53 protein-coding genes and 1 pseudogene (1 of these 54 cut by a window edge) are annotated in these 49,289 nt (G+C 63.4%); 25 read left to right on the top strand and 29 right to left on the bottom strand.

Translation table 11 applies throughout. The features are described 5' to 3' along the window. Positions 1-240: 240 nt before the first annotated feature. On the top strand, positions 241-552 hold the full coding sequence (locus NKJ04_RS24300) for a hypothetical protein (RefSeq protein WP_352677642.1): 312 nt from the start codon (positions 241-243) through the stop codon (positions 550-552). A 92-nt stretch (positions 553-644) separates the two neighbouring features. Here NKJ04_RS24300 and NKJ04_RS24295 read toward each other — a convergent pair whose 3' ends face one another. Continuing rightward, positions 645-1,778: a transporter substrate-binding domain-containing protein gene (locus NKJ04_RS24295; protein ID WP_352677640.1), complete on the bottom strand. Its 1,134-nt coding sequence runs from the start codon at positions 1,776-1,778 to the stop codon at positions 645-647. 87 nt (positions 1,779-1,865) lie between these two features. Between NKJ04_RS24295 and NKJ04_RS24290 the strand changes: the two genes are divergently transcribed. Then, positions 1,866-2,057 carry a hypothetical protein gene (locus tag NKJ04_RS24290; RefSeq protein WP_352677638.1) on the top strand — a complete coding sequence of 64 codons (192 nt, stop codon included), beginning with the start codon at positions 1,866-1,868 and terminating at the stop codon, positions 2,055-2,057. Here the strand turns inward: NKJ04_RS24290 and NKJ04_RS24285 are convergent. Beyond that, a complete protein-coding gene (locus NKJ04_RS24285; protein ID WP_128305569.1) occupies positions 2,036-2,635 on the bottom strand; it encodes a YdeI/OmpD-associated family protein in 600 nt (199 codons plus the stop codon). The genes NKJ04_RS24290 and NKJ04_RS24285 overlap by 22 nt on opposite strands. A 248-nt stretch (positions 2,636-2,883) precedes the next feature. Here NKJ04_RS24285 and NKJ04_RS24280 point away from each other — a divergent pair, with 248 nt between their 5' ends. Together NKJ04_RS24280 and NKJ04_RS24275 are read left to right on the top strand one after the other, a co-directional pair. Next, a complete protein-coding gene (locus NKJ04_RS24280) occupies positions 2,884-3,495 on the top strand; it encodes a hypothetical protein (protein ID WP_164893069.1) in 612 nt (203 codons plus the stop codon). Positions 3,496-3,606: 111 nt separating this feature from the next. Beyond that, a pseudogene (locus NKJ04_RS24275) lies at positions 3,607-3,711 on the top strand (SDR family oxidoreductase); the annotation flags it as partial. A gap of 137 nt (positions 3,712-3,848) precedes the next feature. On the opposite strand, the gene NKJ04_RS24270 reads toward NKJ04_RS24275, so the two are convergent. Further along, entirely contained in the window at positions 3,849-4,754 is a 906-nt protein-coding gene (locus NKJ04_RS24270; RefSeq protein WP_352677635.1) for a S1C family serine protease, read from the bottom strand. Positions 4,755-4,949: 195 nt separating this feature from the next. Between NKJ04_RS24270 and yghU the strand changes: the two genes are divergently transcribed. Next, on the top strand, positions 4,950-5,816 hold the full coding sequence (gene yghU / locus NKJ04_RS24265) for a glutathione-dependent disulfide-bond oxidoreductase (protein ID WP_352677633.1): 867 nt from the start codon (positions 4,950-4,952) through the stop codon (positions 5,814-5,816). A gap of 87 nt (positions 5,817-5,903) precedes the next feature. Here yghU and NKJ04_RS24260 read toward each other — a convergent pair whose 3' ends face one another. The 3 genes from NKJ04_RS24260 to NKJ04_RS24250 form a co-directional block, all read right to left on the bottom strand. Next, positions 5,904-6,206: a DUF1236 domain-containing protein gene (locus tag NKJ04_RS24260; RefSeq protein ID WP_352677631.1), complete on the bottom strand. Its 303-nt coding sequence runs from the start codon at positions 6,204-6,206 to the stop codon at positions 5,904-5,906. Between the two features lie 596 nt (positions 6,207-6,802). After that, entirely contained in the window at positions 6,803-7,021 is a 219-nt protein-coding gene (locus NKJ04_RS24255; RefSeq protein WP_352677629.1) for an exopolysaccharide production repressor protein, read from the bottom strand. A gap of 103 nt (positions 7,022-7,124) precedes the next feature. Continuing rightward, a complete protein-coding gene (locus NKJ04_RS24250; protein ID WP_023813333.1) occupies positions 7,125-7,340 on the bottom strand; it encodes a hypothetical protein in 216 nt (71 codons plus the stop codon). Positions 7,341-7,355: 15 nt separating this feature from the next. Between NKJ04_RS24250 and NKJ04_RS24245 the strand changes: the two genes are divergently transcribed. From NKJ04_RS24245 to NKJ04_RS24235, 3 genes are all read left to right on the top strand, one after another. Continuing rightward, entirely contained in the window at positions 7,356-7,643 is a 288-nt protein-coding gene (locus tag NKJ04_RS24245) for a hypothetical protein (RefSeq protein ID WP_023813332.1), read from the top strand. A gap of 1,786 nt (positions 7,644-9,429) precedes the next feature. Next, on the top strand, positions 9,430-9,729 hold the full coding sequence (locus NKJ04_RS24240) for a DUF1236 domain-containing protein (RefSeq protein WP_031213630.1): 300 nt from the start codon (positions 9,430-9,432) through the stop codon (positions 9,727-9,729). 70 nt (positions 9,730-9,799) lie between these two features. Beyond that, positions 9,800-10,045, top strand: coding sequence for a hypothetical protein (locus NKJ04_RS24235; protein ID WP_031213628.1), 246 nt, complete (start codon positions 9,800-9,802; stop codon positions 10,043-10,045). Between the two features lie 266 nt (positions 10,046-10,311). Here the strand turns inward: NKJ04_RS24235 and NKJ04_RS24230 are convergent, their stop codons facing one another. Together NKJ04_RS24230 and NKJ04_RS24225 are read right to left on the bottom strand one after the other, a co-directional pair. Continuing rightward, a complete protein-coding gene (locus NKJ04_RS24230; RefSeq protein ID WP_352677627.1) occupies positions 10,312-10,863 on the bottom strand; it encodes an isochorismatase family protein in 552 nt (183 codons plus the stop codon). Positions 10,864-10,868: 5 nt separating this feature from the next. Beyond that, positions 10,869-11,168: a WD40 repeat domain-containing protein gene (locus NKJ04_RS24225; RefSeq protein ID WP_352677625.1), complete on the bottom strand. Its 300-nt coding sequence runs from the start codon at positions 11,166-11,168 to the stop codon at positions 10,869-10,871. A gap of 399 nt (positions 11,169-11,567) precedes the next feature. Between NKJ04_RS24225 and NKJ04_RS24220 the strand changes: the two genes are divergently transcribed. Continuing rightward, entirely contained in the window at positions 11,568-11,660 is a 93-nt protein-coding gene (locus tag NKJ04_RS24220) for a putative RiPP precursor (RefSeq protein ID WP_352677623.1), read from the top strand. A gap of 61 nt (positions 11,661-11,721) precedes the next feature. Here NKJ04_RS24220 and NKJ04_RS24215 read toward each other — a convergent pair whose 3' ends face one another. The 12 genes from NKJ04_RS24215 to NKJ04_RS24160 all read right to left on the bottom strand — a co-directional run bounded on the left by NKJ04_RS24215 (position 11,722) and on the right by NKJ04_RS24160 (position 26,185). Further along, positions 11,722-12,918, bottom strand: a complete 1,197-nt coding sequence (locus NKJ04_RS24215; RefSeq protein ID WP_352677621.1) for a hypothetical protein — start codon at positions 12,916-12,918, stop codon at positions 11,722-11,724. Between the two features lie 193 nt (positions 12,919-13,111). Beyond that, the gene (locus NKJ04_RS24210) at positions 13,112-13,882 is read right to left on the bottom strand and encodes an exodeoxyribonuclease III (RefSeq protein ID WP_352677619.1); all 771 of its coding nucleotides are present in this window, start codon (positions 13,880-13,882) and stop codon (positions 13,112-13,114) included. Positions 13,883-13,886: 4 nt separating this feature from the next. After that, the gene (locus NKJ04_RS24205; RefSeq protein WP_352677617.1) at positions 13,887-14,531 is read right to left on the bottom strand and encodes an alpha/beta hydrolase family protein; all 645 of its coding nucleotides are present in this window, start codon (positions 14,529-14,531) and stop codon (positions 13,887-13,889) included. Positions 14,532-14,740: 209 nt separating this feature from the next. Continuing rightward, positions 14,741-15,856 carry a tetratricopeptide repeat protein gene (locus NKJ04_RS24200; RefSeq protein ID WP_352677615.1) on the bottom strand — a complete coding sequence of 372 codons (1,116 nt, stop codon included), beginning with the start codon at positions 15,854-15,856 and terminating at the stop codon, positions 14,741-14,743. Continuing rightward, a complete protein-coding gene (gene ku, locus NKJ04_RS24195; RefSeq protein WP_024501732.1) occupies positions 15,853-16,758 on the bottom strand; it encodes a non-homologous end joining protein Ku in 906 nt (301 codons plus the stop codon). The genes NKJ04_RS24200 and ku overlap by 4 nt, the downstream gene beginning before the upstream one ends. 236 nt (positions 16,759-16,994) lie before the next feature. Continuing rightward, on the bottom strand, positions 16,995-19,478 hold the full coding sequence (gene ligD / locus NKJ04_RS24190; RefSeq protein ID WP_352677613.1) for a DNA ligase D: 2,484 nt from the start codon (positions 19,476-19,478) through the stop codon (positions 16,995-16,997). A gap of 45 nt (positions 19,479-19,523) precedes the next feature. Beyond that, positions 19,524-19,748 (bottom strand): hypothetical protein, encoded by a 225-nt coding sequence (locus NKJ04_RS24185; RefSeq protein WP_352677611.1) that lies wholly within the window; start codon positions 19,746-19,748, stop codon positions 19,524-19,526. A 216-nt stretch (positions 19,749-19,964) separates the two neighbouring features. Continuing rightward, positions 19,965-21,080, bottom strand: a complete 1,116-nt coding sequence (locus NKJ04_RS24180; protein ID WP_352677609.1) for a glycosyltransferase family 9 protein — start codon at positions 21,078-21,080, stop codon at positions 19,965-19,967. 157 nt (positions 21,081-21,237) lie between these two features. After that, on the bottom strand, positions 21,238-22,461 hold the full coding sequence (locus tag NKJ04_RS24175) for a GNAT family N-acetyltransferase (RefSeq protein WP_352677607.1): 1,224 nt from the start codon (positions 22,459-22,461) through the stop codon (positions 21,238-21,240). A 12-nt stretch (positions 22,462-22,473) separates the two neighbouring features. Continuing rightward, the gene (locus NKJ04_RS24170; RefSeq protein ID WP_352677646.1) at positions 22,474-23,703 is read right to left on the bottom strand and encodes a GNAT family N-acetyltransferase; all 1,230 of its coding nucleotides are present in this window, start codon (positions 23,701-23,703) and stop codon (positions 22,474-22,476) included. 8 nt (positions 23,704-23,711) lie between these two features. Beyond that, a complete protein-coding gene (locus NKJ04_RS24165; RefSeq protein ID WP_352677605.1) occupies positions 23,712-25,019 on the bottom strand; it encodes an MATE family efflux transporter in 1,308 nt (435 codons plus the stop codon). Continuing rightward, entirely contained in the window at positions 25,016-26,185 is a 1,170-nt protein-coding gene (locus NKJ04_RS24160; protein WP_352677604.1) for a glycosyltransferase, read from the bottom strand. The genes NKJ04_RS24165 and NKJ04_RS24160 overlap by 4 nt, the downstream gene beginning before the upstream one ends. A 355-nt stretch (positions 26,186-26,540) precedes the next feature. Here NKJ04_RS24160 and NKJ04_RS24155 point away from each other — a divergent pair, with 355 nt between their 5' ends. Then, positions 26,541-27,710, top strand: a complete 1,170-nt coding sequence (locus NKJ04_RS24155; RefSeq protein ID WP_352677602.1) for a DUF1972 domain-containing protein — start codon at positions 26,541-26,543, stop codon at positions 27,708-27,710. Next, entirely contained in the window at positions 27,707-28,966 is a 1,260-nt protein-coding gene (locus NKJ04_RS24150) for a glycoside hydrolase family 5 protein (RefSeq protein WP_352677600.1), read from the top strand. The genes NKJ04_RS24155 and NKJ04_RS24150 overlap by 4 nt, the downstream gene beginning before the upstream one ends. A 357-nt stretch (positions 28,967-29,323) precedes the next feature. Here NKJ04_RS24150 and NKJ04_RS24145 read toward each other — a convergent pair whose 3' ends face one another. Together NKJ04_RS24145 and NKJ04_RS24140 are read right to left on the bottom strand one after the other, a co-directional pair. Beyond that, complete coding sequence (locus tag NKJ04_RS24145; protein ID WP_352677598.1) at positions 29,324-30,646, bottom strand: VpsF family polysaccharide biosynthesis protein; 1,323 nt, start codon at positions 30,644-30,646, stop codon at positions 29,324-29,326. Between the two features lies 1 nt (position 30,647). Next, on the bottom strand, positions 30,648-32,750 hold the full coding sequence (locus NKJ04_RS24140; protein ID WP_352632176.1) for a GumC family protein: 2,103 nt from the start codon (positions 32,748-32,750) through the stop codon (positions 30,648-30,650). Positions 32,751-32,999: 249 nt separating this feature from the next. On the opposite strand from NKJ04_RS24140, the gene NKJ04_RS24135 reads away from it, so the two are divergent. From NKJ04_RS24135 to NKJ04_RS24120, 4 genes are all read left to right on the top strand, one after another. Further along, a complete protein-coding gene (locus tag NKJ04_RS24135) occupies positions 33,000-34,511 on the top strand; it encodes a glucosamine inositolphosphorylceramide transferase family protein (protein WP_352677596.1) in 1,512 nt (503 codons plus the stop codon). A 118-nt stretch (positions 34,512-34,629) separates the two neighbouring features. Continuing rightward, positions 34,630-35,814 (top strand): FAD-dependent oxidoreductase, encoded by a 1,185-nt coding sequence (locus NKJ04_RS24130; RefSeq protein ID WP_352677594.1) that lies wholly within the window; start codon positions 34,630-34,632, stop codon positions 35,812-35,814. A 247-nt stretch (positions 35,815-36,061) separates the two neighbouring features. Next, a complete protein-coding gene (locus tag NKJ04_RS24125) occupies positions 36,062-37,093 on the top strand; it encodes a hydroxyacid dehydrogenase (RefSeq protein WP_352677592.1) in 1,032 nt (343 codons plus the stop codon). 103 nt (positions 37,094-37,196) lie between these two features. Next, positions 37,197-37,313 (top strand): putative RiPP precursor, encoded by a 117-nt coding sequence (locus NKJ04_RS24120; RefSeq protein WP_348629858.1) that lies wholly within the window; start codon positions 37,197-37,199, stop codon positions 37,311-37,313. A 75-nt stretch (positions 37,314-37,388) separates the two neighbouring features. Here NKJ04_RS24120 and NKJ04_RS24115 read toward each other — a convergent pair whose 3' ends face one another. Beyond that, positions 37,389-37,598, bottom strand: a complete 210-nt coding sequence (locus NKJ04_RS24115; protein WP_023813302.1) for a hypothetical protein — start codon at positions 37,596-37,598, stop codon at positions 37,389-37,391. A gap of 655 nt (positions 37,599-38,253) precedes the next feature. Here NKJ04_RS24115 and NKJ04_RS24110 point away from each other — a divergent pair. Then, positions 38,254-38,979 carry a Crp/Fnr family transcriptional regulator gene (locus NKJ04_RS24110; RefSeq protein WP_352677590.1) on the top strand — a complete coding sequence of 242 codons (726 nt, stop codon included), beginning with the start codon at positions 38,254-38,256 and terminating at the stop codon, positions 38,977-38,979. Here NKJ04_RS24110 and NKJ04_RS24105 read toward each other — a convergent pair whose 3' ends face one another. Continuing rightward, on the bottom strand, positions 38,980-39,264 hold the full coding sequence (locus tag NKJ04_RS24105; RefSeq protein ID WP_081734951.1) for a hypothetical protein: 285 nt from the start codon (positions 39,262-39,264) through the stop codon (positions 38,980-38,982). A 229-nt stretch (positions 39,265-39,493) separates the two neighbouring features. Between NKJ04_RS24105 and NKJ04_RS24100 the strand changes: the two genes are divergently transcribed. The 3 genes from NKJ04_RS24100 (at position 39,494) to NKJ04_RS24090 (ending at position 42,978) form a co-directional block, all read left to right on the top strand. Then, the gene (locus NKJ04_RS24100; protein ID WP_352677587.1) at positions 39,494-40,240 is read left to right on the top strand and encodes a helix-turn-helix domain-containing protein; all 747 of its coding nucleotides are present in this window, start codon (positions 39,494-39,496) and stop codon (positions 40,238-40,240) included. Between the two features lie 163 nt (positions 40,241-40,403). Continuing rightward, the gene (locus NKJ04_RS24095) at positions 40,404-40,709 is read left to right on the top strand and encodes a hypothetical protein (protein WP_023813297.1); all 306 of its coding nucleotides are present in this window, start codon (positions 40,404-40,406) and stop codon (positions 40,707-40,709) included. 244 nt (positions 40,710-40,953) lie between these two features. Beyond that, positions 40,954-42,978 carry an acyltransferase family protein gene (locus NKJ04_RS24090; protein WP_352677585.1) on the top strand — a complete coding sequence of 675 codons (2,025 nt, stop codon included), beginning with the start codon at positions 40,954-40,956 and terminating at the stop codon, positions 42,976-42,978. 110 nt (positions 42,979-43,088) lie between these two features. Here the strand turns inward: NKJ04_RS24090 and NKJ04_RS24085 are convergent, their stop codons facing one another. Continuing rightward, entirely contained in the window at positions 43,089-43,685 is a 597-nt protein-coding gene (locus NKJ04_RS24085) for a DUF6456 domain-containing protein (protein WP_352677583.1), read from the bottom strand. Between the two features lie 243 nt (positions 43,686-43,928). Between NKJ04_RS24085 and NKJ04_RS24080 the strand changes: the two genes are divergently transcribed. Both NKJ04_RS24080 and NKJ04_RS24075 read left to right on the top strand, forming a co-directional pair. Further along, positions 43,929-44,210: a DUF982 domain-containing protein gene (locus NKJ04_RS24080; protein WP_352551403.1), complete on the top strand. Its 282-nt coding sequence runs from the start codon at positions 43,929-43,931 to the stop codon at positions 44,208-44,210. A gap of 108 nt (positions 44,211-44,318) precedes the next feature. Continuing rightward, positions 44,319-44,627, top strand: a complete 309-nt coding sequence (locus NKJ04_RS24075; RefSeq protein WP_023813292.1) for a DUF982 domain-containing protein — start codon at positions 44,319-44,321, stop codon at positions 44,625-44,627. A 238-nt stretch (positions 44,628-44,865) separates the two neighbouring features. Here the strand turns inward: NKJ04_RS24075 and NKJ04_RS24070 are convergent, their stop codons facing one another. Together NKJ04_RS24070 and NKJ04_RS24065 are read right to left on the bottom strand one after the other, a co-directional pair. Further along, positions 44,866-45,516 (bottom strand): GcrA cell cycle regulator, encoded by a 651-nt coding sequence (locus NKJ04_RS24070; protein WP_352551405.1) that lies wholly within the window; start codon positions 45,514-45,516, stop codon positions 44,866-44,868. Between the two features lie 114 nt (positions 45,517-45,630). Continuing rightward, a complete protein-coding gene (locus tag NKJ04_RS24065) occupies positions 45,631-45,897 on the bottom strand; it encodes a hypothetical protein (protein ID WP_245273285.1) in 267 nt (88 codons plus the stop codon). Between the two features lie 212 nt (positions 45,898-46,109). Between NKJ04_RS24065 and NKJ04_RS24060 the strand changes: the two genes are divergently transcribed. Continuing rightward, complete coding sequence (locus NKJ04_RS24060) at positions 46,110-46,814, top strand: XRE family transcriptional regulator (protein WP_023813289.1); 705 nt, start codon at positions 46,110-46,112, stop codon at positions 46,812-46,814. Positions 46,815-47,054: 240 nt separating this feature from the next. Here NKJ04_RS24060 and NKJ04_RS24055 read toward each other — a convergent pair whose 3' ends face one another. After that, positions 47,055-47,357, bottom strand: a complete 303-nt coding sequence (locus tag NKJ04_RS24055) for a hypothetical protein (RefSeq protein ID WP_031213614.1) — start codon at positions 47,355-47,357, stop codon at positions 47,055-47,057. A 189-nt stretch (positions 47,358-47,546) separates the two neighbouring features. On the opposite strand from NKJ04_RS24055, the gene NKJ04_RS24050 reads away from it, so the two are divergent. From NKJ04_RS24050 to NKJ04_RS24040, 3 genes are all read left to right on the top strand, one after another. Next, the gene (locus NKJ04_RS24050) at positions 47,547-47,915 is read left to right on the top strand and encodes a hypothetical protein (RefSeq protein WP_023813287.1); all 369 of its coding nucleotides are present in this window, start codon (positions 47,547-47,549) and stop codon (positions 47,913-47,915) included. 89 nt (positions 47,916-48,004) lie between these two features. After that, positions 48,005-48,601, top strand: coding sequence for a hypothetical protein (locus tag NKJ04_RS24045; protein ID WP_128305544.1), 597 nt, complete (start codon positions 48,005-48,007; stop codon positions 48,599-48,601). After that, positions 48,598-49,179: a hypothetical protein gene (locus NKJ04_RS24040; RefSeq protein WP_128305543.1), complete on the top strand. Its 582-nt coding sequence runs from the start codon at positions 48,598-48,600 to the stop codon at positions 49,177-49,179. Before NKJ04_RS24045 ends, NKJ04_RS24040 begins: the two co-directional genes overlap by 4 nt. A 16-nt stretch (positions 49,180-49,195) precedes the next feature. Here the strand turns inward: NKJ04_RS24040 and NKJ04_RS24035 are convergent, their stop codons facing one another. Further along, positions 49,196-49,289, bottom strand: partial view of an HIT family protein gene (locus tag NKJ04_RS24035; protein ID WP_128305542.1) — the 3' portion only. It continues 389 nt past the right edge of the window; only the last 94 of its 483 coding nucleotides appear in the window; the start codon falls outside the window, past its right edge; it ends in the stop codon at positions 49,196-49,198.

The following is a 49,289-nucleotide window of genomic DNA, read 5'->3' as shown; positions in this document are numbered from 1 at the left end:
CTCCCTCCCCCTTGTGGGGAGGGGTTAGGGGTGGGGGTCCGTGCCGGGCAGACATCTCAGGAATTCCATATGCGATAGCCCTGCCACGAGGGGGGAGATTGGCAGCTTCAACGCCCACCAGACACACCCCAGAAACAAGATTCAACATCCGGGAAAAACTCGCGAAAACATCGCCTGTCATAACCACCCTCGCGGCGGCCAAGCGGGCTGCTGCACAACGCGAAGAAATGGTCCCGAAACATGCAACGAGGTTCGACCGGATGGATCGGTGCCCTGACAGGCATTTCGCTCGCCATGCTGGCGGTCGCACAATCGGGTGCGGAAGCAGCGGTCACCCGGAGCGAATATTGCAGCCAACTCGGCCTTCAACTCGACGGGGCTATCCAAACGAAGGCCACCCCAGGCACCAGCGCAAGCCAGATCGCCGAAGCAACCGCGCTCCAGGACAAGGCGAACCGGTTTTGTGCCGAGCGCAAACAGGCCCAAGGCATCAGGACCTACGCCAACGCCCTGAAGCTTCTTGGCGTGACACCGGTCGACCTGAACCAGTGACAGCAACCATCAATTCTCGAAGGAAGGGCCGCCTCTCTCGCAGAGCGAGGGCGGTTTTTCCAGCGCATCGCACCGCGGAAGTTCCTGCCGGACTACTTCTCGCCCAGATATTGGAAAACGGCCTGTTTCCACCAATCGCTTTCGATGGTCTGCAGGAGGGCGACATCGAGAGACTTGCGCAACGGGCTGCCGAGCGGCAGCGCAATGGCATATTGCTGCTGGTCGAAGGTCGCATCGAGAACCTGCAGGCTTGTCGCGTAATTCTGCCCGACCAGCCAGCCAAGCAGCGGCTTGTCGTGCACCAGCGCATCGATCTTGCCGGCGCGAAGCGCGTTGAGGCCCTGCTGGATCGAGGCAAAGTCCTGATGACGGATCTGGGTCGAATCCAGATAGGACGCCGTCGACGATCTCTGCACCGCGCCGACCCTGACCTGGGCGAGATCGCTTTCGCCCTGCACCATTCCTTCCATCTGCGTCACCGTCAGCACCGATGTGACGCCCGCGGTGAACACCGCGATGGCAATGATCGATCCCATCATCCAGAGCGCGGCCAGCACGCGCCCCGGCACGGTTCGCGGACCGAAGTCGCCGGTGCTGGCTTGCGTCGCGGCGATGGTCGACCACCACATGCTGGAAAACAGTCCCTTGGCGACGCCGCCGCCGAAATCGTCATTGTGCCGACGTTCAAACATCCAGATCAGGACGCCGACCACCACCGATATGATGACCAGCCCCAGCACCGCCTGGAGGAAGCCGAACGACGTCAGGGCATGCAGCACCGGCCGCCATGACGGCTGGTTGTTGAGCGGTGTCGCAATGCCGAGACCGGTCGTGAAGAAGGGCTGCGTGAAGTCGACGGCCTTTTCGCGGTCGGCCGTGACCGTGATCGCGGCCATCGCCGCATCGAACCTGCCGTTGACGACGCCATCGATCTGGTCCTGCACGGCAGGCACTTCGACATAGCGGAAGCGAAGGTTGAGCCGCCCGGCTATTTTCTGCCAGAGGTCGATGCTCAATCCCGACCAGCTGCCGTCCTGCAGCTTGAACGCAAAAGGCGGCGCCTCCTTGATCCCGACCGAGATCTCTTTTGCCGGCGAGGCCGAGGGGGAAGCCAGGTCGGGAGACGTCTGGTCGGGCGAGGTCTGGGCAAGCGTGGCGCCGGCTCCCACACACGCGACGATGACAATGAGACCCAGCGCCATCGTCCACGAAGCAACTCTTCTCAACGGCAACGACTCCCAGCGTCCGCCGCTCGATCGTCGCGGCTTTCGAAGGGTAGCCGCCGTGCCGTCCTTCGTCCACCGGCGATGTCGTTGCTGAAGCAGCCGCGCGACGCGCCGACCATCGAATTGCGCAAAAAAACAAGCAGTTGGAACAATTTCACGATTCAGATCCTGAAGCGCTTCGCGCAACGCCGGATCCCGTGCGGACAGGCTTGCCGTGCCGAAGACGAACTCGCGCCCAAACCAGCCCACCCCAAACCTTACTTCCTGCCTTGCGGGTAGATCGTCTCGCCGCGCTTCAGCATTGCCACAAACGTCTCGATCTTCTTCTTGCGCCCGGCCTCGGTCTTCATGTTGTGGGTGCGGAAGGCGAGCGCGAAACGGTTCTGGGCACTGAGCTTTGCCAGCATCACCTTCGCAGCGGGTTCGGCGTCTATGGCAGCCTGCAGGTCGTCGGGGATTTTCATCTCCTTGCCGCTGCCATAGGCGCGCGCCCAGCGCCCGTCCGCCTTGGCCGCCTCGACCTGTTTGAGCCCATGCTCGGTCATGCGGCCCTCCTCGACCAGCCGCGCGACATTGTCGATGTTGATCAGGCTCCAGATGCTCTTCCGGCTGCGCGGCGTGTAGCGCTGCAGGAAACTCTTGTCGTCCAACCCCTTGCGCACCGCATCGATCCAGCCGAAGCACAGCACCACGTCGATGGCTTGCTTGGGGGTGATCGACTTCAGTCCCGACCCCACCTTGTGAACCTTGATCCACACTTCGGTTTCCGTGGCGTGGTGCTTGCCGAGCCATGCGTAGAAGCTGCCCGGATCCGGGAATTCATGGACCTTGTCGGGATCAACCTTGACCGGCGCCATTAGCCGGCCTGTCCTTTCGGTGTCGCTCGCGCCATCAGTTCCCTCTCTGTCGTCCCTGGCATTGCCCGTCATCGACCAGAATGGCACGAGTCGCTGTCAGTTTCCGGCAGCAAACTTGGCGGGCGCCTACGGCGTTCCTTCGCGCCCCTCGACCTGAACATTTTTCTCCCGGCCCCGCTGTATGAAATTTCGGAATACCTGCCATGCTCGTGCTCGGGCACGCCATCTCGCTCCCGGGGGAATATGCCATGAAATCTCTGTTGCTCGCCTTTGTGTTGTCTCTCCCCACGGCCGCCCTCGCCGAGCCAATCGAAACCCGGAAGATCATCACAGCGGTGACCGGGGACTTCAACGGCGACGGCGCCGTCGATCTCGCCATGGTGGTGGAGACCGAGCCCGGCCACCCGATGGACGTCCACTTCTTCCTCAGGGACAAGGAGCACAATTACCTCAAGCCCGTCGAAACCGTGCACGAGCAGATCCACGGGGAATGGAACGGCTACGACCGGCCGGGTTACGAGAACTCCGACACCGAGCCGGAACTGACGATGCTGCCCAACGGTTCGATCAAATTCTACCTGCCGGCGATGCCGGTCGGCAGCGAACGGACCGACATGACGCTGACCATCGCCTGGCGCGACGCTGCCTTCATCGTCGCCGGCTTCGCCTATGACCATGATGACTATTTGAAGGAGAATGCCGAAAGCGCCTGCGAGTACAATGTCCTGACCGGCAAAGGCACCGGCAGCGAAAAGCAGCCGGACGGCAGCACCAAGCACAAGACCGTCTCGGTCGAAGGCCAGACCATCGCCTTCAAGGACTGGAACCCGGGCACCGCCTTCACCGCTTGCGGCAACTGATCGCCCTGCATCATCGGCGCTTCCGATAGCGCTATCGGTTTCTTCCGTTTTCACTTGCCGTACCGAACTGCCAATTCCCTGCCCTTCTCCATCCAAGCAAAGGCAGAGCGAATGAGCATTTCAAATGAGAAAATCCTGATCGTCGGTGGCGGCTCTGGCATGGGTCTGGCGCTGGCCCGGCGCTGCGTCGAGGCCGGCGCCGAGGTGATCATCGCCGGGCGCGGCGAGAACCGGCTGCGGCAGGCGCGCCAGGCGCTTGGCAATCCCGCCGAGGCCCTGGCCGCGATGGCCGAGCGGCTGCCGGGTCGGGCGGATCGGCCAACCCGACGACATCGCCGACGCCATCGACGCGTCTACTGCAGTTGCGGCTTTTTCAGAAAGCTGCCGCGGTCGGCCGATTTGACGCGCAGCCAGGTTTCGCGGCCGTCGCGCAACACCCGCATTGGAATCTCGGCCCCCGCCGAGCCGCTCTCCCACAGCTTGCGATAGAAATCGGCCAGCCCGTCGACCGCGCCGTCCCGGATGTCGGAGATGATGTCGCCTTGGCGCAGGCCGGCCTTGGCCGCCGGGCCGCCCTCGGTCACGCTCATCACCACCACTCTGCCGTCGCTTTCGGCCGACAGGGCGCCGAGCCACGGGCGCGGCGGCTTGGCCACCTGGCCGCGCGTCAGGAGGTCATCGAGAATGGGCGGCAACAGATCGATCGGCACGATCATGTTTATATCGGCGACCTCGCCGTTGCGGCTCATCTGCAGGCGCAGGGAACCGATGCCGAGCAGCGAGCCGTCAGCGCCGAACAGCCCGGCACCGCCCCAGGACGGGTGCGCGGGCGCAATGAAGATCGCCTCGTCGAGCAGATACTCCCAGTAGCCGGCGAATTCCTGCTTGGTGACGATCTTGGCCTGCACCGACTGGCCGGTGCCGTCGGCCAGCACGACGGCGTCGCCGATCCTGGTCTTGCCGGCATCGCCCAGCGCCACCGCCGGCAGGCCGAGCGGCGCCAGCGCCTGCACCAGCCCAAAACCCGATTCCTGGTCATAGGCCAGCGCATGCGCGGGGATGACGCGGCCGTCATGGCTGGTCAGCCAGACCTCTTCCGCCTCCGTGATGAGATAGCCGATGGTCAGCACCAGCCCATCGTTGCGAATGACGACGCCGCTGCCTTCCCTGAGCGTGCCGAGCGCGCCGGCCGTAAAGGCATCTTCGGGGACAGTGGCCCGCACTGCAACGACCGAGCGCGGATTGGGATTGATGGTCATGCTTTTGTCCTGGATGGGCTTTGGTGACATCTTCTATAGGTATGCCACGCAGGAGAAGGCGCAAGGGTGAGGAAGTGCCCAATTGCCGATCTTGGCTCCGCGGGCATCGATAATAGTTCAACGCAAGTTGAACTTACACATCCGCAGCCCTAGTTTATGGCGACCTGCCATCCTTCCCCGACACGAGGCCACGAAATGACCGACTACACACCGCCGAAAGTATGGACCTGGAACAAGCCGAGCGGCGGAGCCTTTGCCAGCATCAACCGGCCGATCGCCGGGCCGACGCATGACAAGGAACTGCCTGTCGGCAAGCATCCGTTGCAGCTCTATTCGCTGGCGACGCCGAACGGCGTCAAGGTCACGGTCATGCTGGAAGAGCTTCTGGCGCGCGGCCACAAGGGTGCCGAATACGACGCCTGGCTGATCCGGATCAACGATGGCGACCAGTTCGGCAGCGGCTTCGTCGAGGTTAATCCAAACTCCAAGATCCCGGCCCTGATGGACCGCAGCGGCAAGACGCCGGTGCGCATCTTCGAATCCGGTTCGATCCTGGTCTATCTCGCCGAAAAGTTCGGCGAATTCCTGCCTACCGAACAGCCGGCGCGCGCCGAAGTGCTGTCCTGGCTGTTCTGGCAGATGGGCTCGGCGCCGTATCTGGGCGGCGGCTTCGGTCACTTTTATGCCTATGCGCCGGAAAAGTTCGAATATGCCATGGACCGCTTCTCGATGGAGGTGAAACGCCAGATGGATGTGCTCGACCGCCGGCTGGCGGAGACTGAATATCTCGGCGGCAAGGACTATTCCATCGCCGATATGGCGGTGTGGCCCTGGTATGGCGGGCTGGCGCTCGGCCGCATGTACAATGATTCCGCCGAGTTCCTGTCCGTGCAGGAATACGCACATGTGCAACGCTGGGCCAAGGCGATCGACGCACGACCGGCGGTCAAGCGCGGCCGCATGGTCAACCGCGCTTTCGGCGAGCCTGCCATGCAACTGCATGAGCGCCACGACGCCAGCGATTTCGAGACCAAGACGCAGGATAGACTGGCCGCCGAATAGGCCATCGCGGATCGCAACAAAAGGAAACCCGCCACCGACGCGACGTCGGGGCGGGTTTTTCCCAAGGTCCAGTGCTGCGGGAACCCCTTAGTGCAGCACTTCAACGATCTGGCGGGTCTCCGGGTCGACGAGGACCGTCTGGTCATTGATCACCGCGACGCGGTATTTGACGTCGGGCACCTCACGCAGTTCGACAGTGTCCGGTACCGACGAGCCGAGCTTGAGTTCGACCCCCAGAAGGTTCACCGAGGCAAGCGGTTCCCTCTTGATGTATTCGCGAACGACCGTCTCCTGCTGCGGCTGGACGACGACGACGCTCTCCGCCAGCGCCGCACCAATGCCGCCCGTCACGACGATGGCAGCCGCCGCGCTTGTAAGATAAAGTTTCATGACCGTCTCCTAGTGACAATTGAATTCCGCCCTCCATAAAAACTCCACCGCTGCCATGTGGTTCCATCGAACTTCAGAATTGAAGATGTTATGTTTGCAGCCCGGATATTAATTTGTTGCTGATCAAGCATGCGGCAGACAGCGCAGAAATGCTTGAAAACTTGCACAAATGTGTATGGACATTAGAAGACGAAAAATTCCTTCTGCAGCCGAATTGGCGAAGCACCTGTTGTCGCCGCGTCAAATCAGCCTCGCGTCCCTCTATCTCGACGATGGGAGCACGAAAAAGACTCGCCCCGCCGGGAGCAGAGCGAGCCATGGCAGTGCCGATAGAGGTGGCAACCTCACCGGTACCGCTAGAGAAGCATGATCACTTGTTCCACCTGACGGCCTGAGCCATGCGAAGCCGGTCGCGCATGCATCATGTTCCCACGACGACGCCGAAATGTTCCCACGATACGCTGTGCCGAAACCTCCAGCAGGGCTATGCCCAGACAACGCTGTCTCTCAGTGACCAAACACCGTGATCGCGCTGTGGGCGAGGTTCCCCGAATTTGCCCGGGCGCACACGCGCGAGTGATCCTGGCCAGCCGGTCTCAAAGCTGGACACCGTCGCGATGCAATGGCGGGAAGGCGTCTACCGGATCCTGGCTCGGCACGATATCGTGCGAGCGCCTGAAGATCAGCCTCACGATGAGCACGAAGTAGCCGACCTGCAGGACAAGCAGCGTCGCTATCGTCCAGGCAAATGCCTCCCAGAAGGAGCCGGTGGCCATATAGGTCCAGGCCGCGACGATGATGGCCGTGGCTGACATTCCTACGAGAAACTGCCCAAAATACATGGTTTCCCCAAACCGCCGAAACCGCGCCGGTTCCAACCAGTCCCTGCTCATCCCATTTCCCGCGAACAACATTTCATTATTTTAGCAACTTCGCAAGTAAGCGGCCGATCGCCACTGCGCGCTTTCCATTGCGCGGCGACTTGGCAACGGTGGCGATCCGGCGCGCGGCGGCGGTGCCGGCGGGGCTGGGCTGACGCGCCAGCCGTCGAAAATCCAGAAGCACGCCCGCTCTTTGCACTTCGAGCAGGGGAACAAATGCCGGCACGCCGAGTTTCGCCTCCAGTTTTTTCAAGGAAAGGAGGCCGGCATGGCACCGCGCAACAAACCAAGCGCCGACATCGAAGATGACGCACCGCAGGCGGATGGGCCTACCATCGAGCAGCAGGATTGGGATGCGATCAAGGGCGGCGAGATCCTGCCAGAGTCCGTGCCGGAAAACGGCGACATGCGTTACGGCGTCGAAAAAGACGGCGATCTGCCCGACGAGGACGACGATAACGCGTACCAGGACAGCGACGATGCCCTTCCCGATGATGAGGAAGAAGCCGCGATCACGCGCGATCAGACCCGCGAGGGCCGATTCGACGAGACGTGAGCCATTCGTCGCCCGAGACATGACTGCCTGTTGTTGAACTTGCCAAAGCCACATTTTCCATGCCCGGTTCGCGGGAAAATGTGCTTGGCCGGCTAAGTTTTCCGCCTAGGCATTATATCAGATTTACCTAAAATAGCGGAACATCCAAGGGACATTATCGGAACTGAACAAGGCCCCTTGGACTTTTGCGCACGACGGATAAGACCTTGGTCCTACAGGAAAAAGCAAAAGCCCGACGTGACCGATTGAAGCTTCCAACGAGGGAACATCGGGGCCGTGTTCGTCGTTTGTCGAAAGCGGCCCCGCCGGGTGCCATGCCTGGAGAACAGCGCGATGCCCCACCGATCCACCATCATCAAGACGGGCCATGGCCCAGGAACGGCGATCGCCGTGCTCATGGTTGGATTAACGGCGGTGGGCATCGTGTTCCTCCTACTCGGCAGTTCACTTTACTTCGGTGAGCAGCCTGCGGATCAGCGTGCCCTGTCTTCGCCGCCCGCTCGATCGATACACGCGGCCGATAGCAAAGCGGCAAACTGAACGAGCTATTGCTGAGCCATAGCGAGATTGCCGCCGCGCAGGTCCTCCAGACTTAGGCCAGGAAGATCCGCCATTGCCGCTGCCTGCAGTGCGGCGGCCGTGCTGGTGATCATGCAGCGGAGCGGACAGCTTCGGACGGTGTTTTGTCCATCGGAGAAGTTTTGGGTTGCTTGCATTAACATTAGGTATATCTAATGTAACGATGGCCGACGACCGCCAGAAGTCGGCTGGCCCGGCGTCCTCCCTTTGCACCTGGCTGCCGGGCCATTTCTTGTCCTCGCCTTGCCGTCTTCGCCTTTGTGTGGCGCGGATTCATCTTCGCACCGTTTCGCCACGTGTAGCTTCAGCCTCGACAAACAGCCTCCGGCTCGGCAGCCGCAGGAAAGATGCGGACGCCGAGCCCATCGCACTGATCAAATCGCTAAGACGTGCAGGCTAGCTGCTAAAATCGAAGGACGACCGAAGGGCCACGTCTGCGATAGCACCGGACGCGACGGCGACCATGCCGCCAGTAACTGCGGCAGACCCGTCTCCAACGCCGCCCGTGCCGGCGCCGGCGCCAGCCCCGATCCCGATCCCAGTCCCGATCCCAGCCCCGATCCCAGCGTCGATGGTCGACCGGCTGCACCTCCGCATGTGCACCTTCGTCGTCGAGGGCCTCTGCCTCAATTTCATCGAGAATGCCGTTTCCGGCGCCTGGAACACCGGCCGCTGCCTCGATCGGGCGAATTGCCCCTGCAAGGGCCGCTGCCCCGGCAATGCCAAACATCGCCGTCAAGAAGGATCGCCGATCCATAGTAACCTCCCAACGTTGCATAAGCTGAACGAAGCGCTCGGCTGCCGAATGAGCAGGCCGGCGCATGGTGAAAATAGAGGATTCGCCAGCCGCCGAAGCGGCTTGCGAATCCTATCAGCGCAGGAAGGGACGTTGCTGCGCCGATCGACGACATGTCAGCCAAGGACTATCCCCATCACCAGAAAGGTGACAGCTGTCGCGAAAATCGGTGCGAGCAACCAGCGCGCTTGGCCAACACTTTTGTCCATCTGTCTCTCCGAATTCCGGGAGACAAACAGCCATGAACAGAGAGCCGTTCCCGTCGGTAAGACCAATGCGCTCGCAGACCAGACTTAAGTCGCACGTCTCACCCGACCGAAGCCCCAGCGGAGGAACATTTTCATTTGGCTCAAGTTCAGTTGCCGTCAGCGTTGAACGATCCTGTCATGCTGACTCGCAAGGAGAAACGGTATGAAAATGCACCTAACGGGCGCCGCAGCGGCGCTATTGCTGTTGGCTGGTGTCGGCGCCGTTGCCGCTCAGGACGTTGTCATTCAGCCTGAACAGGACACGGTCATCCGCGAGTATGTGAAGAAGCAGCCTCTCGCTTCGGTCAAGGTTCCCGGTGTGGAACTGAATATTGGTAGCGCGTTGCCGGACACGGTCGAACTTCATGAGATCCCCGATGTCAAATACCGCTACGTGGTGGTCGACAACCGCACCGTCCTGGTGGATCCGGGCACCCGCAAGATCATCAAGGTCTACGATTGAATTTCGAACTGTCCAACCCGCCGCCAGCCATGGCGGCGGGTTGCCCAGCTTCCAATCAGGACGAGTGAAGATGACAAGCAAAGCTGTGACATCCCCTGCTTTGGGCGTTCGCCTGGCCGATCTCCAAGCCAGGATGCGTGATGCGCGGGTGACGGATGCCGAAATGAAAACCTTTCAAAAGGTCGCGGCCATCATGGAAGATCGTCATGGTCGGATCGATGCCGACGACCTGATTGCGGCATCGTTCCTCGCCGATCCGGTGCAGGACCCGGCAAACGCCCTGAGCGACATCCCGACAAGCCAGCAGACTTTTTGACTCCCTGACCGGGAAAGCGCGCCGAAAGTCTCAGCCGAATCCGCACTTTTGCCCCAGCCTATTCCGCTTTCGCGGAAGTTTCGAGCGGCGCGCAATGTGCAATGTTGCTAATGCGGCGGTACGAGCCGCCCTGGTTGACGCGGGCGCCCGAGCCATCCCAACAATGCGCCCCCCCGTCCGCGTCGACCACGGCAGCCGCCTGTCTTCTCTCGCGAAGTCCTCAAGCCGGCCCGCCTGATAATGCGCGCTGCGGCGACGGTCGGGCTTCAGCCGCCGACAAGCGCCTTTGTGGTCACCAGATTGACGCCGGCCTCGGCGAATTCGCCATTGTGCCTGAGGATGACCTGCTCGGCACTCTCGCTGGCATTGTCCAGCGTGCTGTGCGCATCGGAGACCACGGTCACGCCGAGCCCTCTGGCGATGGCGCCCTTGACCGTCGCGGCCACGCAAAAATCGGTCTGTGCGCCCAAGAGCACGACAGCACTCGCACCCTGACCGGCAAGCCAGTCGCCGAAGGCAGGATTGCTGAAAGCATTGCGCACGGATTTGGCGAAGGTCGGCTCGTCCGCCGCTTGGCCGAGCGCGGGCCAAACCGGCCAGCCCGGCTCATCCGGTGCCAACGGGTCGCCATCGGGTCCGTCATGCCTGATAAAAGCGACCTTGCGCCCGCCGCGCCGCGCCCAATCGATCACCGCCTTGGTGCGCTCGACAATATCAGGCGCATCATGGATCGGCTGCTCGTGCACACCGTCGAACATGCCGGTCTGGAGATCGATGACGATGAGCGGCGCATTGTCTGGGAGGCTGGGTGCTGGCATTGGTTTTACATAGCACGGCGGACAGGGTGATCAAGATTTCGCTCATTCCGGCGCGCCGGCAAACAGCACCACGCCGTCGCCGCCGGTGGCCGGCAGTCGCGGATGGTGCGGTCGTTGCCGCCGGTCAGCACCGCGCCGTCGGCGGCGAAGGCCACCGCATAAATCGGGCCGGTCTGGCTGTCCAACATTGCGATCCGGTTGCCGCTATCCATGCCCCACAGCCGCGCCGTGCCGTCGAGCGAGTCGGAGACCAGGCGCCGGCCGTCGGCCGGCAGCGCCAATGCGTTGCCGTGGACAGTGAACACGGCGCCAGTATCGCCAGGAGGCCCGCCGCCGGACCCGGCTTGGTCGATACATGTCGCGCATCTGCCATCATCGCCGAGGGATCAGAAGAGATCGCTATGAAGAGACTTACGCGAAGCCGGCTTTCGTCAAGAAGGGCAAGCTTTCAGCCGTTACGGCAAACGGCTCGACCAGCGCCACGATATAATCAGGCACACTCTTGGCCGGATCACGCCTGGCGCGGAGCAATTCCAGGAAAACCACCGAAGACTTCGATTCGGAATGGCGTAAAACAAAGAATTGGAGGGCGGGCGCCTTGCCGCGCCTCCTCGGATTTATTGCAGTTTGCCGATTTCAGCCCGCACGGTTGACAGATGGCCGCAGTCTGGCATCATCGGATCGGGATTTTAGGAGAGTCTGATATGAAAAAAATCTATGTGAAGCCATCGTTCTTGAAAAAAGGCCGGTTGTCGGCGGTCACTGCGGCCAACGGCGCCTCGATTGTGCCGGGCTGACCGTAAACGAAACTTGATTGAAGCGGGGCGAAATTTCGCTCCGCTTTGGTATGCCTAAATCTCAGCGCGTCAGGACCAGATCGTCCACGACCATTTGCCAATAGTGCTTCGTCGACAGGCGAACACGCGTTACAGCTTTGAGCATTGGAGCGTAGTGCAGCGGCGTTAGCGCCGACAGCGTGACCTCGTCGCTTGCTATCAGCTGCTCGCCAAGCCAGCTTTCGATCAGCGCCACCTCCCCTTCCGACGCCAGCCAGGCGGCGCTCAGCATGACCGAGTGAAAGCCGAACGGCCGTTCGCAGCTGAATTCGGCCGGCAGCCCGCTGCTGGTGTAGAGCACATGGTCGCCGGAAACATTGCCATTGACATAGCCCTGGCTGTCCTTGGTGAAGTCGCGGGCCATCGCATTCAGGTTGCGCCACGCCAATCCGGCATGGCCAGCCGGAATTTTCCTGAGGCTGCGCGACGTCACATCGTCGAAATCGATCGTTTCGAGGGCGGCATCAGTGTCGATGCCGGCGCGTTGCGGCGACAGCAGGCCGAGATCCGCCGAGTAGGGCGATACCGTCAGCCGCCGCTCCAAGGCGCCGCCGCTGACGCTGACCGTGTCGGCTTCTTCAGCCAGGTCGAAGCTGAAGACGGCACCCGGCGCCAGTGCCCGCGTCTCCAGGACGTGCCCATTCCCCGACACGGAGAGGGTCGCTGGTCCATCGCCGGCGACGCGCCCGCTGACGCGGCGCGGCGGTGCCAGACCGACCGGCAGCAGCATCTCCTGCGATACCATCCCGGCCGGCGAACCCGGCAGCGGCAGGAAGTGTCGGGACTGAATGTCATTTTCGCTTTTCGCCTGCCAGCCGGGCGGCACCGAAACCACAAAGCGCCAGTTGCCCGGCTTGCGGATCACGGCCTTTCTGCTTTTCACCGACATTGGAAAATTGGCAAAGCCGGCATTGTTGGTGCGCGCGGACGCGGCGAGCTTGCCGGCTTCGTCATACAGCCGCACCATGATCCCGGCCATCGGCCGGTCTCCGGCGCCGTATTTGCCGTCGCGATCGACATCGAAATAGACGAAGGACGAGTAATTGAGCATACCCCCGCGGGCGTTCCAATCGGTACGGACGGCATAGTCGGCAGCCGGATTGATTAGCCGCCGTCCCTTGCGACGGCTGCGCTTCCGCCACAGCAGCCAGGACGCGACAGCAGCCGCAAGCACCACAATGGCGGCGGCCAGTATCTGGACAGCGCCCAAGTCAGGCATGGAGCCTCGATACATAAATCTCGTGGGGGGTTGCGTTCACGGGCGATCCGGCTGCGTTGGAGTACTTTGCCGACAGGTTATTGCATGTCGGCCAAAAGCGAACCCGGATTTGGGACAGCGACATGCATCAAGACAAAAGACTTAAAGCGCGTTGCAGGAATCCGTTCAAGCGCGACGCATGAAAGCAGTCGCCTTACTTCAATTCCACCCACACCGGCGCATGGTCGCTGGCGCCGTCCTCGCCGCGCACGTCGCGGTCGATGCCGGCAGCGGTCAGGCGGCGTGCCAGTTTCTTCGACAGCAGGATGTGATCGAGCCGGAGGCCGGCATCGCGCGGCCAGCGGTTGCGGCGATAGTCCCAGAATGTGTAAAGCGTTTCCTTCGGATGCTTCTTGCGCAGGGCATCAAGCCAACCCTGGTCGAGCAGGCGCTGGAACGACGCCCGGCTTTCCGGCTGCACCAGCGCGTTGTCGTCATAGGAGCGGGTGGCGTAGATATCGCGCGGCTCGGGCACGATGTTGTAGTCACCGGCCAGCACCACCGGCAGGCCGGTGTCGAGCAACTGTTCGGCATGCACCTCCAGCCGCGCGTGCCAGGCGAGCTTGTAGGCGAATTTCGGGCCGGGCTGAGGATTGCCGTTCGGCGCATAGAGACAAGCGACGATGATGCCGTTCACCGCCGCCTCGATATAGCGGCTCTGCCTGTCGGCATCGTCGCTGGGCAACGCATCGCGGGTCAGCACTGGCTCGGCACCCCGCGCCAGGATGGCAACACCGTTCCACGTCGGCTCGCCCTTCCACACCGCGCCATAGCCCGCCGCCGCCAATGCCGAGCGCGGAAACTGCATGTCGCGCGCCTTCAGCTCCTGCAGGCAGACGACATCGGGTTTTGCCGCAGCCAGCCATCCCAGCAGGTTTTCAAGCCGGCTGTTGATGTTGTTGATGTTGAAGGAGGCGATCTTCATCGCTTCAGGAAGCGACCCGACCCGACCACGCCTTCACCGTCTCGGCCAGCGTCTTCAGATGGTCGGCGGTCGAAAACCCCGAAACACTCTTGCGAGGCTTGAGATCGTGGTCGCCGTCCTCCAGCCAGATCACCTCGATGCGGTCGGAAAGGCCATAAGTCGCGACTTCGTCCCTGGTGCCGAACTCGTCGCGGGTGCCCTGGAAGATCAGCGTTGGCGTCTTTAGATCGGCGAGGTGTTTTGTCCGCAATTGCTCGGGCTTGGCCGGCGGATGGAAGGGATAGCCGAGGCACAGCAGGCCTGAAATCTCGCCCTTGGCAAACATCTCGTCGGCGACCATGGAGGCGACGCGCCCGCCCATCGACTTGCCGCCGATGATCAGCGGTCCCGTCACGCCCTTTGCCCTGAGGTTGGCTATCGCCTTGATATATTCCGGGTTGACCGTCTCGGCCCGCGGCGGTGGCTTGCGGTGGCCGTAGCGGCGCGCGGCCATGTAGTGGAATTCAAAGCGCGCAACCCGAAAGCCGGCCGCGGCCAGCGCCTTGGCGGTGGCGGTCATCGAGGGCGAATCCATCGATGCACCGGCGCCGTGGGCGAGCAGAATGGTGACGGGAGCATTATCGTCGCCGTCGAAGAGGAAGGTGGTCATGGGGCGGTCTCGCTGGAGAGGTCGAGTTCCGTCACACCCCCCTCTGTCCTGCCGGACATCTCCCCCGCAAGGGGGGAGATTGCGCGCTCAACCGCTTTCGCCAATCTCCCACTTTGCAAGAAGGAGCGGGACGCCCAAGCTTCCGATCTCCCCCCTTGCGGGGGAGATGGCCGGTAGGCCAGAGGGGGGTGTTCAAGCGCCAGCATCCCTCACCCCGCCGTCCGCGCCAACTGCAAATCCACGAACTGCACGCCCTTGGCTGCAACCCGTGCCCATTCGGACTCCGCGTCGAGTTCGAGATAACGCACCCACAGGCCCCGCGCCTCCGGCAGATTGCCGGCGTCGAATTCCAGCCGGGCGAGGTTGAACACCGGATCGGCATAGGTCTTGTCGAGCGCGATCGCTTTCTGCAGGTGCCTTCGCGCCGAGGCTTCGCGACCTTGCTCGCTCATCAGTCCGGCCAGGTTGAACCACGCCTCGACGAAGGCCGGGTCGAGTTTTATCGCATTGATATAGTCGTGCGCGGCGTCCGCCGCGTGGCCGCCGGCGCGCAGGCAGTTAGCGCGGTTGAAGGCGGCAATCGCATCGCTCGGATCGATGGCCAGGCAGCGCTGGTAGAGCGCGGCGGCCCTATCATGGTCGCCCTGCTCCTCCGCCGCTTCCGCCTCGGCGAACAACTCCTCCAGCGTGTCGTCACCCGCTGCCCCGGCTGTTCCGAGATCGAACAGCAACTGCCCGTCGAGTTCGCTCTGGCCGCCTTCGAGATAGATGGCATCGGCGCGTCCATGCTGCGAGCCGACATTGAGCGACTTGGCGGTCAGCGACGCCACCGGGCCGGAGCGGTGGACGGAGCGCGCGATCGCCCCCCATGTCGCGCCGCCGGCGATGAGCCCGGCATATTTGCGCGCCAGGATCAGGTCGCGGAAGGAATAGGGTTCAACGTCATGCTCGAACGCATCGAACAGGCTGAGCAGGTCGAGGTCGGAGCCTGATAGCCGCGACTGATCGATCAGCGATTGCCGCGACAGCGAAGACGCTTCCGGTGTCTTCATCAGTCCGAGAAGGCGCAGAAATCCGTTCTCGCTGATCAGCGTTCGCCCGGCCGCGCGCTCGGCGGCGACACGGCGTTCGATCTCGGCATCGCCGTTCCTGGAGAGCCCGGCTTTGGCCAACAGTGTCCGGCCGAAGACGACATGCGTGGTGCGCCTGGTGATACCGCGCCGCAGCTGGCCGTGTCGGCGTTCCACTTCCCGCGCAGCCAGCCTGAGCGGAAAAGCCGCCAGCGCGCCTATCGTGCCGAAAACAGCGCCGGTCGGTGCCGTCATTTCTTGCTCTTGCCGACCGCCTTCAGCAGATTGGCCTTCAACGGATTTTCAGCAGCACCACCCGCTGCCGCCTTCTTCGCGGCGGGCTTGGCAACCTCGTCGGCCTTGCTTTTCGACTTGGCCGGCGGCTTCGATTGCGACAGGCTCGCCTTGAGCGCATCCATCAGATTGATGACATTACCGCGCTCGGGTGCCGCCGCGATGATCGGCTTGTGGCCTTTCAGCTTCTCGCGGATCATCGTCATGAGTGCCGCCTCGTAGCGGTCCTCATAGTTCTTCGGATCGAAGGTGGTTTCCTTCTGCTTGATCAGTGCTTCGGCGAGCTGCAGCATTTCGGGATCGGGCTTGCCGGCTGGGATGTTGCCGAAATATTCAGCCGTGCCACGCACTTCGTTCGGATTCCTCAAGGTGCACACGAACATGCCGTTCTCGCGCGCGCCGATCGTCACCACCCGCTCGCGGCTCGACAGCACCAGGCGTGCGATCGCCAGCTTGCCGGATTTGCGCATGGCTTCGCGCAGCACGGCGAAGGTCTCCTCCGCCATCGCGCCGTCAGGCGCCATGTAGTAGGGCGCGTCCTGATAGATGACGTCGACCTCGTCCTCGTCGACGAAGGCCTCGATGTTCATCGTGTGATTGGATTCGATGCGCACCGCATCGAGGTCGGCATCATCTATGATGATGTACTGCTTGTCCTCGTATTCATAGCCCTTGACCAGATCAGCACGCTCGACGAGCCCCAATTCGGGGTCGACCGGTTTCATGTTGATGCGGTTGTGGGTCTTCTTATGCAACTGGTTGAAGCTGATGCGCTCGCTGGCGCTGGTGGCGGGATATAACCGCACCGGACAGCTGACGAGGCTGAGTTTAAGGTAACCTTTCCAACTTGCCCTGGGCGCCATGAAACACTCCTACGCGGCCATGCACTGACATTGACTGCAGCGCTTTCGTCCGAAGGACGAACGAGGCTGCGCAAATCCTACACCGACCCCGCACAATACAGGCAAATCCCTGACGAAATCTTCCGCCACGTCTTTGAGGTCGTGGCGGAGAGAATAATTCAAATTGTCGGAAGCGTCGATGGCGTTGGGTTCCTCGCCCCGCAACGCTCTCCTCCATTTCATGGGGGCCGAGGAACCTAGTTCTTCAAGGTCGGCAAATCCCGCGCGAACTCGTCGATCTCGGCCCACGGATCGCCCGACGTCGCCAGCAGCCCCGGCAGGGAGGAATAGTTCAGATCCTGCGGCGCATCGATGGATTCGAGGTCGCTCCAACTGACCGGCGTCGAGGCCGGCAGATTGGTGCGGGCGCGCAGCGAGTAAGGTGCTGCCGAGGTGTGGCCGCGCGCATTGCGGTGATAATCGATGAAGATGCGCTTCTTGCGGTTGTCCTTGCCCATGGTGGTGGTGAAAGTATCAGGCGCCGTTGTCGCCAGATGCGTGGCGATCGCGCTGGTCACCTGGTGCAGTTTCTTCCAGTTCTGCTTGCCCGTCACCGGCACGGTGATGTGGATGCCGCTGCCGCCGGAGGTCTTGGCGAACGGCACCAGCCCCAGGCGCTCCAGCTCGCTTCTGATATGCACCGCAGCCTCGACCACCTCGCGCCAGGTGATCCCTTCTCCCGGATCGAGGTCGAGGACGATCTGGTCGGGCCTGTCGAGGCTGGTGCGGTGGGTGCCCCAGGTGTGGAACTCGACGACGCCGAACTGCGCCAGCGCCAGATACCCTTTCGCGCCTTCGACCGAGAGATAGGATTTGGTCTCGCCCTCGGAATTCGTCGCGTCGAATGTCACCACTGAGGGCGGCATGCCGGTGAAGGCGTGGCGCTGGAAGAAGCAATCCTTCGGCAGGCCGGTCGGGCAGCGCACCAGCGACACCGGCCGGCCGAGGATGTGCGGCAGCATGAAGTCGCCGACCAGCGCGTAATAGACCGCGATGTCGAGCTTGGTCGGGCCGGTCTTGCCGAACAGCCGGCGCGTCGGGTTGGTCACCCAGATTGTGGCAAGGTCGGCCTCGGCGATCAGCCGCTTGCGTTTGGACGAGACCGGCGTCGACAAGCCGACATCCCTCAAACCACGGAAGACGCCGTGGCGTAGCGCATTGTCTGAGGTGCGGTTGGCGTAATGAATGCGCGCCGACAGCAGCGGCCGCACCCAGTTCATCTCGCGCATGATTTCGCGCGGGACACCCTCGGGCGGGGTGGCGCCTTCCCGCAGCGGCTCCAGCCTGGCGAGCAACTCACCGGCGGTGGCGGCATCGAAACCGGTGCCGACCTTGCCGCGATAATGCAATTCACCACCCTCGAACTCTGCCATGCCGAGCGCCGCCAGCCCTTCGGCCGCATCGGAGATGGTGAAGCCGGCGATGACGAAGTCGTCCGACAGCAGTGCCTTGGTCTTGGTCCAGCTTTTGCTTCGGCCGCTCTGATAGATGGCCGTGGCGCGCTTTGAGACGACACCCTCCAGCCCGAGTTCCGACACCTGGTCGTAGAGCCCCTGCCCCGAACCTTCGACATGGTCGGAGAACTGGATGGCGGAATTGGCGCCGACGCCCGACAGCATCTGCGCCAGCAGCGCCTTGCGCCGGACCAGCGGCGCCTTGGTCAGGTCCCAGCCGTCGAGGTGGAGAAGATCGAAGGCGTAGAAATGGAGCTTGTTGCCGGCGCCCTCGGCCAGCGCATCCTGCAGCAGCGCGAAGCGGCTGATGCCCCGGGCGTCGAGCACCACGATCTCGCCGTCGATGATGGCGTCGCGGCACGGCAGTTTGGCGAACGCATGCGGCAGGTCGCCATAGCGCTTCGTCCAGTCGATGCCGCCACGGGTGATCAGCTTGACGACGCCGCCAGCGAGATGCGCCATGGTGCGGTAGCCGTCGAATTTGATCTCGTGCAGCCAGACTTGTTGGGTGTCGTCGCCATCGGGTGGCTTTGGCACCTGCGTCGCCAGTTGCGGCTCGATACGGGCAAGCATGGGGGCCTTGAACACGCCCGGCAGCGTGCCGGGCTTCAGCGATCCCTGTCTGGGCGCGGGTTTGGCAGCGGGCTTCGCCGGCGCCGCCAGCTCCTCGATGCGCAATCCGGATTTGACGCTTTCCGGCCGGGCCGTGAGGATGTCAAGCGCGGTGTCGGCGGCGAGGTCGCGTTCCTTGAAAAGCAGCCAGTTCTTCTTGTTTTCGTCTTCGCCGGGTTTCGGCTTCAGCCGGGTCAGCATCCAGCCGCCATTGAGCTTGTCGCCGGCCAGCCGGAACTTGAAGGCGCCGGTTCGCAAGCTCTTTTCGACGTCGTCCATCGGCGCCCATGTGCCGGTATCCCAGACGATCATCGGCCCGCCGCCATACTCGCCCTCGGGAATGACACCCTCGAAGTCGATATATTCGAGCGGATGATCCTCGGTCTCGACCGCCAGCCTCTTGTCGGCCGGATTGAGCGAAGGCCCGCGCGGCACCGCCCAGCTCTTCAAGACATCGCCGACCTGCAGGCGCAGATCATAATGGTCAGCGGTGGCGTGGTGCTTGTGCACGACGAAGCGGTTGCCGTCGCTGCTGACGAGCCCGCCAACCGGTTCCGGCGTCTTGGCGAATTCGCGTTTGGCGCGATAGGCTTTGAGCTTTGGTGGAGTCGTCATCGCAAGGATCGAAGCACGGCGGCCAGGAACAAGCCAGTCACGCTCTCAATCGTCAGCGGCCGGCGTCAACTCGAGCTCCGCCGGCGACAGTCCTTGCTGCAGCTGGCTCAGCCGGAATTCGTCGACCCAATAGGCCTCGCCGTCGACCAGAACCCGGGCCTGGTAGGTGCCTGCCGAAAAACACTGCGCGGTGATGTAGACCTTGTGACGATCGAGCGCCTTGCGCACCGCGGCGCGCTTGGAATTCTGACCTGTGACGGGACTGAACATGACACTGCCCTCGGTCGCCCTGACACGCAACGCGGCCGCTGCCGGCAGCCTGACGACTGGGGCCAAGGATGGCGGAGACGCGCCGTCCTGTCAATTTCGCGGACAGCGCAGGATGCGGCCCGGTCAAATTTACCAATCTTTTGAAGATGCTTGGGCCTTGGCCTGAATCAAGACGTGAAGCGCGCCGCCAAACAATCGCCCATCGCTGCCGCCCTGCTACGCGGCCGGCATGCCCGAATGAGCAGATTTTTGAACTTCCGTGCCGATGAGATCGAGTGTCGCCGCCGCAACATCGGCAACCTGGAGCCGCTGGACGCAATAGACCCCACCGGCGTTGTTTTCTTTACATAAACCTGGAGCGATGCATGGGCAAGGCATGGGCGGCTGGAGCGTCCGGTTGGGGACACCGAATGGGCCCCATTGCTCAGGCGACGTCAGACCGTACAGCCCCACCGCTGGAGTTCCGACAGAGGCCGCGATGTGCATCGGGCCGCTCTCATTGCCAAGAAAGATCGACGCTTCGGCCAACAATGCTGTCAAGACCTCAAGCGAGGCTTTTCCGACGACACTTGCGACCGGCGATGCTGCCACTTCAAGGATGCTTTGCGCGGCAAGCCCTTCATCCGGCCCACCAACGAGGAGGGATCGCAGCCCGGTTTTGGCGTATACCTCATCGATGACCGCAGCAAAATGTTGGGGCGGCCAGCAACGGCCTTCAAATCTCGCGCCGGCATGCACGGCCACATAGGACTTCTTCGCCAAAGCGTTTTCCGCAAGAAGCCTGGCACACTCTTCCTGGGCAGTCCTGGTCGGCTGCAGCCGAGGCGTTGGATCCTGATAATCCAACCCAAGGGCGCTGAGTGGAGACAGGTTCCTGTAGAGATAATGCGGTCCGCCATGTCCGAAGGTCGCGGCGAGCACGTTTGCAAGCTGGATTTCCCAGAACTTCATCGGATGCTCGGAAGGATCGAAGCCGACGCGAAGTGGAGCCCCGATCAAGCGATGCATGATCCGCGAGGTTTTTGAATCGGTAAGGTCGATGCTAAGATCGAATTTCCGACGCCGCAGATCAGAGATGACGCCACGATAGTCGCTCAAACGTTTGAGCAGAGTCCTTCCTCTGCCACGGGATTCAAAGCCAACGGCAACATCGGCGATCCCTTGCGCGACAATGAACTGCTTGAGACCCGGCGCACAAAGCATGGTTACCGATGCTTGCGGATAAGCAAGACGCAGATTGCGAACCAAAGCAGATGTCAGAACGACATCTCCAATGTACTTCGTTTGAATAATGAGGATGGAACGAATCCCATCTCCTAAACTTGCATCCATCGATATGATCTGCCGAAAACGCCAACTTAAAAAATCTGCCGAGGACACTCATTTCTGAACGGCAAGCGGGGCTTTCAGATATAGAGCTAACCAACCCAGTCAACAAGCTTGCCGGCCTTGGTGCCTCTTTGCATCGGTCGTCGGCAAACGCTCGTCCTCAGTCCTTCAATCGCCGCAAGCGGCGCGTCAAGCCCTGGACGGCCTTGAGCAGCCGGGGACGCGACCGCGTCATGCCTTCGACCCGGCTGCGCAGCAAAATGGCTGCGTTCGCAGCCCTGCCCCGCACTGTCACCGGTTCGCAGACCTCGGCCAGTACCGAGCTCGAGGCACCGATATGTTGCTTGTAGCCCTGGCCGCCGACCGACAGGTCGAAATAGTCGAAGCCCCGCTCGCATCCCCACACCATCAGCTTGCCCATCGTCGTCAGGCCGGGTGAGACATTGGCGACCGCATTCTGGTCGATGCCGAGCAGGAGGGCGTGAAGTGTGCCTTTTCTCACCAGCACATAGATGGAGGCAAGCCAGGCTTCACCGACGCGTAGTCCGAAGAGCCGCACCGATCCGTTGGACAGGCCTTGCAGCGCCGCGGCGCGGTAGAAATCGACGACCGGGGCCTGCGTCAGGAGGTCGAAACGCCCGAGCTCACGAAAACGCTTGAGCCGCATTTCCAGCAGTGCATCCAGGAGCTCCTCGGTCAGGTCAGGCGTATCGGCCTCGACCAAAGCGAGGCCACCAAGCTGTTCGAAGCCGCGGCAATGCTTGCGGAAGGCCTTGGCGAAGGACGGCTTGCAGATTCGCTTGATGAGCGTCTCCGGGTCGCCATGCAGGACGAGGCCGGAGGTGACCTGGATGGAGTCGCGCGCCACCGAAAGCAATGCCAGCGGATTGGCCACGCCGTGGACCTGCTGCGGAATTCCCGCGATATGGATGCGATCCGCCGATGGCAGCACGGCACGGACCGCTGCCCACATGGCGTCGGCACTCTGCCTGGTCCACGCTCTCCCATCCGCCAGCAGCGGCACCGCGTAGTCGCACACGCGGCAGCTCAGCCATTCGATCACGTGGTGGCCGAGAGCCCGGCGCCGCATCAGCGGCAGCAGCATGGCCGGCGCGCCGGTCACGGCGTCACTCACCTCGACGAGGACCAGATCCGCGTCTTTGGGCATCAGCCGTGCGGCGATTCCTTCGATCCAGGCATAATGCTGGTGGGCAGTGCAGACGCCGTGAGCTTCAAGGAGCAGCCATAGCAGCCTTACGGTGTCGAAGCTGGTGTGCAGCCGAGCCGTGAAGTGCGCGGTTGCATCAACGTTGGCGACAGTCGGGGAAAACGGCCCACCGGGCAGATCCCTTATCGGAGTCGTTCCCGCCGCGTAGCTTGCCACATGCTTCTCCCGTCATTCTGATCCCCCACGCAGGCGCCGCAAACCCCGCATCAGTCCCTGGAGCCTCTTCAGCAGCCGAGGTTTGGAGCGCACGAACACCTCGGCCCGGTTGCGGATCTCGATGGCTGCGCTCACGGCGCTGCCTCGCACCGTAATCCCGTGGCAAAGCTCGCGCAGGCCCGAACCCGCGGCACCCATATGTTCCTTATAACTCTGGTTGCCTACCGACAGGTCGAAATAATTGAAATCGCGCCCGCGCGCCCAACTCATCAACTTGCCCATGATCAGAAGTCCCGGCGAGACATTGGGCACCGCGCCCTGATCGATTGAGATCAGCAGAGCATGAACGGTGACTTGATGGATCAGCAGGTATTGGACCGCGATAAGAGCTTCACCCACACGCAACCCGAAGAGCCGCACCGACCCATCCGACAGGCCCTCGAGAGCGGCGTTTCGATAGAAGTCGACAACCGCCGCCTGCGTCAGCAGGTCGAAGCGGCCCAGTTCGCGAAAGCGGCTGAGCCGCATCCGGACCAGGCCGGCGAAGATGACCTCCACCAGGGCCGGCGTGTTGGCTTCGACCAGTTCCACGTCGCCAAGCCGTTCGAGGCGGCGCCAGTCCTTGTTGAAGGCCTTGACGAAGGATGGCCGGCATAGGCGCTTGAGGACGGTTTCCGGGTCGCCGTCGATGGCGAGACCGAAGCTGGTATGCAGGGAATCGCGCGTGGCCGCGAGCAAGGCCAGCGGATTGGCGACGCCGCTGATCGATTGCGGAATTCCCGTGATCTGGATGCGGTCCGCCGGCGGCAGCACGGAACGCACCGCGGCCCACGCGGCCTGCGCCGATTGCGTCGTCCACGGGCTGGCATCGGCCAGCAGCGGTGCCGAATAGTCGCAAACGCCACAGCTCAGCCATTCGATCACCCGATGGCGGAAGGCCGGTCGCCGTATCAGCGGCACCAGCATTCGCGGCGCACCCGTGACGGCATCGTTTACCTCCACGATGAGCAGTTCCGCACCTTGCGGCATCAGCCGCGCAACGATCCCCTCGGCCCAGGCATAATTCTGGTGGGCGGTGCACACACCGTCCGTCTGGAGGCGCAGCCAGAGCGGCCTCACCGCTTCCAGGCTGGTGTGGAGCCGCGCCGTGTAGGCATCGATGGCGACGACGGTGGCCGGATGGGAGGACTGGCCATCGGGCGAGCCGGCCACCGCAGCAATTTGCACCGCCTGGACTGCCATGTTTTTTCCTATCGCTTTGCCGTAGCGAACGGCAGCGTGCGCCGCCACGCGCCCAACCGGCTGTCGCGCGCCTCGTCGGGATGCTCGATATTCCACATGCGGTGATGCGCGAAATACCACGATGCCACGAGCACGAACATCTCCGAGACGGCGGAACCCAACAACGCCCACGGCGGAGACGCGATTGCCAGCAGGGCCGCGATCAGCGCCAGGCCGACGACCGCGCCGCCCGTGGTGATGAACGCGACGATCCGAAAATCGCCGAGTATTTCAAGCACGATGCGGGGCATGATATAGAGCATGATAGGGACAAAATTTGCGATCACGAAAAGTCCGATGAACCAGGTCGAAGCGTCTTGGAGAGCCTGGGATTTTATCATCGGCAGGACGAACATGATCGCACATCCATAAGCAAGGCCGCCGAGCCCCATGACGAGCGCCCAGATCTTGGCCTGCGTCCAGACACGGCCTGTTTCATTGTTCCGTATCAGCCTGGCGAGATCCGGCTGCGTCATGTTGACGAACGCAAGGCTGATGATGCGCAGCGGAGCAAACAGCACCAGAACCGCCGCCAGAGGTGCGTAGGCGGCAGGACCGGCAATGCCGGCGACCAGCAGCGCCAGACATTGACCCTGGATGTTGGTGGTGGTCGCGCTGAATGCCGACCAGCGCAGTTGGGGCCAGAGTCTGACATAGCGTCGCCGCGTCGGCATGCGGAAGCTGATGCGAAGCGAGCGCCGAGCCAGCCGGACCAGGACGAAAATGCCGAACACATTTGCCGCGGCTAGTGCATAGAACACGGTCTGCAGCGGGTCTTGGACCAACCATATCGACAGCCCGGTCAGGACACAGCCGGCGACTGTAAAAGCGCCATCGCTGATGGAGACGACAACCTGCTGGCGCCGTGCGAAGAAAGCCGTGCGCATATGGCTGCGCAACGACCAGGCACCGACGAAGCAGCCGGCGGCAATTCCGCTTGGGTCGCCAAGAACATGCATCAGGACTGCCGTGCCGACGGCCATCAGCAAAGCCACGATCAGCGCCGCCGTTCCGAACGCCACGTCATAGGTATCGACGCCGGCGCTGTTGGTGCTCTTGCTCATCCAGATGCTGGCGGGAACGGCGGTGAGCGACCTGATATAGGACAGGCCGACACCGCCCATCACCATGCCGATGGCGAAGAGGCCGTAGCCCTGCGCCGACAGCATGTGCAACAGCATGATGTTGAGGGCAAAATGAAAGCCGCTCTGCATCGCCTCGCCGCCGATCATCAGCACGAGGCGTCGAACCAGATGGCTCGGAAACGCTAGCTTCACGGCCGCGTCTCCGCTTCGCGGGCGGCAGGCACCCTGCCCGGCCGCGCGATGGTCGTCTTCAGCTTGTCGGCGGCGATCGCGGTGATCGCCGCGGCCGCGACCGGCTCGCTGAAGATTGCCTCGTAGCGCGCGCGCCCGGCAGCGACAAACCCGCGCCAGGCCTCAGGGGCGAGGATGATCTCCTGCAATTTCGCGCCAAGAGCTGCTGCGTCGCCGGGCGGAACATGCCAGCCGGTCTCCCCGTCGCTGACCACTTCCACCAGCCCGCCGATCGCCGACACAAGTGGCGGCCGGCCGTAAGCCATCGCCTCTATGGCGACGCGGCCCAGCGATTCCGGACGCCGCGACGGCACGGTGACGATATCGGCCCATCGATAATGCTCAGAGGGGTCGGGAATGAAAGGCAGGACTCTGACGCGCCCGGTAAGCCCCATGGTTTCGACCAGTTCGGCAAGCGCATGCTCGCGCTCAGTGCTTTCGAAGGCGCCGCCGACCAGCCGCACCTCGATCCTCGCCTGGAGTTCCGCCGGCATCGAGGCGATCGCCTCCAGCAGGATTTCCTGCCCCTTGATCCTGTTGATGCGGCCGAGCAGCAGCACCCGCAATGGACGCTTGCCGTCATATGTCATCGGTTCGACCGCCGCCGGCCCGGCAACACCGTTGTAGACGACATACGCACGCGCCGCCTTGGGATCACCAAACGCGGCGCGTGTCGCGTGTGAATTGAAGATCAGATCCGCGTGGCTCCAGCGCATCAGGCCGACAAGTACCCTGCGCATGGCGCCTTCGGGGATTTCGTGGATGTGCAGGACGGCCTTGTGGGGAAGAAGGCGTGCGGCCAGCGCGTAGTCGGCCACGATCGAGGTGTTGACATAGACGAGGTCGCAATCCTTGAGGCGCCGCCACGCCCTGAACACGGCAACCGGCAATCGCGCCATCTCGACGGTCGCAAGGCGCGCAATGGCCTGGCGCCTCAGCACCCAGAGCGGTTCGAAGACGATCCGGCTGGCATGCGCTTCCAGAATCCGCACGATCGGCCCGCTGCGCGGCAAAATCACTTCGATATCGGCCGACGGAAACGCGGCGCGCAGCGCGGCAACGCTCTCCGCGAAGCTGCGGTCAGAACCATAGAGTTCATAACCCTGATGAACGCAGGCAATCCGCATCTTTATATCCCGCCGGGTGCTACAACCATCGCGCTGAGCGATTGTGGCAGAAGCCCGTCCGCAAGAATCATGCCTGGTTCGATACGTCCGACTATCGGTTGATATGTCCGACTATCGGTTCGATACGCCCGACTGCCGGCCGTACGCCCCAGGCATTGCTTCGTTTCGATACAGCTACGCACAGAAGGGTTGACCGAGAATGAAGCAACCATCGGCTTCAACACCGTTTTTTTACAACCCCGCGCGATGATCCCTCGCAGGGTACCGAAATCGGGAGGTGGCACGGAAGTTGCCACCTGCTCATTATAAATTAAGCAATATCTAATATATGAGACATGTGAAAGTGCCGCCGGCCATGAAACCAGAAACGCCCGCCATTCTGATCCTGGGGACCCGCGGCATACCCGCGGCCCATGGCGGCTTTGAAACCTTTGCCGAAAAACTGGCGCTGTTTCTTGTCGGGCGAGGTTGGAAAGTTGGCGTCTATTGCCAAGATGAGGTCGAGCGGATCGACCAGAGGGTGCGCAGCGAAACCTGGCGCGGCATCGAGCTCATTCACATCCAGGTCGCCTCCAAGGGACCGCGCGCGACGCTGGAATTCGACTGGCAATGCGCCCGCGACGCCGCCCGGCGACCGGGTGTTTGCCTGGTGCTCGGCTACAATGGCGCGGTCTTCCTGACCTGGCTCAGGCTGAAGCGACGCAAGATCTTCACCAACATGGACGGCATCGAGTGGCGCCGCCCAAAATGGGGAATGGCGGCGCGAACCTGGTTCTGGGTCAACGAATGGATCGGCGCATGGGCCTCGCATCGGCTGGTCGCCGATCATCCCGCCATCGCAGATCACCTGGCGACACGCCGGCCGCGCAGCGCCATCGCCACCATCGCCTATGGCGCCGATCCAGTGGCATCGGCGCCCGAGGCGCCGGTGCGGGCGCTCGGCCTCGAGCCCGGGCGCTATCTCATCTCGATCGCGCGCATCGAACCCGACAACAACATCCTGCCGATCGTCGAAGCTTTTTGCTCCGCCAAGCGCGACATGAAGCTGGTGGTGCTGGGAACGCTGTCCGACGACATCCCCTATCATGCCGCCATCCGCAAGGCGGCGAATGGCTCGGTGGTCCTGCCGGGCGCCATCTACGACCAGGCGACGGTCAAGGCGCTCAGATACCACGCCCGCGCCTATCTGCATGGCCACACGGTCGGCGGCACCAACCCCTCGCTGGTCGAGGCGCTGGCGGCCGGCAACATGGTGATCGCCCACGACAATCCCTACAACAGATGGACCGCCGGGGCTGCGGCGATCTACTTCACCGACAAGGACAGTTGCGCCAAGCGGATGCAGCAGGCGCTGGACGATGATGCCCTGGTCAAGGCCTGCGGCGTTGCCGCCAGGGCGCGCGCCCGCGAAGCCTTTCGCTGGGACGATGTCCTGCTTGCCTATGAAAATGAGGCCTATCATTTGCTCGGCATGACCGCCGCCAAGACCACCGCGATGGATCACGCATCGCCAGGAACCGTATGACAGGCTGGTCGCGCCGGCGGGTGCTGCGGACGGCGCTGTCCACCGCGGCGGCTCTCGGCTCGCTCCCGATCGCACCAATCGCTCGCGCAGCCGCCGGGCCGCGATTTCGGCGCGGCGTCAACGCCTGGCCCTGGTTCTCGCTGACGCGCGAATTTCCCGCTCCGCGCACCGACTATGACTGGCCGCCCTTCCAGTCGCAACGGCCGGTGCCGACCCCGGACGACCTGCGTCGGCTGCGCAGGACCGGGCTCGATTTCATCCGTCTGCCTGTTGATCCCGGCCCTTTCCTGGCCGCCGACGCCACCACGCGCGGCCGGTTGCTGGACATGCTGGACGCGGCTGTCACGGCCACCCTCCACGCCGGCCTCGGCATCATCGTCAACATCCAGGCCAATGCCGCCACCCATTATTGGAACCCCGACCGCATGGTCTCCAGCACCGCGGCGCCCGCCTTCGATCTCTACCGCGGGCTGGTCGGCGAGCTTGCCGGCAGGCTGGCGCGGTTCCAGCCCGGCAGGGTGGCGCTCGAGCCGGTCAACGAGCCGGCGCAGGCCTGCGCGTCGAACGTCTGGTCGCAGATCCAGCTTTCACTTCTGACGGCGGCAAGAGCCTCGGCCGCGACCCTGCCGCTGGTCGTCACCGGCGGCTGCGGCTCGATGGTGAGCGGACTGAACGCGCTCGATCCGGCACCGCTGTCCCCGTTCGAGCCGATCCTGTTCACCTTCCACTTCTATGAGCCCTATCTGTTCAGCCATCAGGGGGCACCCTGGATGCGCGAGCCCGTCTACCGGTCGCTCAACAATGTGCCGTGGCCGGCATCCGCCGGCTCGCTGGAACAGACGCTGGCATCGGTCAGGGCGCGCATGGCGCAGGACACCGAAACCCCTGAAGACGCCAAGCAGGCCGCCTATGCCGAAACCGAGCGTGTGCTGAAGGTCTATTTCGACGCCCGGCCCGACCGCTGGTTTGTCGACAAGTATCTTCGCCAGGTTCGCGACTGGGGAGATGCGCATGGCCTTGCGCCGGAACGCATCATCATGGGCGAGTTCGGCGCGCTGCGCACCGACGCCCGCTATGTCGCCGCGCCCAACCCGGATCGCGTGCGCTACATCGCCGATGTCAGGCGGAGCGCCGAGGAACTCGGCTTCGCCTGGGCACTGTGGGATCTCTTCGATGGCATGGGCATGATGGACGACACCACCCGGGCGCTGGACCCGGCGGTGATCGAGGCGCTTGGCTTGGTTATACCGGAGTAGGTCGGTTGAAGGCTACCACCAGTGGCAATCACTGACCTCAGGGATTAGCCGAAAGCCACCCTCTCTTCGTCATCCTAGGGCGGAGCAAGGAGCGAAGCGACGCGGCGCAGACCCTAGGATCCATGCCGGGACATTGAAGCGTCGCAGCGGTGAATAGCTCGACCGGCCGGAGCGCTTCTACCGATGACCAATCTCGGCCAAGACGGGAAGCGCGAGACGCTGGGTCTGCACCGCCGCGTCCTTCGATCTCCGTCGCGGCATGGATCCTAGGGTCTCCGCGACGGAGCTTCGCTCCTGCTTCGCCCTAGGATGACGAAGCGCGGCGAGCCCAAAGCTAATCGCGGAGGTTTTCGTTCGTCATGTCCAGGTTTGCGCCGGCTGCGCCCTTTGTCTCACCACCACCCGCGCCGGCCGGTAAAGCACCAATGCCAGCACCACGAACTTGGTCAGCAGCGTCGTCTTCGACGCGACGCTTTCCGAAGTGTTGATCAGGATGACCCAGCCCAGCATCGGCAGCCAGATGCCGGCATGGCAGCGGCGCGCCACCTCGAACAGGAACAGCACGAAGCCGAACGTCAGCAAAAGGGTGAAGAAGGCGCCCTGATAGAGGACCGTGCGGATGATCGGGTTCTCGATGCCCTGTTCGAGACCGTTGATGCGGCGCAGGCTGTCGATCAGCTCGACATCCGGCCCCACGATCAGATCGCGCAATTCCAGGTGCTTGAAAAGCTCGAACATCTCGACGCGGGCATTGGCGCTTCCGCTGTCCGACACGAAGCGCTCCAGCAGCGCGTCGAAAAAGCCCAGATATGCCGCCACTATGATGACGACCGGCAGCAGTGCGGCAAGCATGAAGCCGAGTGCCGCACCCAAGAGATTGACGCGGCCCTGGCGCAATTTGGTGGTGCCCTGAAAAAGCAGGTAGCAGCCGCCTAGCACCACCGTCGTCACCATCGCCGTGCGGCCGCCGAAGGCGACGAGTGCCGCGCATTGCAGGCCGATCAACCCTATCCGCACAGGCATCGACAGGGATCTGGCACCGGAGAGCAGCGCAAGCACATAGATCGACGTCACCATGGCATTGGCAAGCGGATGCCCCTGCAGCGCGCTCGAGCGCAGATCGGTGGTAAACGCCACGCCGTCCAGGCGATAGGGGAAGATAAGCGTCTTGGTGGCGAACTCGAAAAGGGCAAGCAGCGCATTCGCCGTCATGACCACGTGAACGACGGTCTGCAGCCCGGCGAAGGTCCGTTCGTCGTCCTCGCTGAGCATCAGGACCAGAAGTGCCGCGGCCACGAACGTATCGATCATGCCGGCCATGCCGGGCCGCTGCCTTGCGATGACGACGAACAGAAGCACGATCGATATGGCGGCCATCAGCGCGCTGGCCGGACGCCTATCGGCGACATGCACTAGATAGCCGACCGGATTGCCGAAGGTGCAGGAGCGCCAGGCAAGCAGCAGCACGATGAGATAGGTGGACGGGTGGATCTTGGTCGCCGGGTTGCCGAACAGGCCATCATAATTGTAGCCGACCAGCCACAGCATGCCGCCCGAGATGCTGAACAGCACCGCTACCGCCGCGATCAGTCCGAAGCGCGTCAGCGCATCGAGCGACGTGCCGGCGCGGGGTGCGGCAACACCATGGTTCGAAGCGCTTGCGCTCCAACTGGCCGCCATATCAGGCGGCCTCGTCGACCAGCAAGGCGGCCGTTGGCAACCGCCCCATCACGGAAACCGCCTGCGCGGTCGTCGTGACGTCGCGCATCGGGGTGGCGTTCAGCGTGGCGACGAGTACGATCTCGTCGGCCATGGCGACCAGCGGCGAGGCATTGAGATTGTCGGCCAGCGCGCCGCCGTCGATGACGACAAGCTCGAAGCTCCGGCTGGCCCGCGCCAGCATCTGCTGCGCAAAATAGATGCCATGCGCTTCCTGGAAGACCGCCTTTGAGCGGCCCCTGCCCAGCACGGCAACATTGCTGCCGGCGGCGTAATGGCTGACGGCCTCGAAGGCATACTCGCCGCGCAGCACATCGAGGATTCCCGGCTGCCGATCCTTCTGGTCGCCGCCGCCGGCATTGGCATCGATGAACAGCACACGGCTGCCCCTGGACGCCGCGGCATCGGCCAGCAGCCGCGCCACCCGGCTGCGCTGCGCGCCCTCGCCCGGCGACGATGTCACCAGGATGGAAGGCACCAGCGGCCAGTCCGCCGGACGCTGGCCCGAACTGAACATGCGCCTCAGTGCAAGGCCGACGACGGCGTCGGTCTTCTGGCTGGAGGCGACGGCGCGCGCCCCGCCGAAAGGCCACCAGCGCCGGCCAGTGCCCGACTTTGCCGGCACCACGCCCAGCACCGGCGCGTCGATGGCCGACTGCATCTGCGCGCTGGAAAGCACCGTCGGCGAGGAATATTCGGCGATCAACGCCAGACCGGTGCCGAGCCCAAGGCCGCCGAATATCGCGCCCAGCAACAGCAGCGGCAAAGGCGGCCAGCTCTTCTTCAAGGCGGGCATGGCGTTGGAGATGATGCGCGCATTGGTGCTGTCGACATTGATCTGCTCGCGCGTCTCCTGGGCGCGCTGGAGATAGTTCGAGTAGACGGAACGCAGCGCCTCGAGATCGCGCTGCAATTCGCGCAGCCGCACCGAGGCCTGGTCGGTGTCGAGCGACTTGCTCTTCATGCCGGCGACCTTGGCTTCCAGCGCCTGCTGGTTGGCCAGCGCCCGTTCGTAGTCCGTCTCGGTGGCGGTGGCGATGCGGCCGAGTTCGCGCGCGATCAGCTGGCGCGTGTCGCGCAGCTGCTGCTGGGCGGCGATCAGCGAAGGATGACGAGGCCCCAGCTCCGTGCCGAGCTGCGAGACCTGGTCGACCAGCGTCGCCTCTTGCGCCCGCAGGCTCGAGATCACCGCCGAGCGCATTGCTTCCGAGGTCGCGTCCGCCGTGCCGCTCTGGCGGCGCATCTGGTCGACCTGCGCCTTCAGCGCCGCGGTGCGGCTCTGCGCCGCCGCAAGCTGCGTATTGATCTCGGTCAGTTCCTGGTCGCTGACCAGGTTGCCTGCCGCCATCACCATGTTGTTGGCGGACTTGTAGGCCTCGACGGCATTCTCGGCCTGCTGGACGCGTTTGCGCTGCTCGTCCAGCCGGGCGGTGATCGACTCGGAGGCGTCCCTGGCCATTTTCGCACGCGCGCTCGCCTGATCGACCAGGTAGGCCTGCGCGATGGCGTTGGCCAGGAGGGCGGCCTTGTCGGCGCTCTTGGCGGTGACGATGACGTCCAGGACCAGGACCTTGTCGGCCCGCTTGACCGCCAGGCGCCGGCGCAGCGCGTCGAGTGTCTGCACCGACCTGTCGCCTTCGGCCGATGCCGAACCGAGTAGGCGCGACAGCAAGCCCTGCCCGTTGAATTCCGGATCCTGCGTCAGGTTTGTCGCCGCGATCGCCCGCATCAGCACGCCTGTCGACTGGACCACGCTGACCTGGCTCTCGACCTGCGTGATGCCGCCATCGGGTGAGATACGGCTGGGATTGACGTCGTTGGTGACCACCTGCAGATCCTGCGGATCGATCAGGATTTCCGCCGCCGAGCTGTAGAGCGCAGGTGTGAAAAGGCCGTAGAGCAGGGCGACCAGCGTCAGCAGTGCAACGGTACCGAAGATCCAGAACCGGCGGCGCACCAGGATGCGCTTCAGGTCGCCCAGTTCGACAGTCGAAGCTGCGTATGATCCCGCGCGTGCCGCATCCGGAGAGTGTTGCTGAGGAACCATGGGCAGGGATGATTGCATGGCTGCCTCCGACAATACTCCATATGCCGGCAAGATCAGTTTGCGGCGATAACCTAGCTATTCCTCCAACTGTTAAAACATTGTTAATTATGTTGAGAGGTGACGTGAATTTTGGCACGCGGTTTGCTTAAAAATATACATATCGAGGTGTTGGCTACGCAGCGAGCGGAGACGGATGCAGATGGGGTTACAATTTGACCGGACCGGCCTGGCCGGCAAGGCCGGGCACCGCCTTTTCGGACCTCCACCATGCAGATAAGTCTACGCCTGGACGGCGACTGCGTCCGCGCCTTTCATCTCACGCTGCTGGAGCGCCTTGCCGCGCTCGGCGACGTCGAACTGTCCGTCGATGTCAGGCCGGCGGGCGGCGGCATTCCGCGCAGCGCCGCGGCCCTGTTTCAACTCGAAACGGCGATACACGGACTGGCCCATGATGGACTGGCCCATGATGGACTAGCCAAGCGTGTGCCGCTTTCGGCGCTCGCGCCCTATCGGCGGTCCCCCGCTTCGCCCGACCTGGTCGTCGATCTCTGCGGCGATGTCAGGCTGGAAAGCACACGGGTCTGGCGCGTCACCTATGACGGCGCCAGCGGGGAAGCGGCCTTGCTGGCCCTGACCCTCGCCGGCCGCACGCCGCTTGCCCGCATCGAGGAGAACGGCGTTGCGATCGCCGCCGGGCGTCTGGGCACAGAATATGGCGGCATCGCGCTGGCGTCCTTCCAGGATATGCTGGCGCGCACAGCAAGCCTGATCGTCGCTGCCATGTCAGGCGCGGCAAAGTCGGTGCCCGATCTGCCAGAGCCGGCGCAGGCAGGCAGCCCGCCGCCAATGCCCTCGGCCGGCAAGCTTGGGGTCAGAGCCGGCAAGGCGCTGGCGCGGCGGATCGTCCAGAATATCTATCACCTTTGCTACAACGCGCCGCATTGGAAGGTCGGCTGGCGGCAAACCGGGGGTTCCGATCTGTTCGACCTGCGTGCGCATCCGGCGTCGGGTTGGCAAGAGCTGCCGGACGATGGCAGCCGCTTCTACGCCGATCCGTTTCCCATCCTCTACCAGGGCCAGCTGACCCTGTTCGTCGAGGACTATATTCACCAGCTCGGCAAAGCCATCATCTCCGCCGTGCCCTTCGGCCCGGCAGGCCCGCTCGGAAGGCCTGAACCGGTGCTGGATCTGCCCTACCATCTCTCCTACCCCTTCGTCTTCGAGCGCGACGGCGAGGTCTGGATGGTGCCGGAAAGCTGCGCCAACGGCACCGTCGATCTCTACCGGGCCACCGCCTTTCCCGGTGGATGGGTCAAGGAGGCGACGCTTCTGTCCGGTGTCGTGGCCAGCGACGCCACGCTTGTCGAGCATGGCGGCTCCTGGTGGCTGTTCGCCACCGTCCGCGACGGCGGCGGCGCCTTCTCCGACACGCTGCATCTGTGGTCGGCGCCGGATTTTCGCGGCCCCTGGACGCCGCACCCCAAAAATCCCGTGCTGATCGACATCGCCTCGGCGCGGCCGGCCGGCCGCATGGTCAGGCGCGGCAACGACCTGCTGCGCCCGGTTCAGGACTGCCGCAGGAGCTATGGCGCGGCGCTTGGCATCGCACGCATTTCTCACCTTGATTTGATCGGCATGGAGCAGGTCGTTGAAACCATCTTGCATCCAGGTGCGCTATGGAGTGGGCGTAAACTTCACACGCTCAACGAGGCTGGCGGCTTTGAGTTCATCGATGGCTCGGCGATCGCACCGCGCTGGAAGCAGCGGGCCCGCGATTAACCTAAACATTGGTTACTACCAGGCACGCGCTCCGGTTGCTTGCGGTTGATTTAGGTCCGGAAGATATTTTCTACCGGAGATTGTGAAACGTGCAGTTGCCACCAGAAAGGGCAGCAGAATGAGTATCTCAGAGGCCTGCCCGGCCGAAGTCGATGTGGCGATCGTCGGTGCCGGAATGGCTGGGACCACCTTAGCCATGCTGTTGGGAAAAGCCGGGCGCAAGGTGGCGCTGATCGATCCGCACCGCGTCCACCACGAGGAGTTCCGGGCCGAGAAGATCGGCCTGGATCAGATGCTGCTGTTCGAAAAGCTCGGCCTCGATGCGACACTCAAGCGTCTCGTCACCTCGACGACCGACACGCATGTCTTTCGCCTCGGCCAGTTCTTCGCGCATGAGAAGAAGGCTGAATTCACATTCTCCTATGGCGCGCTGATCAATGGCCTGCGCGACGCCTTGCCTCCGCAAGTGCCGCTGACGGTCGGCAAGGTAACCGAGGTCTCGACTGGACCGAACCGGCAGCGGCTTGTGCTGGCCGACGGCACCATCATCGATGCCCGCCTGCTGGTGGTGGCAACCGGTCACGGCGAGGCGGTGCGGCGCGCCGTCGGGGTGCAGCGTATCGAGCAATCGAAGGCGCATTCATTGTCGATGGGATTCGACCTCGCCATCTCGCCGCGCGATTTCGGTCATCAGTCCGTCACCTGCTACAGCAGGCGGGCTGCCGACCGTATCGCCTACATCAGCATCTTTCCCCTCGGCGACAAGATGCGGGCGAACATGTTCCTCTATCGCAATGTGGCCGAAGCGTGGACGCGGGCGTTCCGCCAGGAGCCGCAAAAGATGCTCTGCGAACTGATGCCCGAAATAGCAGCGCGATGCGGCAATTTCGAAGTCGCTAGTCCTGTCGAGGTCAGGCAGATCAGTCTGAGCACCACGCAAGGCCATCGCCGCGACGGGGTCATCTTCATCGGCGATGCTTTCTGCACGACGTGTCCAACGCCGGGCGTCGGCATCGGGCGCGTGATGACCGATGTCGATCAGCTCCATTCGGTTCACATTCCACGATGGCTCGAAACACCAGGCATGGCGGCCGACAAGATCAACGCTTTCTATGACGATCCGGTCAAGGTGGCTGCCGATGAGGATGGCATGCGGGTGAGTTATTATGCCAAGTCGATCACCGCCGACAGCGGACTGGAATGGCGCGTAAGGCGCCTGCGCAACAACACCGCGCGTCGGCTGATGATCATCGGCCGCAAGGTCCGGCATCTGGGACAGCGGCGGGCGCCCAGTATGGCGTAAGCCCGCGCTCTCTCGGCAGAAAGGCGCGGGCCGATCTGAGGCCCCGATCTTCGGCAGGCGATGGAGGGCACCACATGCCGCAAGCATCAACTTTTAGAGACGGCTAGTGTTCCGTCTGGCCCCGCTTGGTCCCGCCCAAGGGCTGTGCTGAACGCGCTTGCAACAGCGCCCCGTCTCGCCTCCCGGCGCGATGTTGTAAATCGTTTCATCCAGGGTATTTTGGCCATCGGGAACAGAGGGAATAGTCATGTCCAACAGCGCCTTGCCGCTGGTTATCAGTGCGCCGGAACCACGCACGCTCGACCTGATCTTCACAGCCCGGCAGCTGGCGCGGCTCAAGACGCATTATCGCATTGTCGAGACGACCGCTGACGGCGTCGCGAAACTGCCGGCCGACGTGCTGGCCGAGGCGCGCTATATCATCGGCCAGCCGCCCATATCGCCCGAAACGCTCGACCGGATGAAGGCGCTGCGCTGCGTCTTCAATGTCGAGACCAACCTCATCAACAACATGCCCTACGAGACCTTGTTCGCGCGCGGCATCCATGTCGTCACCACCGGCCTGGTGTTCGCCGAGCCGGTCGCGGAGCTTGGCCTTGCCATGGCGCTCAACCTTGCCCGCGACATCGTCGATGCCGACCTCGCCTTCCGCCAGGGACAGGAACTGTGGGGCGGCGACGGCAACCAGACGGCGCGGCTCCTGTCCGGCGCCGATGTCGGCATCATCGGTTTCGGCGATCTCGGCCGGGCGCTCAACCGGCTGCTGTCGGGCTTCCGCACCCGCACCAAAGTCTTCGATCCCTGGCTGCCGCCATCCATCCTCATCGACAATGGCGTCGAGCCGGCCTCTCTCGACGAGGTGCTGTCGACCAGCGACTTCATCTTCGTCGTTGCGTCGGTGACCAGCGAGAACCAGGGTTTTCTCGGTGCCGACGCCTTTGCCGGCATGCGCAAGGGCGCCGCCTTCATCCTGCTCAGCCGCGCCGGCGTGGTCGACTTCCCGGCGCTGATGGCGGCGGTGAAGAGCGGCCACATCGTCGCCGCCAGCGACGTTTTCCCCGAAGAACCGCTGGCGCGGGACCATCCGGTGCGCACCCTGCCCGGCTTCCTGCGCTCGGCTCACCGTGCCGGCGCGCTCGACATCGCCTTCAAGCGCATGGGCGATATGGTGCTGGAGGACATGGACCTGATCGACCGCGGCCTGCCGCCGCTGCGCTCCAAGCGCGCCGAGCGCGAGACGGTTTCGCGCATGCGTTCCAAGCCGGCCGACAGGAATTGAAGCGTGGATTTTCGTCCCGGTCGGCCGACCCTCGACAAGGTCGGCTTGACAAGAGCGCGGCCGGCGACGACGCTCCCGCAATCGAATTTTGCGGAGGGAAGCCATGAACATGAAGAATATCTATGAAAAACCGATGCTGCTCAAACGGCAGAAACTCTCTGCCGTGACGGCGCAGCAAGCCGCTTCAGGAGTGACAGGTCCGACAGGGCCGACAGGCTGACGCCTCGCGGCGTCCAATAAAGGCAGCATTGGACGCGCCTGCGGGTCGGCGGCGAAACGACAGTCGCTCGCAACTTCAGTGTTCATGGCTGCTCTTCGCTCTGCGGGCAACCGCTTCCATAAAAGAGCGCGCGGCAGCGTCACAAGCCGTTCTGGACGGTCCGTTCGCGGACAGCACGACCTCCGCGGCCTTCCGCGACATGCCGTATTTCCGGGCGAAGATCGCAGCGTCGTAAGGTTCGTTTTTGGCTGCCGGTGTCGCGGACGTGATCCTCGCCTTGGTCATTGGCGGGTCCGCCTGAAACTTTCGAGCAACTCGCCTTCATTGCGGCAGCCATTCTGAAACAGCGAAAACACTGTGGCTGCCAGCCGCTGTACGTCCGACTCCCCCGACACGCGGTCAAGTTTGCGCTCCAGGCAGACCCGATCGAAGACGCGCTGGCACAGCTGCAGATCGGAAGGATGGAAACCGGGATTGCGCTTATGAAGGCTCGGCATAAGAAGCCCCTTTCGGAGCAGCGACCACTTCCTTGACGCTGTCGGTCAAAAAATGAAATCGGACTGAGCAAGAGTCAACATCGGCCTCATCACAGTAAGTATCGTACAATTCTCCCGCCGGTCTGCCGAACGGTTCTCAGGCCCAGCGCGACATGGCGCTTTGTCATTAGCCGGCGGATTTTATTGGCCCTCACCGTGATCCGACGCTCTCAAGATATATGTCGGTTTTGTACCAAGTGACGCTTGGTACGTTTCCGACACTAACATTCAGGCCGATCTTTTCATATGCGAACGGGCGTTGGGGGGCGCCGTGCTTCGAATTTCACATCGCATTCATAGCTTTATTCGTTCTGCGCCCCTATACATAGGCGATCGTCCGCACGTTTTTACGGGCACGGACGGCTGGGAGATTGGATGGCTCTTGCCCTGCATTGGGCCACGCCATGTCTGATCCCAACAAAAATCATCAATACCGAAACCAACTGCTGCGACGCATGCCTGCGGATGATCTGGTGTTGCTCGAGCCGCACATGCAGCGCTGCGACTTGCCGCTACGCATGATGCTTGTGACCCCGAATATTCCGATCGAGGCCGTCTACTTCATCGAACAGGGCATCGGTTCGGTGGTCGCCAGCACGGCGAGCGGCCAAGAGGCCGAAGTGGGCTTCATCGGCTTCGAAGGCATGACGGGATACTCCCTGGTGATGGGCGACGACCGTGCGCCGCATGCCTGTTATGTACAACTCGAAGGCGAGGCGATCCGCATCGAAGCCGGCGCATTCAAGGCAGCATTGGCGGCAAGTGCGACCATGCGCATGTTCCTGCTGCGCTTCATCAACGCGCTACAAACCCAGGCCGGCTGCACCGCGCTCGTCAACGCGCGGCTGAAGCTCGAGGAGCGGCTGGCGCGATGGCTGCTCATGTGCGACGACCGCGTGCCGGGCGAACATCTCGCCATCACGCACGAATTCCTGGCCATCATGCTTGGTGTCAGGCGGCCAGGCGTCACCGTTGCCCTTCAATTGCTCGAAGGCCGCGCGCTGATCCGCTCGCGTCGGGGCGAGATCGTCATTCGTGACCGCGCCGGGCTGCTGGAACTTGCCAATGTCAGTTACGGCGAAGCCGAGGCCGAATATGCAAGGCTGATCGGCGAGATCGGCGCGCCCTGATCAGGAGCGGTCGCCGCCGGCATCCGGCTTGCCCGATGTCGCTTTGCCGGGCGGCGCCGCACCGCCTTCAAATGCGCCTCGGCCAATCGGCCCATCCCTGCCGACCGGCAAGCCGGCATGCTCCAGACTTGCAAGCTTGCACTTCGTCTGCTCGGCCGCCGCTCCGACAAGGCAGTCGATGGTGAACATGGCACCGGCGTGCTCGCTTGCCGCGACCGCCTGGCGGATCTTCGTCAATTGCGCTTGTGTGTAGTCCAGAAGCTCGACCAGGCCGGTATGATCCAAACCGCCCTCCATTGCAGGATGTCGAGAGGCCGATCTGAGGTCGCTCTTGCCACCGAAATACGCCCATTTGCGGGGCTTGCATAGCCGGACTGTCAAAATCGTACAGTCTACGCGCCACGGGATCCTCGCCCTATTGGACAAAGGTCCATCTTCGCACCCTCGCTACGTCATGCAAGTGTATATAAGCTATCGCTTGAATACTGGTCCGTACGTCTGTCGGGGAGATGTCGTGCCAATCCGCGAGAATCTCGCCGCCAATCTCAGGCGGCTGGTCCAACGCCACGCTTCCGTCAGCGCGGTGTGCCGTGAGCTTGGCATCAACCGCACCCAGTTCGAGCGCTATCTGCAAGGCAAGGCGGTTCCCAACAAAGCCACCGCTAGGCTGATCTGCGACTATTTCAAGATCGACGAGGATGAGTTGTATCGTGAGCCGGCCGCCGCGGCAGCCAACGGTGACAGCAATGCAACGTTGCGCGAGGCACTGTACGAGAACATGGTGCGGCCGCCGTCGCCCGCCATCGCCGGAGGCACCTATTTCACCTATTTTTCGATCCCCGGCCGACCCGATTTTTTGATGCGCTCGGTCACCTTCGTGCGGCGTGAGGCCGATCTCGTCACCTTCAGGCGGGTAACGCGCTGGGCTCCGGGCGATGGCCAGGGTGGTTCGAGAATGCCCGGCAACCATTACGGCGTGGCGATCTCGCGCCTGAACTGGATCTATTTCACAGGCATCAACCGCCGCCAGACAAGCGAGCCCTCGATCATGACCGTACAGTGGGCGCCCATCTCCGAACCAGTTCTGGTCGGCAGGGCGATCGTCCTCACCGGATCGGGGCCGGCCTTTGTGTCGGTCATCATGCGGCAGGACGTCACCAGGATCAGCATGAGGCGAGCGATGCTGATGGCCCATATCGTCAGTCTCGACGACCCCAGCGTCGATCGGCTGGTGGTCAGTCTTGCACGCGAGACCCGCTAAACTCGCTTTCTACGGGAAAAATCGGGGAAAGTTTCAAGTTTTTCGACTATATTTTTCTTCGTTTCGGGATTTTTGCGCAAAAAATGCCGGAACTTTCACCCAAACCTGTCGTTTTCCAACTGATCGTTGCTTCGACGATCCCAAGCAACAGGAGGAGTACACCATGAACATCAAGATGATCTGTTTCGGCGCGATGACGCTCTCGATGGTTGCCGGCTCCGCGCTTGCGGCAGGCGACACCGGCACGTCGGCTCTCGACGATCCGGCCAAGATGCAGCCCTTCTACACCGATAGCGGCATGAAGACGATGGTCAGCAACGACGACTTCGTGAAGGCCTGGAAGGCCCTTACGCCGGACGACCAGACCGCGATGATGAAGGCCTGCGAGGACGAGGCGAAGGACGCCACTGCGGCCAACAGCCATCCGGAATTCTGCAGCAGCGTGAAAGCGAACGGCGGCAGCAAGTAGCAATCCAGCGAACCGATGAGAAACAGCCCCTTCGCGGGGCTGTTTTGCGTCTGCCGCAGGGCGCGCGGCCAAGCCCGCCACGCAACGATCAAGCCCGGCCGGCGCGCCGGCCCATTTCCATTCCTGCTATGTTGCACTGCGACAAAATTGTTTTATGTTGCACTGCGATAAATTTGTTGCATTGCGATATCAGCCTGCCCGGCCGACGTTGCGCAGGGGCTGGGCCTTGCACGAAGGAGCCGTCGTGGCAGCATCGTTCCGGTCGGACATACAAGGATTGCGCGCGCTCGCTGTCGGCGGTGTCGTCGCCTACCATTTCGGCCTCACCGCGCTCCCCGGCGGCTTTGCCGGCGTCGACATCTTCTTCGTCATCTCGGGCTGGCTGATAACAACCCACCTCATGCAGGAGATCGGCGAGACCGGCCGGCTCGACCTTTGGCGCTTCTATGCCAGGCGCGCGCGGCGGCTTCTGCCGGCAGCTTTGTTCGTCATCCTGGTTACGCTGGCCGCCGGCTACTTCATCCTGGCGCCGCAGGAGCAGGCGCTCTATTCGCGCGGCGCCATGTTCGCCTCCGCCTATGCCATCAATCTGTGGCTGCTGCGCTGGTCGTTCGACTATTTCGCCGCCGACGCCACCAGCAATCCCTTCATCCACTTCTGGTCGTTGTCGGTGGAGGAGCAGTTCTATCTGGCCTGGCCGGCGCTGCTTCTGCTGGCCGCTTGGCTGCGGCCGGGCCGGCGAACGGCCGCAGCCGTGATAGGCGTTGCCGGCCTTGCCTCCTTCGCCGCCTGCCAGTGGCTGACCAGCGCGGCGCCGGCCTGGGCCTTCTATTTTTCGCCGCTGCGCGCCTGGGAGTTCGCCGCCGGCGGCCTTGCGACGCTGGTCCCCATGGCTTTGCTGCAGCACCGCATCTGGCTGCGGGCAGCACTTGGCTGGCTCGGCCTGGCGCTGATCGCGACCGCCTATCTCCTGTTGAGCGAAGACCTGCCCTTCCCCGGCTGGTACGCGTTGCTGCCGGTGGCGGGCACCGTTCTGGTGCTGCTGAGCGGCGTTGGCGGGCCGCAGACCAATAGACGGACCGGCTGGCAAGCCCTTGGCCCGGCTACCGCTTTGTCCCTGCCTCCCTTGCAATGGATCGGCACGCTCTCCTATTCGCTCTATCTCTGGCATTGGCCGGTCATCGTCTATGCCGGGATGCTGGCGCCGGATCTTTCCGTGCCGCAGCGCCTTGGCTGTGGCGTGCTGGCGCTCGCGCTGTCGGTGCTCACCTATCATTTGATCGAAGACCCGGCGCGGCGCGGCGCCTGGATGGCGGTGGGCGCCCGCGCCTTTCCCAGGGTCATTCCAGACGCAAAACCGCTTCGCGCTTTTCCCGGCCTTGTGCTGGTTCCCGCTCTGATGCTGACCGGCACCGGCGTGGCGGTCGCCTATGCCAACGCGCATCTGGCCACGCGCAATATCGGCCCCGAGCAGCGCGGCATCGAGCAGGCGGTCGAAAGACCTTCCATCGCGCGGGCCGTCGACAAGAACTGCCTGGCCGACTTCCAAACGGTGACGCCGAAACCCTGCATGTTCGGCCCGGCCGATGCCACCCGCACCATCGTGCTGTTCGGCGATTCGCACGCCGACCAGTGGTCGACGCCGCTGATCGAGGCGGCCAAGCGCAACGACACAAAGGTCATCACCTATCTTAAATCATCGTGCCGCGCCTCGCGGCTCTCCACCTTCAACACGGTGCTGAAGCGCGACTACACCGAATGCGACGCCTGGCGCGAGCAGGCCATATCAGAGATCATCCGCCGCAAGCCGCGCCTGGTGGTGATCTCCGAATTTTCCATCGGCAATCTGACCCGCGACCTGCCCGCCGCCGAACGCACCGCCGAAGTAGCGCGCTGGCAGGCCGGCCTGCGCTCGACCTTGCAGGCCTTCAGCCGGGCCGGTGTCGAGACGGCTGTTATCCGCGACACGCCGATTAACGCCAGCTTCGCCGGCTCCTGCGTGGCGCGCACCCTGTGGTGGCGCGAAGCCCCCTCGCCGCACTGCGATACGCCAAGGGCGGACGCCGCCAACGACAGCACCGCCGCCGCCGAGCGCGCCGTGGTGACCAGCGTACCCGACACCCGCTACATCGACCTCACCAACCAATTCTGCGGCCCGACCACCTGCCACGTCGTCATATCAGGCAAGCTGGCGTTTCGTGACAGGCACCATCTGGCGACGGGCTTTGCCGAGACACTGGCGGGGCCATTGGAGAGGGCCTTGTTTTAGGCGCCTGGGTATCTGCGCCCGGTCCGCATTGTTCATCACATCTTGCGAATCTGTGGAACGGGCTTGATCACGGATCCGGCCGGCATCGCCGGTCGGATCCATTTCACCCCTCACCGCCTCATCATCATCACCCCGTAATGCACTGCCAACAAATCCAGCCCCACCTTCAGCAGCTTCGTCACCACGTTCCGGCCCTCGCCGGTCTGCTCGGCCAGGCGCTTGAGGGAACCGTCCGCGCAGCAGACTTGTCGCACCACGGCGGCCACCTCCCAATGGCCTAGCGCTCTTGTGGCGGCGGCATAGGCCCTGCCGGCGTCGAGAACGCTGTCGGCGATGCCGCCGCCGTCGCGGCCGCCGTCGACGCGCTCGCTCCAGCGCATCGGCTTGACATCAGCCTGCTGGCTGCAGCGGAAATCCTCGCGGTAGCGCAGGCCTGCCTCGCGCTGCTGGCGCGACAGCGAGGTGATGCCGATAAGCGCATCGATGGCGCGCACCCGCACGATGCCGCCGGTGGCGGCGTAGCCGTCATTCGACACCTCGTAGACACGGGCAGCCTCCAGCGTTCCCGCCGCCAGCCGCTTGCGGCCGAAGGCGTCATCCCTGAGCGCGAAATCATGGCCGATCTCGCGGCGTATGCGCACCTGCTCGGCCTCGCCCTTCGGCAATTTCGGCGCCTGCGGTTTTGCGGGTTTGGTCTTTTTGCTCATGGAAGGCTCCTGGTTGGCTTGGGATGATGGAGGACGGCAAAGCGGCGATCCTTCGCGCTGTTGGGCATCTCCCCACATGGTCGGCAGGGCGGAGAGGGCCGCCGTTCGGTTGGCCTTCGTTGAACCGGAGGTCGTCGCCTCTTCGCCGCTGCGCCAGCATCCTTGCCGCCCGGCATCCAGGCTGATGGAACCGGCGCGAGCTTTCGACGTTATGTCGCGTCCACGCCAAGGGGAGGTTCGCCGATGACAGCCTTCATGCCGGTTACCGTGCGCTTTTGCGACAACAAAACCATGCTGGTCAGTTCGGTGGCCGGCGCAGCCGAGGCACTGCGCCACCAATGGCCCGACAAGACAGCACCTGGTTATCTCGAGGCGACGCGGCTGGTTACGCTCGCCGTCGACGGCACCTGCTGCCAGCGCATCGCATTCGACGCCTTCACCAGGGCGGCCAAGCAACAGAACATACTGGTGGCCAGGCCCAAAAGCCGCGCCCATGACTGGCTGAACGCGGTGGCTAGTCCATGAGGATCGCCAGCCAGCCGAAAAATTGATGCAACCGCCCGCCAGCGGGGCGCGTTTAAGGATGCGGTAGACAGAGCCGCGCGCAAAGCGAAGGTGAACGCGGTGGGTACGATGAAAACCGGAGTGCCGCTCAAAGTGCGGGTGGAGGATGAGGTCGAAGAGATCGACAGCGTCAGCGAAGCCGCCGATTTTCTGCAGCGCTGGCCGCTGGAGCGACGCGGCCATGTCTACCGCAGCGCGCTTAACGCCTGCAGCGCGGCGATCGCCGCGCAGATTTCCGAAGCCGACGCCATGAAGGTGTTTACCGGCTTTGCCCGGGTGACCGGCATATTGATCGCCGAAGGCAACCCGGCGATGGCGATGGACGCAAGGAGCATGCAGAGCCGCACGCCCAAGCAGGGCCGGCAGATGCCGAAGTAAGATTCTGGCGATTTTGCTCCGGGCTTGATTCATCTCAGATCCTCCACCTCTGTGCGGCGAGGCAGCCCCCTCACCCAGCCTCCGCTTCGTTCGGCTGACCATTCCGGGGCGAGCCACGTGTCTCGCCCGTCCTTCGGAGAGGAGACTTGCACCGTCGGTGCCCTCCTCTTCTCCCAGCGGGGAGAAGGTGGCCCGAAGGGCCGGATGAGGAGGCTGGCGCAGCAACGGGGGAGCGGGCTCATCCCGCCACAAATACGCGGCGCTGGAAGCGCGCCTGATGATAGGTGCAATAGCTTTTCAGCGCCGTGGTGCGCATGCCGCAGCACAGCATATCGGCGCCCGGCCGGCTGCCTGGCGCATCGTTTTCAGAATCCTCCTCCACCGTCAGATCCAGCGGCGCGCGGCAGCGTGAAAACAGGCAATCGACGAAGCGCATCGCCACGCCATGCGGCTGCCGGCCGATGGCCGCGCGCGGCGGCGCCGGCACCTCCAGGCGATAGGCTACGCCGTCGGCGATCAGCACGCCCGCCTCGCGCACGAACGAATGGGCGCGCCTGGGCCGGGCCACTTCATGCGCATGGATATCCTTGGCGGCAAGCACGCCATGCATCTTGCCGACGGCAGGCGTCGCATTCGCCGACATGCCATCGGCCCGCTTGCTTCCAGCGCGCTTGCCCCCGGCCTGTCTGGCTCGCGGCGGCGGCCCCTTGCCATTGGCAAAGCCGATCGCGCCCAGCATGGCGTTACGATGCACGATGCCGATGATGGCGTCGCGCGACACCGGACTGCCACGCAGCGCGGTGAACGCGACTGCAATCCTGGAGGCTGAAAGCCCGTCCTTCAGCCAGCGGCCGATCTCGTGCAATTCCGCGTCGCTATAGCTTGCCATATACCAGCTCCATCCAAAGTTCGGCCGCGCGCCGTCGGGCAGCGTCAAGGTTCGACCCGGTGGCCGGGCCGCAGTCAGGTTGTTTTTCAAGAGCCGGCTGTCAGCCGGCCAGCCTCAGCCGGATTGGGCCGATTTCCCGCCGGCAAGGTGCAAAAGCCGCGCCTCGGCCGTGTTTCTGTCCAGGGCGGAAACCGCCCTGCCCGTTAGCCTGTCCAACAGGATGACGGTGCCGTCCTCGGTGCGGATGCAGGATCGGCCAGCCGAAAAAACAGCGCCGGCGCCATGCCGGCCGAATTGGGGACCGGAGCCGCTGGGAGCGGCGGCTCCGGCCGTTCCGGTCGCCGGAAACAGGCGGACCGGACCCGAGGCTGGTGCAGTCAAGCACTGAGCCTCGGGCTTCACCCCGGCCGGGGAGGAGGACGGCCGGGGCGGAAGGGAATGGGCGGCGGTTATGACCGCCGGATGCGCCTCGCGTGAGGCCGGCGACTCGGCGCCATCAAAGCTGGACAGGTTTTGCATGACCAGATATAAGCATAACTCGAAAATATATGCAAGCCATTCTTTCATAGACGAGGGCCGCTTTCATCGCTCACATGGGCGCCATGGCAAAAACGGAACTGTCGATCAAGGTCGGGGCGGCGATCCGCAAGGCGCGCAAGCAGCGCGGCCTGGTCATGCGCCACATTGCGGAGCACAACGACACCGATGTCGCCGCCGTCGGCAACTGGGAAACCGGCCGCAATCTGCCCAAGACCGAGAACCTCCTGAAGACCGCCGCCTTCCTGCGCGTCGACCCGGTGGCGCTGGGCCAAGGGCAGGTCGTGTTTCTCGACGATGCCGGACCGGTCGCCGACGCGGAGATCGTCACCGATGCCGGTCCGCTGCCCGCCGGTTCGATGGATATCGAGGTGCTAGGCGCGGCCGTCGGCGGCGACGATGGCGATTTCACCTTCAACGGCGAGCCGGCAGGCTACGTCCAGCGCCCGCCGGGCGTGCGCAACCTGCCGAAGGTGTTCGCCCTGCACGTGCTCTCGGATTCCATGGTGCCGCGTTACGAGCCCGGCGACCTGATCTATTGCGGCGGCCGCGACGCGGTGCCCGGCGACCACGTGGTGATCGAGACCTTCCCCGAAGAAAACGAGCGCAACGGCAAGGCCTTCATCAAGAAGCTGGTCAAACGCACGGCGGGCGAGTTGGTGGTCGAGCAATACAATCCGCCGAAGACGCTGACCTTCAACCGCTACGCCATCAAACATGTCTGGCGCGTGATTTCGCTGAAGGAATTGCTGGGGTATTGAGGAGCGCTTCTTGCCTTCTCCCCTTGCGGGGGTGAAAGGCGGTCCGCACAGCGGACGAAAAGCCAATTGCTTGGCTTTTCGAGCCTTGAACGCCCTGAGCTTGCGAAGGGCCGGTAGCGCAGGATCCACCTGCCGGGTCCCCGCTGCTTCGCAGCGCCCCGGCGTTCGCTGGCCTTTGATCGTGCCACTGGCACGATCAATTCGCTTACGCGAACCGGCCGTTCACCCTTTCGACAAGACTCAAGCCCGCCGCGCTCCCTCCAGCGGCACCTCGCGATCGCTCAGCATCTGCGCTTCGCTACGCACGCGCTGGCGCTCGTCGATGAAGGCCGCCTGGATCGTAACGGTCGCCCCCGGCAGTCCGTCGGCACGGCAGGCCGAGCAGACGATGCGGCCCGACAGAGCGGCAAGCGGCGTGTTCCTCGTCACGCCGAACCGCTTCAACTGATCGGGCCGCCACCAACGGTTGCGGCCGCAATCCGCGCACTCGACCGAGATCGAGGCGACATGCGCCATTGTTGGTTCCCTGCCCGGCAATGCCATCGCCCCTGCCTCGTCTTTGTTCCTGATTTGTTCGCATATTCCTGTGTTTTGCGCCCGGAGTCGAGTCGCAGTTTTCAAACTTTCCCAGAAGTTTTTCTTCTAAGGTAATTTGAGTTATGCTTTCACGCTGGATATGCAAATGTGAGTCGGAGCACGAACCCGCCCATTGCATCAAACCCGGGAGCGATAATGGACGCCCTTGCCGCCGATTTTGCCCGTTCCTGCGGTTACGCCGGCGACAGCCTGGCCCTGCTTGAAGCCTTCGAAGCCATCCGCCGCAACGGCATCGCCCACGCCCGTCAGGATCACGTCAGGCGCAAGGCGGTGATCGACGCGTTGAAACCGTCGGAGGCGCTGTTCCTGGCCGCGATTGGCCCGGCCCTCTCGGCGGAGGAGGCCATCGAGGACGCCGTCCGCTTCATAGCCTGCTGGCGCAACATACCGCGCTGGCGCCAGGAGCGGCGCCTGCCCGACCTGATCAGGGCCAAGCAACAGCGGCTGGTGGCGCGGTATTTTCGTCGCCATGGCCATCTTCTATGGGCGCGCGAAGCAGCGTGAGGCTGGACCAGCCATTTGCGGGTTCCATCAGCAATTTTTTCTTTCTAGACTGCGCAGGGGTGGCTGATCGTCGACGTGCATAGTTTGGAATGTTCAAGACTGCCCGCTTAAAATTTCAAACCTGGATAACGGCCGGCGCGGGAACCATCGCCGCCCTGTTCGTCGCCGGCCTGATGGGCGCGTTCGGCGCCCTGCCCCCCCACGCCCCGCCGCAATTGCCGCCCGATGCCGGCATCGATGCCGGGCGTTGGCATCTCAAGCCGGTGCGTGCATATGTCAGCCGCGCCAAGGTCTATGGCGTGCCGCTGAAACCAGGCCAGAAGGCGCTGGTGCTGGAGGTCGACCTGACCAATCGCACGGCGCAATCCGACAAGGCCTATTTCAATGTCTTCACGCCGGACGGACTCGCTCTGCTCGACGGCCTGCCGATGATCGCGCTGACCCGTGATTCGACTCTGACGCCGGAACTGCATCCCGGCATGACCGAACGCATGGCCTATGTCTGGCCGCTTGCCGGCGACGCCATCGTGCCGGCAAATCTCAGCTTCGGCATCATCGCCGAGATCTTCAAGCCGCGCGACAACCTTTACGGGACGCCCGGCTGGTTCAATCCCACTCGGCTCGGCACCGTCACCTTGCCCGTCGTCGACCTGCCCGTGGCAGACTCACGGAAAGGCGGCTCATGAATATCCGGGCCATCGGCAATCTCCTGATCCTCGCCACCACCGTGGCGCTGAGCTACGGCATGCAGGTGTCGAAGCCGCATTATGCCGAGCTCACCGCACCGATCCCGGTCGACGGCGCCGTCCACGACACGGTGCGGGCGCGCAGCTTCGCTGTCCGCCTCGACAGAGTGGTCTTTGCCCGCACGCTGAAGAGCGACCAGTTCGGCCAGGAGAAGCTTTTGACGACCAGCGGCCTGTGGGCGGTGGTGACGACCAGTCTCACCGCCACCAGCACCTCCACCACGGTCGCCGACGGCACCTGGCAAGGCCCGACCGGCCTGCGCTACCACCAGAGCGAACGGCTGGGCTACCGCCAGGACATGCCGCCGCATTCCATTGATCCGGGGTTGGAAAGACGCGGCCTGTTCATCTTCGAGGTGCCGCCCGACCAGATCCCCGGCGCCAGCCTGCTGGTCGCCGCGCGCCGGTTCGGCCCGCTCGACGCCCAGGCCCGCATCAGCCTCGACGCGGTGCCGACCGGCGCCGATGGCCAGCCAGCGGATGTCTTGCCGCAATACGATCTTGATGCGCGACTGTAGGAAGGGGCGCGCAAGCCTAACTGCCCATGACCTGGCGCAGCAATGCAATCACTTCCGCAACAGAAGGACCTTCGACAGGGGGTGGATCGGCCCGCTCACAAAATTCCCTC

It is taken from the genome of Mesorhizobium sp. M0618 (assembly GCF_040320765.1).
GTDB lineage: Bacteria > Pseudomonadota > Alphaproteobacteria > Rhizobiales > Rhizobiaceae > Mesorhizobium.
Note: the sequence above shows the minus strand (reverse complement) of the source record. Positions and strands in the feature narration are given on the sequence as shown.

Bases quoted from the DNA above. Each gene is read 5' to 3' on its own strand.
- NKJ04_RS24300 (WP_352677642.1), top strand. From the start codon at position 241: ATGCAACGAGGTTCGACCGGATGGATCGGTGCCCTGACAGGCATTTCG.
- NKJ04_RS24285 (WP_128305569.1), bottom strand. From the start codon at position 2,635: ATGGCGCCGGTCAAGGTTGATCCCGACAAGGTCCATGAATTCCCGGAT.
- NKJ04_RS24280 (WP_164893069.1), top strand. From the start codon at position 2,884: ATGAAATCTCTGTTGCTCGCCTTTGTGTTGTCTCTCCCCACGGCCGCC.
- NKJ04_RS24270 (WP_352677635.1), bottom strand. From the start codon at position 4,754: ATGACCATCAATCCCAATCCGCGCTCGGTCGTTGCAGTGCGGGCCACT.
- yghU (WP_352677633.1), top strand. From the start codon at position 4,950: ATGACCGACTACACACCGCCGAAAGTATGGACCTGGAACAAGCCGAGC.
- NKJ04_RS24260 (WP_352677631.1), bottom strand. From the start codon at position 6,206: ATGAAACTTTATCTTACAAGCGCGGCGGCTGCCATCGTCGTGACGGGC.
- NKJ04_RS24255 (WP_352677629.1), bottom strand. From the start codon at position 7,021: ATGTCAGCCACGGCCATCATCGTCGCGGCCTGGACCTATATGGCCACC.
- NKJ04_RS24245 (WP_023813332.1), top strand. From the start codon at position 7,356: ATGGCACCGCGCAACAAACCAAGCGCCGACATCGAAGATGACGCACCG.
- NKJ04_RS24240 (WP_031213630.1), top strand. From the start codon at position 9,430: ATGAAAATGCACCTAACGGGCGCCGCAGCGGCGCTATTGCTGTTGGCT.
- NKJ04_RS24235 (WP_031213628.1), top strand. From the start codon at position 9,800: ATGACAAGCAAAGCTGTGACATCCCCTGCTTTGGGCGTTCGCCTGGCC.
- NKJ04_RS24230 (WP_352677627.1), bottom strand. From the start codon at position 10,863: ATGCCAGCACCCAGCCTCCCAGACAATGCGCCGCTCATCGTCATCGAT.
- NKJ04_RS24220 (WP_352677623.1), top strand. From the start codon at position 11,568: ATGAAAAAAATCTATGTGAAGCCATCGTTCTTGAAAAAAGGCCGGTTG.
- NKJ04_RS24215 (WP_352677621.1), bottom strand. From the start codon at position 12,918: ATGCCTGACTTGGGCGCTGTCCAGATACTGGCCGCCGCCATTGTGGTG.
- NKJ04_RS24210 (WP_352677619.1), bottom strand. From the start codon at position 13,882: ATGAAGATCGCCTCCTTCAACATCAACAACATCAACAGCCGGCTTGAA.
- NKJ04_RS24205 (WP_352677617.1), bottom strand. From the start codon at position 14,531: ATGACCACCTTCCTCTTCGACGGCGACGATAATGCTCCCGTCACCATT.
- NKJ04_RS24200 (WP_352677615.1), bottom strand. From the start codon at position 15,856: ATGACGGCACCGACCGGCGCTGTTTTCGGCACGATAGGCGCGCTGGCG.
- ku (WP_024501732.1), bottom strand. From the start codon at position 16,758: ATGGCGCCCAGGGCAAGTTGGAAAGGTTACCTTAAACTCAGCCTCGTC.
- ligD (WP_352677613.1), bottom strand. From the start codon at position 19,478: ATGACGACTCCACCAAAGCTCAAAGCCTATCGCGCCAAACGCGAATTC.
- NKJ04_RS24185 (WP_352677611.1), bottom strand. From the start codon at position 19,748: ATGTTCAGTCCCGTCACAGGTCAGAATTCCAAGCGCGCCGCGGTGCGC.
- NKJ04_RS24180 (WP_352677609.1), bottom strand. From the start codon at position 21,080: ATGGATGCAAGTTTAGGAGATGGGATTCGTTCCATCCTCATTATTCAA.
- NKJ04_RS24170 (WP_352677646.1), bottom strand. From the start codon at position 23,703: ATGGCAGTCCAGGCGGTGCAAATTGCTGCGGTGGCCGGCTCGCCCGAT.
- NKJ04_RS24160 (WP_352677604.1), bottom strand. From the start codon at position 26,185: ATGCGGATTGCCTGCGTTCATCAGGGTTATGAACTCTATGGTTCTGAC.
- NKJ04_RS24155 (WP_352677602.1), top strand. From the start codon at position 26,541: ATGAAACCAGAAACGCCCGCCATTCTGATCCTGGGGACCCGCGGCATA.
- NKJ04_RS24150 (WP_352677600.1), top strand. From the start codon at position 27,707: ATGACAGGCTGGTCGCGCCGGCGGGTGCTGCGGACGGCGCTGTCCACC.
- NKJ04_RS24145 (WP_352677598.1), bottom strand. From the start codon at position 30,646: ATGGCGGCCAGTTGGAGCGCAAGCGCTTCGAACCATGGTGTTGCCGCA.
- NKJ04_RS24140 (WP_352632176.1), bottom strand. From the start codon at position 32,750: ATGCAATCATCCCTGCCCATGGTTCCTCAGCAACACTCTCCGGATGCG.
- NKJ04_RS24135 (WP_352677596.1), top strand. From the start codon at position 33,000: ATGCAGATAAGTCTACGCCTGGACGGCGACTGCGTCCGCGCCTTTCAT.
- NKJ04_RS24130 (WP_352677594.1), top strand. From the start codon at position 34,630: ATGAGTATCTCAGAGGCCTGCCCGGCCGAAGTCGATGTGGCGATCGTC.
- NKJ04_RS24125 (WP_352677592.1), top strand. From the start codon at position 36,062: ATGTCCAACAGCGCCTTGCCGCTGGTTATCAGTGCGCCGGAACCACGC.
- NKJ04_RS24120 (WP_348629858.1), top strand. From the start codon at position 37,197: ATGAACATGAAGAATATCTATGAAAAACCGATGCTGCTCAAACGGCAG.
- NKJ04_RS24115 (WP_023813302.1), bottom strand. From the start codon at position 37,598: ATGACCAAGGCGAGGATCACGTCCGCGACACCGGCAGCCAAAAACGAA.
- NKJ04_RS24110 (WP_352677590.1), top strand. From the start codon at position 38,254: ATGTCTGATCCCAACAAAAATCATCAATACCGAAACCAACTGCTGCGA.
- NKJ04_RS24095 (WP_023813297.1), top strand. From the start codon at position 40,404: ATGAACATCAAGATGATCTGTTTCGGCGCGATGACGCTCTCGATGGTT.
- NKJ04_RS24085 (WP_352677583.1), bottom strand. From the start codon at position 43,685: ATGAGCAAAAAGACCAAACCCGCAAAACCGCAGGCGCCGAAATTGCCG.
- NKJ04_RS24080 (WP_352551403.1), top strand. From the start codon at position 43,929: ATGACAGCCTTCATGCCGGTTACCGTGCGCTTTTGCGACAACAAAACC.
- NKJ04_RS24075 (WP_023813292.1), top strand. From the start codon at position 44,319: ATGAAAACCGGAGTGCCGCTCAAAGTGCGGGTGGAGGATGAGGTCGAA.
- NKJ04_RS24070 (WP_352551405.1), bottom strand. From the start codon at position 45,516: ATGGCAAGCTATAGCGACGCGGAATTGCACGAGATCGGCCGCTGGCTG.
- NKJ04_RS24060 (WP_023813289.1), top strand. From the start codon at position 46,110: ATGGGCGCCATGGCAAAAACGGAACTGTCGATCAAGGTCGGGGCGGCG.
- NKJ04_RS24055 (WP_031213614.1), bottom strand. From the start codon at position 47,357: ATGGCATTGCCGGGCAGGGAACCAACAATGGCGCATGTCGCCTCGATC.
- NKJ04_RS24050 (WP_023813287.1), top strand. From the start codon at position 47,547: ATGGACGCCCTTGCCGCCGATTTTGCCCGTTCCTGCGGTTACGCCGGC.
- NKJ04_RS24045 (WP_128305544.1), top strand. From the start codon at position 48,005: ATGTTCAAGACTGCCCGCTTAAAATTTCAAACCTGGATAACGGCCGGC.
- NKJ04_RS24040 (WP_128305543.1), top strand. From the start codon at position 48,598: ATGAATATCCGGGCCATCGGCAATCTCCTGATCCTCGCCACCACCGTG.